Genomic DNA, 43836 nt, shown 5'->3' on the forward strand with positions numbered 1-43836 from the left:
TTACTATCCTTTAAATAGTATCTTCAGAAAATATCAAAAAATATATTTTAATTTTTGATTATGCAATATATAAATATTAAGTTGAATTAAAATAGATATAGAGATATATTTTTAAATTCATTGAAAAGATGGTGAATTCATTGCAAGTGGATATGGAAGAATGTGGAGTTTGTGAAGATTGTATTGATGTTTGTATGGAAGAAGCTATCGTGAAAAAGGCTTTCACTATCGTCATTGACAATGACAAATGTGATTCCTGTGGAGAATGTATTGACGTTTGCCCCGTTGGAGCAATATATGAAGATTAATAGGTTTAAGCATGAAAAAATTTTCTTTAATTGATTATATTATTATAATACTAGTCATTTGCGCCGTAATATTTGCATTTATACACATCACTACTGACGATTCCAACCATCTGGAAAAAACAGCATTTGATGCGTCAACCATCAATAAAATACCTGATACCTATTTTTCAAATTATAAAGAGGGAAATATTGTTTGGGCCTATGTTGACGGTTTAAATGCAAGCAACAGTGAAGAGGTATCCCTGAACGGTACTGTGAAATGGATAGATGACAACGGCGGATCAAATGTCAAAATCCTGCTTGACTCAAACAATCAAACTTACCTTTTAGGAGTCTACAAAAGCATTCCTGAAGCTGATGTTTATATCGATACAATTACTCTTGAAAGCAACAATACAAAATATGACAATCTTGTTGAATTTAAAATAAAACCTAAAAATATAACTTCATTAGACGATTTAGTCAGTAAAATCCCGGAAAATACCGACTATGAACTTACCACAAAGATTGCAACAGATTCCATTGACTACCTGAAAATTCAAGAGATTAACAATGAACTAAACGCTCGTGACAAAAGATCATCTATTGCCACCTCAAATGTACTTGAAAACCAGCTTATTTTGACAAGAGCAAATGATGAAAATATCAAAATCGGCAATTCTATTCTAGGAAATTTCAACGGAATAACAGATGATATTACAATTAGAATCTATGATTGTAGCGATAGCCAATTAAATGCAATTAAAAATAACTACGATGTTATGAACATACAAAAATTTAAGTAGTGTGAATTATGAGCCTGATTTATTCTGCATTAACTTCAATCGTAAATAGAATCAGTGACGAATTTCACAAAACATTTCTATTTACAACCATTTTTTCAGTTTTGTCACGTTTGGAAACTGAATGGCTCAACAGCTACTTCAAAAAGTTTTATCCAAACGAGAATTTCTTGAATTTTTTAAATAGAAGTTATATCATCAAAAGTCATGTCTTTAATCCACTACTAGTCATTTTCTTATTTTCCATATTCCTGTTACTGTCCTTAAATTCAGTTAGCAATAGCCTTGCAGTTACATTGGCCATCGGATTTGTCTCTTTTTTTATCGGATGTGCCGTACTTCCAAGATTTTTCCTAAAAAATGACGGCAAAATCGCTATCGAATTTAATAGAAACGATATGTATTCAATCGGATTCTGCCTGATGATTGTGAGCATCTTGTTTTTCTTCATCAGCATAGCTTCAGTTGGCGGAATTCCAATATTGAAACCTTCAATAAGGTATCTGCTAAAACCTGCATTCACCATGCCAGTATTCCTAATCATACCTGCAACCTGTTTAATAGCCAGCGTTTATCTTAAGGATTATCAGGATGAAAAAATCACACGCCAGCAAACAAGATTCAGATTCCTATTATTGCTCATCATAGACTGTGCAATATTATTGACTTTAGGGTATAGGACACCACTACTTGCATCATTTCTCATCATAATAATGATAGGTTACTTTGGAAATATCGTTTCACCATGGGAAGTTATAGTTGGAGCATTAATTGGTGTATGTGCAATCATAGGAATTGGATATTTTAGATCAATTAAAGAGTTAACACTGACCACAGCAACCAGCCCAATTGCCAGTTTGCAAAACAGGGCAGATTTTACATTGCACGTTTTGAATCTGCTTGACAGGATTGGTGGAACTTTCGGCATGCTGCATGGACATCTTTTGGCAAGCTCCATTCCTGGAAGTGACCTTGGACCTAGGATGCTGGTTGGAAAGTTGATTGCATGGAGAAGCGAAGTTACAATAACCCCGACATTGATTGGGCAGATGGTGGTCGACTTCGGAAAGGTTGGAGTTGGAGTTGAGATGTGTGCTTTAGGATTCATCTTAGGCATAGGATTTAAAATAATGAGAGCCACCAAAAACTATTTTTATATCGGATTATACAGCCTAATTTTAACTTATTCTATTTTAGGCATTGAAACTGGAATATTGGACATTCAGGTTTTACTATATTTCACAATAGCTATTTTTATCTATTTAACCTACCTTGTAAAATCAAGAAATTAGCATATTTTTTAACCATTTTGTATTACTAAATTTAAAGAATAATACTAAAAAGTATTACTTTAATAACCTTTATATATGGCTATAACATTTAAATATTAAATGTCAAGCTACAATAATGTTTTGTTAACCTTTAAATTTAATAAAACTCCCAATTAACTTGATATTACTAAAAACAAATGAAAATAATACTTTTTGTTAATACTCAGTATTTAAATAAACTGGAAAAAAGTATTACTTTACATAAATGGAGGAATGAAATTGCATATACCTGACGGATTTATACCTATTGCACAATGTCTAGTATACTATGTAATATTGATTGTTGCATTATACTTCTCTGTGAAATGGGCAAGATCTAATTTAGATGAAAAACGTATACCTCTCTTAGCTGTGCTTGCTGCCGGTATCTTTGCAATCATGTCCATGAACATGCCAATTCCATTCGGTACAAGTGGACATATGGTTGGGGGAGCATTAGTAGCAATTGTATTCCTTGCTCCTGAAGCGGCTGTTTTAGTATTTACCGTAGTACTACTTATTCAAGCTCTCATCTTCGGAGACGGAGGAATTACTGCATTAGGTGCAAATGTATTGAATATGGCAATAATTGGAGGATTTGTTGGATTATACACCTTTAAATTCTTACAAGGAACAATTGGAAAATATCCTGCTGCCGGAATCGGAGCATGGTTAGCTACCGTAATTGCAGCTTTAGCTTGTGCAATTGAAATGGCAATAGCTGGAACTTTCCCTGTAAACGTGGGCATTCCATCAATGGTATTATACCACTTCTTTATTGGAATAATCGAAGCAGTATTAACCGTAATCGTTCTTGTCGCCCTAGACAAATTCAGACCAGATTTGCTTGCATGGAATAAAAGTGAAGGAGATGCATAAAATGGATAAAAAAGATACATATTTAATTGTTGTTGCAGTGGTCATTTGTATTGTAATTTGCTGTCTTTCACCATATATTGCATCCGGTGACCCAGATGGTCTTGAAAAATCTGCAGAAGATTCTGGACTTGCAGAAGACTTCTCAATCGAAGAAATCAAAGGAATTCCTAATGCGGTATTCCCAGATTATGCATTTGCAAACGATCCTGATAACCAAGCATTACAAATTGTAGCCCTTGTGATAGGTGCAATATTGACCTTGGTAGTAGGATACGGAGTTGCAGAAATTGTTAGAAACAGATAGAAATTAAATTATTTAATTTCTATTTTCCCTTTTTTTAAAAGTAATTGAAATTTTCTGAAATTGACATGACAAAATAATAATATATTACTAATTTTTAATATTATAGTAGTGAATAACCATGGTAGACATAACGCAGATAATGAGATTTGATGATTTGGCATCAAAAAACAGTCCCATCCACAATCTTGAAGGACGAATAAAATTAATTTCAACCATATTCATAATTCTTGTTTGCGTTGTTTCAAAAGAGATTTTCATACCCATAATACTGGAAATACTGTTATTGATTATTTTAAAAATAGCCGACTTGTCATACATAGATTCTGCAAAAAGGCTATTGATGTTGCTTCCTTTCGGTGGAGCAATCATCATATTCCAGCCATTCATTCAGCCGGGAAACATACTCTGGAGTTATTCATGGCTGCATGTTACTGACGTCGGATTGAATTGGGCGATTCTGCTGCTTGTACGTATGATTGTTTGTTTAACTGCAATCATCATATACTCATCAACAACACCCCTGCAGGAAATGGCCAGCTCCTTTAGAAAGCTGAAGATGCCAAGGGATTTGGCTATGATACTGTCAATCATGGTTAGGTTCTTGTTTCTGTTTGTCGATGAACTTGCGGCAATCAGAAAAAGCCAAAAATCAAGAAACTTCAGTATCCACTCCAAAAACACTCCCTACAAATGGAGAGTGAAGCAGGTCGGATATACAATAGGCATGATGTTTTTAAAGTCATATGAACAGGGAGAAAGAGTTCATAAAAGTATGGTGAGCCGTGGCTTTTCCGATGCATCTGAAATGTTCAGCGAAAAGAAATCCCCTGAACGCAGCGATTACGCTTATCTAATAATAATTATTGTAGTTGTAATAGTCCTTGAAATAATCCTATTCAAATATGGTGGACAATTAGGTTACTTCGGTCAGAATTTAGCAATTAATTAGGTGAAATAATGGAACATATACATTTGGAAACAAAAAACTTAACTTTTACATATCCCGACGGTACTCAAGCTTTGAAAAATGTAAACATTAAAATCAGAAAGGGAGAAAAGATAGCCATTATGGGACCTAATGGTGCTGGAAAATCAACATTATTCTCACATTTCAACGGTTTGAGCGAACCTACCTCTGGCCATGTTGAAGTGGACGGCGAAAAGATAGTTTTTGAAAGGGACGAACTGCTAAAGGTTAGGCAAAAAGTAGGAATAGTGTTCCAGGATCCAAATGACCAGCTGTTTGCACCTACAGTCAAGGAAGATATTGCTTTTGGACCTATGAATCTTGGTCTTGACTATGATGAAGTCGAAAAAAGAATCAAGGAATCCTTGGAAATGGTTGGAATGTCCGGCTTTGAAGACAAGACACCTCACCACTTGAGTGGAGGTCAGCAGAAAAGGGTTGCAATTGCAGGCATTATTGCAATGAGACCTGAAATAATGATTCTTGATGAACCGACTGCAGGACTTGACCCTGAAGGTGTTGATAAGGTACTGAACATATTGAATAACCTAAATGAAGAAGGAATAAGCATCGTCATTTCATCACACGACATAGAGATGGTAAACCACTTTGCATACAAGATATTCGTTTTGTATGGTGGTGAAATAATCGCTGAAGGAGACAAGCACCAAATATTTTCAGATAAGGAATTATTAAAAAAAGCTCATTTAAAAGCTCCGATAACTACAGAGATTTTATATAAATTGAAAGAAAATGGATTGGATGTTGATACAGAAAAAATCAGCATTGAAGAAACAGTAGAGGAAATATTAAAAGCTAAAAATGATTAATTTGTTGCATTTTTACCTTTTAACTTATTTTTTAATTTTTTAATGAATTCGAATTCCTGGTCCAGCTCAGGTGAATTTGCAAAGCCACAATTAGGGCAATGAATGCTGTTACACCCATGCTTCCCACAACTGGAACATCCACGATTTTCCAATTGGGTTTCATCAAATTCAAAACCGCACATTCTGCATTTCATTATATAACACCGTTAATAAAATCAGTTTAAAAAAAATAAATAAAAACATTGAAGTTATTCCACTTCAATATTTTCAGCTTCTTCCTTACGAAGACATACGTCATATCCTTTAATAGTCATTTCAATTGGATCTCCCAAGGTAGCTACTTTTTTAACTTGAATTTTAGCTCCTTTAACGAAACCCATACCTAACAAATGTCTTCTTAAATCGACATCCCCAGTGTCATGATACTTAACCAAAGTTACTGTTTCACCAGGTTTAACATCTTTTAATGTCCTTGCCATAATATCACCATATGCATTAATTTTTAGGTATACAAAAATTCGTTATATTATATTCTATAATAACAACTATATAAATATTTAGTTATGGCTAAAAATTTAAAAAAAATGATAATTAGAAAATCTAATCATCATCCTTTTTTGGAATTTTTACGCCTTTTATTCCGCTTTTACTGCGCATATCATCACTATCCGAATCCTGCTAATTTTCCAATGTTGAAAATCAAGAATGAAACTATATATGCAGTCACTAAAGTAATGGCACACATAGTTGCCGCCCATTTATAACTGTTTGTTTCCTGTTTGATTGCACCGATAGCTGCGAAACATGGGGTGTACAACAAGGTAAATGCCATGAATGAAAACGCGGACAATGGGGTGAAAGTATCATGTACCAAACTGGTAATACCTTCTTCGTCATCCTCTTCCATACCTGCAAGAGTACCGAAGGTTGCAACAACAACTTCTTTAGCAGCCAAACCGGCAATGATTGCCACAGCAGCTTGCCAAGTTCCGAATCCTAAAGGAGCAAAGATTGGTGCAATAACGTTACCTATCATACCTAATACACTTTGAGCAGATCCGTATTCAACACCCAATGGGAAAATGCTTAATGCCCATAAAACGATTGAACAAGCAAGAATGATTGTACCTGCTTTTCTTAAGAATCCTTTTACTTTTTCCCAGGTGTGTAATAATACACCTTTGATGGATGGTATTTTATAAGTCGGCAATTCCATAACAAATGGAGTTGATAGTCCTTTGAATAATGTCCTCTTAAGGATAGCTGCAACAATAAGTGCAACAGCAATACCTAATAAATAGATTGCAAGCAATACGTTACCTTGATTGTCAGCGAAAAATGCTCCTATGAAAATAGCATAGATAGGCAATCTTGCAGTACATGACATGAACGGAACAAGCATCATAGCAAGCATACGGTCCCCTTCATTTTCCATGGTTCTTGTTGCCATGATAGCTGGAACACCACATCCGAATCCTAAAATCATAGGGATGAAAGCTTTACCGTGAAGACCTACAATCTTGTGCATGAGTTTATCTAAAGTGAAAGCAGCCCTTGCCAAGTAACCACAGTCCTCCAATATACTTAAGAACAGGAACATGAGAATAATAATTGGCAAGAAAGTGAGAACACCACCTACTCCACCTATGATACCATCACAGATGAATGATGCAAGATATTCGTTTGCAATAAATCCTCCAATGAATTCACCTAAAGCGCCGAATGCCTGGTCAATCATATCCTGGAAAGGAGCTCCGATAGTAAATGTTAATTGGAACATCACCCACATTATAATAATAAATATGAATGGGGCTAAAATCCTGTTAGTCACAATCTTATCAATTTTATCAGTAGTAGTCTCTTTTTCAACAGCAGGTCTTTTAACAGCTTCGGCCATTAACCCATCGATAAATGCATATCTTGCATTTGCAATGACCTCTTCAGGACCTTCCTTATAAACATCATGCAAATGTTTACTTACTTTATCCACTTCAACCAATATTTTGGATCCATAACTGGACTGTTGAACTTTTTGAATTACAATAGAATCTTTTTCTAATAATTTGATGGCAGTCCAGATTGAAGGAACATCCAATAGATTGCTGTCCTTTTCAATAACGGCCTGAAGCTCAGATAAATGTCCTTTAATATCATTGCTGTAAGCTAACTTTTCACTAGAGTCAACAGGATTTTTAGCGGCTTTTTCAACAGCATTCAATAAATCTTCAAAACCGTCTTTTGTTTTCGCATTAATTTCCACAACTGGGAACCCTAAAAGTTCACTCATCAATGGAATATCAATTATGTGCTCTTTTTTCTTTGCAAAATCATTCATGTTAAGTGCCATTACCAAGTTAGCACCCAATTCCATCATTTGAACTGTTAAATATAAATTACGCTCCAGATTAGCAGCATCAACCACATTGACAATCACATCAGAATCGTCATCTACAATGAAATCTCTTGAAACGATTTCTTCCATAGAATGAGCGCTTAATGCATAATTACCTGGCAAATCGACAACATCATACTCATAACTTCCATGTTTAAAATGACCTTCCGCCCTTTCAACGGTTTTTCCAGGCCAGTTACCTACATGTTGACGCATACCAGTTAATTGATTGAATACAGTAGTTTTACCCACGTTAGGGTTTCCTGCTAATCCTACAATTAATTTTGTCATTAACCATTCTCCCTTTTTATTTAACTTCGATAAATTACATTTATTTAAATAAAGGTAATTTATACACTAAAAAAATTATTTTTAGTTTAAGTCCATACCGAATATATCAAAAATTAGGTTAACCTAAACATAATTTATTATTATGATTTTATGATATATAAATATTTAGGCATACCAAATAATTTAAAATTTAGGTACGCCTAAAAATTAGAAAGGTTTATATACTATGATGATCAACATTTAATACAAGTGATGAAATTTAGGCACACCTAAATTATGCCTAAACATTGCTTTAACAAACATTATTTATTAGTCAAAAAACAATAAAATCTCCAAATATAGACAAATATTAAATTAGCTTTCACAATTTTCTAATTTAATATTCGGGAAATCTTTGGACGGGATTTCCAAAAACACGCAATTGGTGTTTAACTCTCCTCCATATATTAAACACCAATTAATCCCCTCTTTTTTAAAAAAAATAATCTTTAAGGACCCTCGCCATCATAAGTTGAGGCATCATCATATATTTCCTCATCCCAATAATTATACTCAATATAATCATCGATTTCCTGATTCAGACCCCAATGATGGTCATCATAATAGGTATATGGATTAAAAGAATTTTTAGAATATACCGTGACTATGTCGGTTTTCTCGGCGGTTTTATAATGGGAATCGCCGTCGAATTTGACATTTACATTGTACATTCCAGGATCATATTTCAATCGGATTTCACTATAAGGCTTATATGCCCATTTATAATTTCCATATTTGTCTGTGATATTATAATGAATGGTCCCCTTACTTTTTATAGATTTTCCATGACTATCAACCAATTTAATTGTGATGTAACCGTTATTACCGTTACCATTATCAGAACTGATTTTGACTTTGACATTCTCTTTAGCGAATGCCGGTGCGGTCAACAATAAACAAACAGAAACAAAAACCAGCAGCATAATGATTTTCCTATCCATTGAAATCACCCATATAATGTGCATATATTGTTACTAATACTATTTAAGTCTTTAAAGAATGTTGAATAAAACAACATTTAAATCATTTAACACCCAAACATAGTAACGGTGATTGAATGATAGACTATGAAGACATTATGAAGGATGCGCCGCATCTGATTTGCTATTTGATTTCATTGTCCAAAACACATGATTTTTACATAAATAAGCATATTAAAAACGAAACTGAAATTTTGCCGAGCCAATATTACATGTTGATGTTTTTATATCATGAAATGGGAACCAACCAATCTGACATTGCAAAAGCCTGCTTAATGGACAGAAGCGGAGTTTCAAGGGCTTTTAAAGATTTTGAAGAAAAAGGATTGATAACAAGAGAAATAGATGAAAACAATAAAAGAGCCTATAAAATTGCATTGACCCAAAAGGGAATCGAAACAGCCCAATTTTTAGAAAGAAAAGAATTAGAATGGGATGAAATGATTTGTGAAGAACTGGACATTTCACGTGATGAATTGTTCAAAACACTATCTGAATTGTCCTTAAAATCATTGTATTTCAACAGAAAACATTTCTAATCATATCCGTCGGATACGAGATATTCATCGATATAATCATTATCACCATAATCATAATGGTCATAGTACCAGTCAGGATCCCGTTCCGCTATGGTGTATGGAGAATCATCAACCCCTCCATAATGACTGTGCCCGCTGCCAGAACTTGAATAATATGTTGATTGAGTCTGGTAAGTTGGGAAAAACTCATTTTTATCCAAATCAAGAATATGATATAACAGTTTGGATTCGGAATAGGTAATCTTATCAGAATTAATGATAATTCCATATATGCTTTCTGTTTTTGGACTGTATTCCATGAAGCACAATCCACCATCACTTCCAGTGACATAATCTGATATGTATAATATCTTGTCATGATTAAAAACACTATACCTGCTAGGATCTACCTTCCAAACAATCATATACCCTTTATCACCCGAAGTGTCAACATAAGAGATGTTTTTTGCATCGCTCCAAGACAGATTAGTTATCTTGTTGGTGTCGAAATAGCCATCAGGAATGTTCTTCTCGCCAACTTTAACGCAATTGTCCAAAGTGGCAACCAATATGCCATCTCCCCCAATGTCCTCAACAACCTTTTCACCATAAACTGCCCTGGAAGGCGGGAAAATCATATTGGATACGGTACCCACAACGAATCCAACTATCAAAATGAAAATTAATAATGCAACTAAAAAAACGACTATCTCTTTTGCTTTTGACATAATAATATATAAACAAATTATATACTATTATACTTATCGTTTTTAAATACCGATTAATAAAATAAATAATTAAAAATCACTTAATTTTTCAATATTAGCTTCAACAAAGCTTAAATTACAGCTCATACAATTAATAGCTATGATAGAATTAGTCATTGCTTGTTTTATAGGCATATCAATCGGAACGTTAACCGGGATGATACCTGGAATACATGTCAATACGGCTGGCGCAATACTCTTTGCTTCTTCAGCCGTTCTGCTTCAGGCATTGTCTGCAGAATTTCTTTGTGTTGTAATGGTTTCGATGTCCATAGCTCATGCTCTGATTGAATTTATCCCATCTATGCTTTTGGGAGTGCCGCAAGAGGGAACTGCAACATCAATTCTTCCTGGACATCGGATGGTTCTCCAGGGCAGATCAAAAGAAGTGATAAGAATCGTTTCTGTTGGAGGATTCGGAGCGATTATAGTGACAATAGCAATGCTTCCGATTTTTGCAGTTGCCCTTCCGATTTTGCATGAATTTACAAAACCGTTTACATGGATTATCCTATTGGTCGCATCGATTTATCTGACATACCACTTGACAAGCTCCCGAAGGGATTTTGTATGGTCCCTGCTTCTCTTCACACTATCCGGAATTCTGGGCTGGACTATATTTCAAACACCAATCTCCTCCGGAATTTCAATGATGTGCACATTTTCAGGACTGTTTGGAATAAGCACTATCTTGTTTAGCCTAAATGACTCCTCAACAATACCCCATCAAAACAAGTTTTATGAGCTGAATCTGAATTTCGACAAAATGAAAAGTATATTTGCAGGAGGAATAACCGGCGCGATATTGGGTTTTCTTCCGGGTTTTGGACCTGCCCAAGGGACAGTCATTGCACAGGCAGCAAGTGGAACAGACGATAACAGCGATGATGATACCGTCAATTTTTTACTTGCAACTTCTGGACTGAACATATCAGATTGTCTTTTTTCATTGATTGCCATTTACATCATAGGAAATCCAAGAAGCGGAATTGCAGTCTACATGTCCTATCTGATATCTGAAATGACATTGAATCACCTGATAATATTTATTTTCGCATCACTCCTTGCAGTATCTGTATCTTTAGCAATATCCTTGAAATTGGGCGATTCATTTTCAAAAATAATGGATGGTATTGATTATAAGAAACTGTCAATAGGGGTTGTTCTGCTTCAGATCTTAATCCTATACGTCTTCATCATTTATTATCAGGGCCCAATTTTCTACATGACCCTCGCTTTAGTCACATCGACTGCACTGGGACTCCTTCCCCATTACATTGGAGTTGGAAAGTCCCATCTTATGGGTGTTTTAATCATTCCTGCAATTGTAATTTATATGCAGATGTTTTTCTAGATAACCAATACGTTGTTTGCTATTTTTTCTGCCTTTTCGGTTATCTCAGAAATGTCTGAACCAGGAAATGCGTCAATGACGCACAGTTCAGCATTGCCCACATCCAAATCCTCAAATGGTTCGTTATGTATTTCAAATCCTTCGGTGATTTCATTGAGTTTTAAGTTTCTTTTTAGTGTTTCAATTGCTTCAGGATAGATGTCGTTGAAAATCACCTTTTCAAATCCGTATTTCAATAAATAAATTCCTATGGCTCCCCCACCACACATCCCATCAATAGCTACTGCAGGGCTGATTTTGTTGTTTTCAAGATAATTGTGCAGTTTTACCAGTTTAGTTTCAGTGGTCATTGCAACTTCAATATGGCTTTTGGACTGGTTTTTGGTCAAAATAAGCTTTTCACCAAGCAGTGTCCTGACAACATTTGTTTGTTCATCGTTTCCCTGAAGCAATTCGAAGTGGCTGATGTCGGAATCTTTGTCAAACTGACCGGCAACATCAGAGGGACTTCCTTTCAAAACCCCTTTAACTTCTGAAACTTCGTTCATCAGCCTTGCGGCAACAGCATCGTTAAAATCAGGGTGAAGCAATATCAACATTTCATTTCCTATGAATTGTGGGTTTAAGCTACTGTAATAGAATGTTGATAACGGCACCGGCGAATTTCTCCTGAGAGTTGCCTTTTCTCTGACGATTCCCTCCTCAATCATGATTTTTAGAATATGTGCCATCACTATATCAATTGGCCTTTTTCCGCATGTGCATCTCATGAAATCATCATCCAAATTGTCGAAATCATCATAGTCCATTATCGGAGAAAACTTTTTTATCTGAATATCTTGACAGTTTTCACATTCTTTTATTGCTTCAATATTCTCATTTAGATTTTCTTTGGTTATCATAGTAAACCCCACAATTATTCAATATTATATTATTGTTTTAACTCAATAATTATGCTTTTGAAAGTAATAAAAACTTTATTAATTAGTATTACCAACCCCAATAATATCAAAAAACGATTTGCAGGTTATTAAAATGAAAAATAAGCACGATTTAAGCAATAATAATGTGATACCACAATATAATATCCTTAAACAAAATTACACTCCTGAGGAAAAAATTATTTTAAATGAAATCCGTGAAACATTAGTGGACATGGCAGTCTCAAGCGGTGAAAATTTCCAAGCCGACGAGGAAAAGCTGTACAGTGACATAAAATCATTTCTGTTCAACAGACTGTCCGGCAACATATCTAATGACTACCTACATGAATTATCTGGAAAATTACTTCGAGACATAATTGGATATGGGAAAATCGATTCATTGATTCAGGACGATGATCTAGAAGAAATAATGGTAATTGGAGTCAATAAGCCCATTTTTGTCTATCACAGAAAATACGGTATGATGAGAACAAATGCCGAATTCGAAAATGAGCGGGAGCTGTTGGATCTGATTGATTCCATGGCGCGCCAAATCAATAGGCGAATCGATCAGGAATCACCAATTTTAGACGGCAGATTGATGGACGGTTCAAGAATCAATGCAACAATTCCCCCAGTTTCGGCAGATGGACCCTCCTTAACCATCCGTAAATTCAAAAAAGACCCATTGACCATCATTGATTTGATAAAATCAAAAACGATTTCCCTCGAATTGGCTGCATTTTTCTGGCTGTGCTTTGACGGTTTGGGAGTGAAATCTGCAAATGCAATCATCTCAGGAGGGACAAGTTCCGGCAAAACAACGACATTGAATGCATTATCAGCATTTATAAATCCAAAGGAAAGAATTATCACGATTGAGGATACATTGGAACTTCAAATACCTCATGAACATGTTATAAGAATGGAAACAAGGCCTCCCAACACTGAAAACAAAGGAGAACTGACTATGGATGACCTGGTCAAGAATTCCCTTAGGCAAAGACCTGACCGAATAATTGTTGGTGAAGTCAGGGCTAATGAAGCTACAACATTATTCACCGCATTGAATACCGGCCATTCAGGATTTGGAACCCTTCATTCAAACAGTGCTCGTGAAACCATCACCAGACTAACGACCGAACCCATGTCCGTTCCAAAGATAATGATTCAAGCCATCGATTTTATTATAATGCAAAGCAGAATCTACGCTCCCTCCGGTGTCGCCTACAGGAGGATAAGCGAAGTTGCAGAAGTGGTGGGGATTGAGGAAGACACCATACAGTTAAACAGGATATACGAATGGAATCCTGAAAAGGACATTATTGAAAATGTTGGGATAACCAGCAAAACATTAACTCAGATAGCAAATTTGAGCGGCAAATCATTATATGAGCTTTCAAAGGAAATTGAAAACAGAAAACTTATCTTAAAACATATGCTGAATCATAAAATCCACAACGTAAACGATGTCAATGCAGTTCTGGCATTATACTATGACAATCCCCAAAAAGTCCTGAACAGAGTAATATTAAACAGGTGATATCATTCTAAAAAGATTCTTTATAATTGTTGGAGGCATAACTCTAAAATTGACAGATTCAATAAGGGAATTTCCAATAAAAGAAATGAAAAATGAACCTGAAAACGATGAAGTCACCGCGAAAATATTTTCAAGATTTGATTTTGAACAGGAAAATCCTTCAAAAGAAAGCAGAATAGACGAAACTAGAGAAATTCTGATTAAGCACATGCTAACAAAAAGGATTTTACCAATTTACGTGACTTTATTTGTTTTGATTGCTATCCTTGCAGGTTTGGAGCTGGCTGGAATTTATTTAACTTTCCTATCAATGACATGTGTCTTCCTCATTTATTATCCTCAAATCAAAGAGAAAAACAGCTATGCAAATTTGAATCGGGACCTGCCATACGCTTTGAGACATATGGGGATTGAGTTAAAATCCGGAAAAGGATTGCACGACACGCTACATACAATAAGAAATGCGAATTATGGGGTGCTCTCTGAAGAATTCAATAGGGTTCTGGAAGAAGTAAAATATGGCAAGCCTACTGAAGAATCACTTTTGGAAATGTCCCATCGGGTCAAATCTGAAGGGCTTAAAAGAACAATACATCAAATCATCGGAACTTTGAGAGTTGGAGGAAATTTGGCAAACAGCTTGGATGTCATCGCACAGGACATATCATTTGAGACCCGAATCAAATTAAAGGAATATTCGCAAAAATTAAATTCTTTCATCCTGATTTATACATTCATAGCCATTTTAGCCCCCGTCGTCATACTTATTATGGCAATGGCCGGCTCTACCGTAATGGGAGACCTGATATCCGGAAATTTATTATTAATAATATATTCCCTCTTCTTCCCTTTGATTGTCATGTTTATGGGAATGCTTATTAAAAAACTAGAACCTAATATATGAAAAAATAAAAAAAAGAAAGGAATTAACCAAAGAAGTTCTCAATTCCTTTTGATGCCAACAATCCTACAAAGGCACCTTGTTCATCCATAATAATATTGCCTTTTGAGTATTGGTCAACTGCAGCATTAACCATAGCGGATTTTACAGAAGGCTCCTTTGCCTTTTGAGCTGCCGCCTTAACAATACTAAGTACCGCGTCAGCCCGAGATACGCCATTACCCCAATCCTCTTCACGAATAATGTCGATTCCGCTTGCAGTAGTTTTTGTTCCATTTACCTCAATCTCACCGGCTGCGGAAAGTATTGCATCTAATGCCTTGCTGTTAATTGCCACGACATTGTCTATGGATTCGTTTGTACGGTATTCCACAATTTCCTTAGCAAGCCTCATTCCTTCAGCATTGTCTGCACTGTAAAAGGCATCATGCATCAGCAATGCTGATCCTGCACCTTGCTTTTGATATTCTTCCGGTTCAGAAGCGGTTGGATGTGTCATCCCACCAGGATAAAATGCGGAATAATTCTTTAAATTACCATTTTCCAAATGAATGATAAATGCCATATCACATGCGCCCATACCCGGTCTGTCTTCACTTTCGTCAATGGCACAGACCAAAATATTCTTATTTCCATTGGATAATTCGGAATGGTCACCCATGAAAAGCGCACCTGCAATTATTAAAACTAATCCAATAAGAACTACAATTAAAATGGCAATGATAAGCTTTTTTGTCCTACCCATAGTAAAACCTACCTTTAATTAATTTTGTAAGGGAGTATATTTTTTTTATCGTACTTAAATATTACCACATAATTGAACAAAATAATAAAAATTACTTACAATTGCAGCCAAAAAATAAACACCATAATCTTTTCAAGATACTTTTCTTCTCTTTTTTATCTTCTTCAATAGAACAGCATTTAGCTTTGTTTTCTGTTTTGACCATAAAAATCAACTAAAAATTTGATATGTGGAAATTAAATATGAAAATCATATTTAATTTCTTGAGAGTAGTTATATGTCTTAATCAACTAAGAAAATTTGTTATTAATCAATTAAACAACAATAATCGGAGCCTTATATGGTTTAAAACCAAGACATATCGCAATTAAATTTAGGCATTCCTAAAATTAATCACTAATTATAATATTCATCTCAGACTATATAAATGTTTCTAAATTTTTAGGTTTACCTAAAAAATGAGGGGATTCTGACTTCAAGCAGGAAAACAAAAATGAGAAAAATTCAGTTAACTTATTATTTAACAAAACATAAACAATTAATTATAAATCATGGGGAACATCTGATGGGAAAAAATAGAGTCGAATGGATTGACCTTGTGAGGGCTATCGCAATTTAACCGTTTTATATATCCATGCAACCGATGGAATTTTCATCATTTCATCTGATGCAATACTGAACTACACTATTTATTCAAGAATATTCAATTTTGCATCCCTTTTCATCGGTCGTATAGGCGTCCCTTTCTTTTTAATGATAACCGGGTATCTGCTATTGGATAGGCACTATGATGATGAGCGTGTCCGTAAGTTCTGGAAAAAAAACTGCAAATGACTAATCATAATTACTGTCATCTGGTCAATAATTTATGCAATAAGCCTTCAGGTAATTACAGTTGAAAGTGCCCAAGTTAACATTTCAGAAGCCGGAAACTTATTCTTCAGTCACATGTGGTATATGCCTATGATTATCGGAATGTATCTTTCAATACCATTTGTTTCCGCGGCTCTTGAGCGATTTGACCCGAAAACAATCTATCAGGCAACTATAGTGTTTACACTATTGGCATTCCTGCTTCCATTCATTACAACAGTAATGGCCATGCACGGCATCCAAAATGTCAATATCCAATATTGCCTCGGATTCAGCGGAGGAGTTTATGGAATTTATATAATTCTTGGATATTTAGTTAAAAAAGGATTGTTTAAAAAGTATTCTTCCGGCAAATTGGGAATACTTGCAATAGTATCATTTTTAATTTGCGTAGTGTTCCAGTATTATTCATTCATTAAGGGATATGATTTTTTCCTATGGTATGAATTCCCATTCGTTTTGACCGGATCATTCGCATTGTTTGAACTTTGCTCTAGAATGGACAATGTTAGAGCATACCCTCTAGTTAAATTCTTATCAAAATACTCATTTGCAGTCTTTTTAGTGCACAACATATTCAGATTGCCGTTGCTTCCACTTGTTGTGCTGCTTCCTTATTCAGAACCGGTCAAAAGCAATAATACTTTGGATTTTATTGATAATCTTCAGTTACATTGCTACTGTAATAATCTATAGAATCCCAAAATTTGGAAAATATATTCTGTACATGAGATAGTTTAATCAAATATCTCTTTTATTTCTTTAAATGCACTTCTTGCTTCAGGAATTGGAAAAAGAGGATATATATGGAATAATCCATTTCCAGTGATGAACTTTACGTTAACACCATCATCTTCCAGATTTTTAACATACCTTTTTATGTCCTTGTAAAATATTTCGTCTGTACCTGCAAAGATTAATGTATCGGCCAAACCGGCATTATCCCCAAATAGCGGACTTACCCTATAGTCGTGAGTGTCTAAATCACTAGCCCATGATTTACCTACCTCTTTAAGGCCGATTTCGCCTAAAATCACATCATTTTCACTGTCATAAGGAGGATTACTCATTGACACATCAACCCATGGCGAAAAGCTTATGATTCTCTCCGGTTGAGGCAGACCTATTGTTTTTAGATATTGGCAAAATGAGTGGATAAAACCGCCGCCTGCAGAGTCCCCCATCAAAGTTAAATTGCCCCTCTGAATCAGCATTTCATACAACCCTGTGATTACATCATAAGTTTGCATAGCGCTACTTTTAGGAGCAAGCGGGTAAACAGGTGCAACAACATATGCATCCAGCTTTCGTGACAGCAAAAAACAATATAATAAATGCTGATAATTTATTTCCATAACATAAGCTCCACCATGCATGTACAAAATAGCATTCGTAGCGTTTTCATCCCCAAATGTGAAAACAGGTGTTCCACCAATGTCACTGCTTTTGAAAATACCCTTAGGAAGTTTGCTGTCTGATGGATTTTTTAACAAATCCTCAACCTTTTCGGCAGAATCCATGAAATCGGGTTTATTGAATCTCAAAATGAATTCCTCTATTTTTGCAATGAAAAATTTTTCGCCTGACATATTGTAATCATCAACATTCCTTAAAGGAGTGAAAAGAAATATTTTTAAACTCCCCTTATTTTCTCAAAAAATAATATCTTTTTAAAAATTATATAGAGAAGTTATATTTTTTCTAATTAATATATTATGATATTTTCAAAAAAATAGATAATAGGTGTTTAAAATTGAGGTGATTTTTAAACACCGAAGAGTTATATGGAAAATTTGGCAGATAATTTTCCGAAATATCAAATTAGAAAATTGTGAAAACTAATTCGATATTTTTAAAGATTTTGGAGATTGTATATTCGACTGATAATATACGTGTTAAGAGAAAAAATTTAGGCGTGCCTAAATTTCTGTTCTCATATAATTAGTAGTTGGCCATAGTATATAAAGGTTTCGGTATTTTTTAGGCATGCCTAAATTTTAGCCATGGTTTTATCCAAATATAGCACGTGTTATATAACAGATTGTATAAAATAATATATAAATATTTCGGCTAACCAAAAAAATAGAATAAAAAAATAATAAAAGATTGAAAGATCTTACATTAATCTTCCAACACCAGTAATTTCAAAACTAGCAACGCCGTCAATAGCTTGAACCATTTCTTCAACAGCTTCAGATCCACCTTCACCGTCTTCGGTGATGAATTGTAAAATTACAGCAACTAAACCAAATGCAATTGGTTCTTCTGAAATTTCGTGAACTGTAGCGCCTTCAGGCATTGATGTTTTAATAGCTTCTTTAATACTTTCCAAATCAATATCTGGACTGTCTGGCATGATTTTCATAGTGGTTAATACTTCACCCATTATAATTCCTCCATTTTAAACTTATGGTCCTTCAAATCCGCATTCGCATTTGTAAGCGTGACCAAAGGTACGGCATTTTTCACATCTTGCTATTTTTGCTCCACAAATCGGACATTCAAATTCTACGAATGGTCCAGTTAATGGAATTTCTTGTTTACATGAAATACATTCAACAGTTTTCATTTTTAATCACCTATAATTTGTGTGTAATTGAAGTTATAATCATTTATATTATCATCTAAAAGAGACAAAACCCTTTCAGGATACTTCCCATTCACAACATAACAATTAGTCCCAAACTCTAATAAAAGAGAAGGTAACATTACATCAATCGATGACTCTTGAAAAGTTAGTAAATTTGATGCATCGATTTTACTTATGAATGTTGAACCAGGCTCTTTTGGTTCTTGGGTATATATACCATTTACATTTGTTACTATAAAAAGGTTCGCATTTAAGATATGGGCAACATAGGCTGCAATGGAATCTGAAGTGACATCCCATGAGCATTCGAACGGATCTTCCTTTTTCAAGAAATCGGAAACTACAAAAATAGGAGTGAAACCTTCGCAGGATATTTTCTCAGCTTCATTAATTGAAAACGCCAATTTTGTGGATTCTGCCTTGTCATTGACCAATTTAGCTATTATATCCATGCAATCAATAGCTGTCCAGTGATTTGCTTCCTTGGAAAATCCTATTTCATCATCATATTTGCGAATGAGGTTTGCAAATTCGCCTCCGCCTAAAATAATAAGAGAATTGGTATCCTTTAATTTTTCAGCCAGGTTTATGGCATGTTCAGGAAACAAACTTCCCCCAATCTTAACAACATGTTTTATGATAACAATCACGACCCCGTTTAATTAAAAGTAGATATGATTAAATGATAGTTTGACTATAAAAGTTTTAAATCGCCGGTCACTTCATCGATGATTTCATCCTCATCAGGTCCCAGAGCCAAAACTGTAACGCTTGATGTAGGTATCTGAGTACGTCCAGCATCAACTACAAGATAATTGACAATGCCCTTTTCATCTGCCGCTTTCTTAAGCTCTGTAAGCTCCTCGAGAGTCTGAACCTTTAAAACCACCTTTGCATAGGCCTCATTTTCCCATTTTCTAATCTTGTCTGAAGGTGACTTCTTATATGCTCCAATTGATCCGTGACAACATTGGGCTGCGATTTTTCCCTTTCGCATTTTCAAATCTGTTCTGACTATCATTACCTGTTTCATATTATCAGTATTAGATATCTAGTTATGGTTTAAAAAAGTTTTTGCAAATATTATTGAAAAATTTAATTAATAGTAAAAAGAGAATTATTAATGATTATATTTATAGGAAGATAATAATGACTCGTATTTCAATTTTAGACAAAGACCGATGTCAGCCAAAAAAATGTGATTATCTCTGTATTCATTACTGTCCAGGTGTTAGAATGGATGAGGACACCATAGTAATTGATGAAGATACTAAAAAACCGCTGATATCTGAAGAATTATGTGAAGGATGCGGTATCTGTACCAACAGATGCCCATTTGATGCGGTTACCATTATCAACTTGCCTGAAGCCGCCGGCGATCCGATACACAGATTTGGTCCGAACCAATTTGAACTGTTTGGACTTCCTACACTTGAAGAGGGAACAGTATTGGGTCTTTTAGGTCAGAACGGTATTGGAAAATCCACAATAATGAATATCCTGGCAGGCAACTTAATACCAAACTTTGGAGACTTCGAAAATCCTCCTGAAAACTGGGATAAGGTGATTGAATACTACAAAGGCTCAGCACTTCAAAAGTATTTCCAGGATTTGTCCGAAGGCAATGTTAAAACCATCTTAAAACCACAGATGGTCGACAAGCTTCCAAAAGTTGTTAAAGGTAAAGTAAGAGACCTGCTCACCAATGTAAATGAAAGGGACAAGCTTGACTACGTTACAAAAGAATTGCAGCTTGAAAACGTTTTGGACAGAAAAATGGAAAACCTGAGTGGAGGAGAACTTCAAAGGGTTGCGATAGCTGCAACAGTGCTTAGGGAAGGTGACTTCTACTACTTCGACGAACCAACATCCTGGCTTGACGTGTCACAAAGGCTTAATGCTGTAAAGGTAATCAGGTCTCTGGCCGAAGAGGGAAAAAGCGTTTTGGTAATTGAGCACGACCTTGCTACATTGGATGCTCTTTCAGACAACATACATATCCTATACGGTACTCCGGGCGGATATGGTGTAGTGTCCGGAAGAAAAGGAGTTCGTTTAGGAATCAATGCTTACATCAAAGGATTTTTGGCTGAAGAAAACGTCAGAATCAGAAGAAACGCCATTGAATTTACAATAAGGCCGCCTACTCCAGAAGATGAAGGCGAAGCGATTGCAAGCTACACAGACATCCGCAAGGATTATGACGGATTTGAATTGAGTGCCGACGAAGGTGAAATATTCTATGACGAAATCGTGACCGCATTCGGATCAAACGGTATCGGTAAGACCACATTTGCAAAGATGCTTGCAGGCGTTGAAGAGCCGACCTCAGGAGAAGTAGATGAGGAAGTTACAATCGCATACAAACCTCAATACATAGTTACAGATTTTGAAGGCAGTGTAAGCGACTTTTTATACATGAACGCACCAAGTTACGGAAGCAAAATCTTTGAAAGTGAAATTATGACTCCTTTCGGATTGAACGACATGCTCGACAAGCCTGTCAAAGGCTTGAGTGGAGGGGAACTTCAAAGACTAGCTATTGCTTCAACACTTGCAGCGGATGCTGAAATCTATCTTTTTGATGAACCGACCGCATTTTTGGATGTTGAACAGAGGTTAATAGCTGCAAGAGTAATCAGAAAAATGATTGAAAGTAGAAATGCCGCATCACTTATCGTTGATCACGATATCGTATTTATCGATTACATCTCAGATAGGGCAATGGTATTTGACGGTACACCTGGTTTGAACGGTCATGCTTCAAAGCCAACTGACTTGAGAAATGCAATGAACGAATTTTTAGGAAATCTCAACATTACATTCAGAAGAGATAAAGAAACAAAAAGGCCTAGAGTTAACAAACTCGACAGTTACAAAGACCGTGAACAAAAAGAAAAAGGAGAATATTATTACTTGTCAGATTAAATATTCCCTATTTTTTATCTTTTTTTAAAAACTTCCATCCAATATAGATATCAAAAACACGCAATACTTCATTATTAATAGAAAAATAGTTTAAAAAAAAATAGTTATTAAAGTTGAGGAGGAACCTTAATAACTATAGAGAGGCTAAATTATTACAATAGCATGACAAACGACATCTGACTGGCTGACTAATGTAATAATTATTCTTAAATACTATGAAGCATGAAAGATCACTCACCATCTTTCAAACATTAGTGATTAGTTCACTAATCTTTGAAAGGCAATGAAAGATAGAGTGTAAATAGCTATTACTAGCTATTTACGTTAGTTAGTTATATGACCAATTTTAAAATTGAGGTATGGACATATAAATTATCAAACAGGGAAATTTGATAATCTATACTATACTACCTAGTAATAACCATATAAATGTTATTAAAGTATTACTATTCATAACAAGCTTTAAATTAGAAATAAAGATGTCAGTTTCTTTTAAATAAATTAAAAATATGCCCCAACCCAAATTATTCGAAAAGGACAGCCCAACATTCCCCGACGAAAAAAAATAATAAATTAAAAAATCATTAAAATAATCTTAAATTAAAAAATACTTCCTTAAAATAATTCGCAAATACAAACATGAACTTTAAATAGATATTTCATTAAAAAGATAAAAATAAAGGAGTAAAATTTGATTTTATCCCCAAACATATTAAAAAATAAAATGTAATACTTTTTTAAAAAATAATACTACATAGAATAATATTTTTTTATAAAAAAGTAATATAATTGTTGAACCATCCAAGAATACAAATTGATTCCAAAAATTAATTTAAAAAAAATAGCTATTAAAGACAAGAGGAGCTGATTACTTTAATAGCTATTGTAGACAGTGAAAGAAACCCATATATGATCATACAAATCTCTTTTTTGATTATTAATTATCTTACATTGATGGAGAAAATAAGCAATATCAATTGGTTATGCCAACAACCAATATTGCCCGGCTAATGATGAATTATCAACATAAAGATAATTAATTGAAAAATAATCAAAATATTGCTATTCTAACTATTTTTCTAACATTAGTGATTAACACACTAATCTTAGAAAGACAGTTGAATAATGAGAGTAAATAGCAATAAGCTATTTACAATCATCATATCTGACTATTTTTTAAAACTCTATTTTAATTCCAATGGCCCAAGTTTTGAGAGAGTTTTATGAAATTCTTCCATAGTTCTCTGAAATTTTTCACCTTCGGATGCTGAAATCCATTCATGACGGAATCTCTCTTTTTCAATCCCAAACTCTTCAAGAATATCCTCTACAATTTTTGACCTTCTGGACCATTTGTAGTTACCTGCGTCATAATGGCAGTCACCAATATGGCACCCACCTACAAATACTCCATCGGCACCTTCCTGAAATGCTTTGAAAATCATTGAAGGGTTGATTCTTCCAGAGCACATTACACGAATAATTCTGATGTTTGGAGAGTATTGCATACGTGCAGTTCCTGCTGTATCAGCACCACCATAACAACACCAGTTACATAATAAACCTACGATTTTTAAATCATCTGCCATCAAACCACCTCTTATAATTCTGTTTTTTCTGGACTGTATAATGGAGGTTTGATATCATCTAAAACTCCAGCTACATAACCAGTTCTATTATAGTATTTTTTCTGCAATTTATCGAAAATCAATGAAACAGGAATGTCCATCGGACAAACATCATCACATTGGCCACAATCCACACAACTGAAACTCATGTGTGATAGCCTTACTCCCTGGAACGCTATTGGGAGAGGAGGGATGTTTGCTTCATCCTTGAAGTATGGTTTGTTCAATTCACAGTTTTCGAAGCACCAACAGATCGGACAAATGTCACGACATGCATAACAGCTAATACATCTGCTCCATTCATCCATTTCACTAACCAGTGGATAAGTGGCATCCTGATTCTTTTTAGCCATTTTGATCATGATATTTTCAACTTTTGATCTGCCTTCAACAGCAGGCTCGGAAGGAGACTTGGTTTCAAGAATTCCTGCCTTTTTTGCACCATCTATTAATTCTTGGCCTTTTTCATCATTGATTTCTATGAATGTCCAGCCGTCCTCTGCTCCCCAGTTTCCACAGGCGATGTTTGCCTTTCTTGGGATTTTCACATCACATCTCTGGCAGTTTTTACGGCGTCCGTAACCTTCATTTTCAAGGTCATGGATTTTGACTGCCTCTTCGGAACCGTCTGCAAGTTCAATGATAAACTGTCCCTTATCGATTTCTTCACTTATGACATCATCAGGATTGGCTTCATAGAACAGGTCAATCATCTCTCTTCCGCTAACAGGAGATACTGTTCCACCACAATTTAAACCAATCATGTAAATATTATCCTTATTAATTTTGTGTCTAACTATAAGCTCTTCAACAGCCCTCATATCACATGGTTTGACTGTAAATGCAACTTTTTTATCAAAGAAATATTTTTGAACAAGATCACCAATCATTGTTGGAGCACAATGATAAGATCCTGCAGTTTTTAATAAATCCTGTGAATCAGTGATGAAAACAGGAAAAGCATCATAAACATCATCTTGAGGACTTAATGCCAAAACACCATCAACCAATCCTTCATCCAGCAAATATTTGAGAATGCTGGTTACGGCCCCTCCGCATTCACCAGCTTCATGAATTTCATTATTTTGAGATTTTGCTAAAACATAACTCATATTATCCCTCTATTTGTTTAATTCCCCGATAACTTCAATAATACCTAAATTATCAGACCCAATTACGCAATTGAAATTTTGTACTTCTCCCATTGCATTTACAAAAGACCCGTCTTGTTCCAACCATGTTTTAACTGGAACAACAATGTTTGAGATTTTTGTAGTATCATTTTCACAGCAGGCAAAAGTGATAATTTTAGATATTTTAGTAAAATCATAATCGAATTCATCTACAACATCGTCATTGAAAACCAGCAGCAATTTAGTATTATCAAACAACTCCACCATTTCATCTGCGGATTTTGAATCAATGATATCTAAAGCACCTTTTGTATTAGGTTTACTGAAAACAGGTAGGGCTTTACAATTTAAAGATTCTATTTTATCCAAATCACCCGCTTCATCCACATAATTAAATACAACGACTGAAGAATCATCAATCTCTCCTTTGAATTTATCTAAAAATTCTTGAACTGAAGAGTTGGAAATTTCATCGGCAATATTGAAAGTAACTGCATTTTCATTTTTGCTTAAGGCATATATCTTGGCATCATTCTGTTTCGCATGAACAATTCTTCTTCCAATTAACGGATTTTCATACAACAAATCACCAATTACAAATACTTTGCTTGCATTTGCAATCTCATCATATGAGGCCACATCCTCAAAATTCTTCAAATCATTTGCATAAAATCCAATATTAAAACCGTTAGATTCTGCGAAATCCTTAATTGCAGCAATATCTTCAACACTACAATTACCAGAACAAATTACAGATACGTCTGATGCATTAGCTGATTTAATTTCATTTGAAGCGTCTGCAATTGAATTAGTCAAATCAACATTTTCGAATTTATTTTTAAAACAATCAATGGAATTTCTTCCATTCAAACAGTTTTTACCAGCGTTAACTGGATGCCTTTTATAGGGAAAAGTCCCAACAATTTCTTCACCATCTAAAATCACATTTATACCACAACCAACACTGCATGAAGGGCATAACGTGTGTTTAATTTCAAACATAATACATCACCAAATCTTTAAAAAGCAGCATTCAAATTTATTGTAGAACTAATATCCTCTTTAAATAGCTCATAACTTGACTGTCTAGTCAATGAAATCATATTCATCAACATAGTGCATGCATGATGGAAAACGATTTGAGAACATTCTTGTTGGATGAATTCTTCAAAAATGTCTAATCTGATCAATCCTTCAACCTTAAAATTTAAATTCAAATTTGAGGAGGATTTTAAAACAATAATATAGTTTATATCCCTTTGGTCAGTATTTGTATATTCGACAGCCCAATCAACATCCAAATTTAAATTAGTATTTTTGGGATTGTAATCTTCTCTAATCATGGCCATTCTTTCTACAGTAATTTCCATACTACTCTCTCCAATTATTAAAATAATCTCCAAATTATTCAAATTAAAAGAATTAATTAAAATAATCTATACCCTACTAACTAGTAATAACCATATAAAGGTTATTATAGTATTACTCTCAAAATTGGAAGTTTTTAAGACAATAAAGATAAAATAAGCTTTAAAAAAAATCAAAACACAAACCACATATCTTTATTTCATGAAAAAATGAATGAGGTTGATTTTTTAAGAAAAAATAATAATAGCAAAAACTGCACAAATAAGACGTAAACAACGAAATAAGTTAATAAAATGATTATCTGCATTAATCGATAAAGCATTCCATCCAATTTATAAAAATAATGAAATATGTTGAATTAAAGAGTGAAAATATTATTAAAACTATAAAGATAAAAGTAGTAATACTTTTTATAAAAATAATACTACTTCAAAACATACTTTTATTTAAAAAATTATTATCTAAACTATTGTTAATGCATCAGGCACTTTCTTCAAAATACTGTCCCTAACTGGAATCATTGTTGAAGAAGCAATTGAAAAGTCAGCACTATCTGCTGCAGCCTTATCATCCTTTTCAGCAATGATAGTTGCATTTAATTCATTTTGCAAGTTATCAACAGTATTTTTCAATACCCAATCGTCGATGTCTGAAATTACAATTTCATCAACGAAACTATCCAATTCATTAGCGATTACCCATGAAATAAACCTTCCACCATGTAGCGCTATTGTATTTCCCTCGGCCAATTCAACAATATCCTTTAATGTATGCTTTAACTCAATGTTTTGATACATTCTGGAATTAACCAACGTTGCCCAATGGGCATCACCAACATGATACTCACCGATTTTTCTTGGATATACATAGTCAGGCCCTGCAATCTTAACGGCAGTTGTTAATGACAATAAGTCAGGTCTTTGGACCGGAAGGCCCCTATTTGGGAATTCCTCGTTAATAATCTGAATAATTCTTGGAAGTCCGAATTTTCCTCTCTTGGCAGTTCCAGGCTCAAATCCACACATATATCCATGATGATTTTTTTGAAAACCTGTAATTACCATATTCAAACCGGATCTCAGGCCCACCCTTACTTCATGTTCATAAGCTCCATTTGTCGCAACCACCTTTCCTGGAGACAATATTCTTGCAGCAGCAATTGTCTTTGCAAATGCCTCTGAAGTGTTTTCACATCTATTGAACGGACCTCCTTCAACAACAATAACATCTGCACCAATTTCAATGGATTTTTCAAATCCAGTGATTACTTCATCATAACCGTCACCAACAAACATGATTGATTCCAAGCCCCTTCCATACTTTTTAGCCAGATTTGCAATATCTTCAGCTTCCCTTAATGGAGCCGCATGACCATCCCCTGTCTGTTCACAGGTGACATTTACCGCAACGGAGGAAGACAATTTAACCCATTCCTCTTTATCATCTTTTTCGGCGAGTTCCTTATCAATCAATCTTTCATGAATTCTTCCACGAGGACATTCAGTAAATGCAGGACCCTTATTATAACATTCGCCGCCACACCCACTGATGTTTTTAGGAAGTCTCATCGCACCATTTTCACCGAAGTGATCCAAATCCAGAGGCACATCAACAATTTCATGTACCTTCCTCATCACTTCAACACCTCTCATTCCGAATTTTTCGGCTATGTCTGAAAAAGCGTATGCACAAATATGAATTGGAGCACCAAACATATCGGCCAATCGGCAATTACCCAACAAATCCATTAACTCCAAATCTGATGCACAAGTTCCAACGACTACCTCTGTTAAATCGCAGCCTAACGGAAATCTTTTAAATTGCATTCCCAATTTCATTGTTTCTTCAAATGACAATTCTGAAATTGCATCAACTACGGATGTTACATCCTTATTCATTTTTGATATTTCAATTGCAGCTTCATCATCATAAACAGCTTTTTTAATCAAATCATACATGAAAATTTACTCCAAGACAGTTATTAACTAATATATTTTTCAGTGAAATCTTTAATAAATATGTTTCGATTTTGTATTACTGAAAATTAATTAAATCAATTGTATTACAAAATAAAAAGTAATACTAAACTATAATATTCCAAACAAATAGTATTATCAGTATTACTAAAAATAATAAAATAATAGAAAAAATAATACTAAATAAAGACCAATGTAAAGATTTAAATAGTACTACTTTTTAAATATAAATTATTACTGCATAGAATAAAAAACCATAATTAAGTAATAAAAAAGCAATATGACACATTTAGACCATGCAGTAAAACTTTTTTATATAGTTTAAACTATTGGAAAAGTTCTGTTAAAGATATATTTTTTAAGGAGACGAAAAAATGAAAGTAGCAATTTTAGGTGCAGGATGTTACAGAACACATGCTGCAAGTGGAATTACCAACTTCTCAAGAGCTGTAGAAGTTGCTGAAGCAACCGGTAAAGAAAACATTTCCATGACCCACTCCACAATCGAAATGGGTGCAGAATTATTAGAATTAGCAGGTGTAGACGAAGTAGTAGTATCCGACCCAGTATTCGACGGAGACTTCACCGTAGTAGAAGACTTCGACTACGCAGACGTAATCGCAGCTCACAAAGCAGGAACCCCCGAAGAAGTAATGCCAGCAATCAGAGCAAAAGTCACCGAATTAGCAGAAACCGTACCAAAACCAGCTAAAGGCGCCATTCACTTTACTCACCCTGAAGACTTAGGAATGAAATGTATCAACGATGACGCAGAAGCAGTAGCAGACGCTGACTGGGTAATGACCTGGTTACCAAAAGGCGGAATGCAAAAAGAAATCATCGAAAAATTCGCACCTAACCTAAAAGAGGGCGCTATCCTAACCCACGCATGTACCATTCCAACCACCAAATTCAACGACATTTTCGAAGAATTAGGCGCAAAAGTAAACGTGGCTTCATATCACCCAGGTGCAGTACCTGAAATGAAAGGACAAGTATACATTGCAGAAGGATACGCTGACCAAGCAGCTATCGATACCTTACTCGACTTAGGTAACAAAGCAAGAGGAGCAGCATACACATTACCAGCAAACTTATTAGGACCAGTATGTGACATGTGTTCCGCAGTAACCGCAATTACCTACGCAGGTATCTTAGCATACAGAGACACAGTAACTCAAATCTTAGGTGCTCCGGACGACTTCGCACAAATGATGGCAAACGAAGCATTGACCCAAGTAACCGCATTAATGAACGACGAAGGTATTGCAAACATGGATGAAGCATTAGCACCATCCGCATTAACCGGTACCGCTGACTCAATGAACTTCGGATCATTAGCAGAAATCGTTCCTACCGTATTAGATTACTTAGGCAAAGAAGAATAAACACAATAAGTTTTAATTGTTGATTTTTATCAACAATTAATTTAACTTATTTTTTAAGTGTTTAAAAAAAAGAACCCTTAAAAAATAAGTTAATTTTTATACTTATGAAAAATTGGAGATTGGTGTTAAAATTGTTAGAAAAACTTAAAAAAATATTCGGCGTTAAAGATGCAGTAGAAACTGTTGAAGCAAAAACTGTCGATGAAAAAATTGAAGAAGAAATCATAGCCGTAGAAGAAACCGTTGAAAAAACAAAGAAAATGAAAGTGGCAATTTTAGGTGCAGGATGTTACAGAACACATGCTGCAAGTGGAATTACCAACTTCTCAAGAGCTGTAGAAGTTGCTGAAGCAACCGGTAAAGAAAACATTTCCATGACCCACTCCACAATCGAAATGGGTGCAGAATTATTAGAATTAGCAGGTGTAGACGAAGTAGTAGTATCCGACCCAGTATTCGACGGAGACTTCACCGTAGTAGAAGACTTCGACTACGCAGACGTAATCGCAGCTCACAAAGCAGGAACCCCCGAAGAAGTAATGCCAGCAATCAGAGCAAAAGTCACCGAATTAGCAGAAACCGTACCAAAACCAGCTAAAGGCGCCATTCACTTTACTCACCCTGAAGACTTAGGAATGAAATGTATCAACGATGACGCAGAAGCAGTAGCAGACGCTGACTGGGTAATGACCTGGTTACCAAAAGGCGGAATGCAAAAAGAAATCATCGAAAAATTCGCACCTAACCTAAAAGAGGGCGCTATCCTAACCCACGCATGTACCATTCCAACCACCAAATTCAACGACATTTTCGAAGAATTAGGCGCAAAAGTAAACGTGGCTTCATATCACCCAGGTGCAGTACCTGAAATGAAAGGACAAGTATACATTGCAGAAGGATACGCTGACCAAGCAGCTATCGATACCTTACTCGACTTAGGTAACAAAGCAAGAGGAGCAGCATACACATTACCAGCAAACTTATTAGGACCAGTATGTGACATGTGTTCCGCAGTAACCGCAATTACCTACGCAGGTATCTTAGCATACAGAGACACAGTAACTCAAATCTTAGGTGCTCCGGACGACTTCGCACAAATGATGGCAAACGAAGCATTGACCCAAGTAACCGCATTAATGAACGACGAAGGTATTGCAAACATGGATGAAGCATTAGCACCATCCGCATTAACCGGTACCGCTGACTCAATGAACTTCGGATCATTAGCAGAAATCGTTCCTACCGTATTAGATTACTTAGGTAAAGAAGAAGAATAAGTTAAAATGTTGGATTTAATCCAACAATTATTTAACTTATTTTTTAATTGTTATCTGAAAATAGCCATTAAAAAATAAGTTAGGATATTTAATTTAATAGAGTTTAAGTTGGTGTTAAATTGATTGATGAAATTTTAAACAAAGCAAAACAGGGACAGAAATTAAGCGATGAAGAATTTTTAGAGTTGTTGAGGATAGATGATGATAAAAATTTGGAAAAATTATTCGAAACATCTGCCGAAATACGTAATAGTCAATCAAAGACAATAAAATTAACATCAACAGTGCATATTACAAACAAATGCCAAATTCAGCCAAGATGCAAATATTGCGGATTTGCTGAAGAAACCTCATCAAAAGGATACTACAATGCATTCTATAAATCTGATGATGAAATATTAAAAGCTGCATTGTCCATAACCGAAGCACATATTCCTCGCGTGAGCTGTTCCGGAGGATATGGGTATAAAGGAAAGCAGGCCGTGAATGCATGCAGAATCGTTAAAGAAAACACCAACCTGGAGATACTTGTTAATGTTGGTGGAGATTTAACTTCAAAATCAATTGAAAAGCTTGCAGAACTTGGAGTGGATACAGTCTGCTGCAATCTGGAAACAATAAACGAAGAGGTTTTCAAAAAAACAAAACCTGGAGATTCCCTTTCACAAAGAATTGAAACCTGCAAATTAGTATGTGAAGCAGGAATTGGATTATCCTCAGGACTGCTTTTAGGCCTTGGTGAAAGTCCTGAAGACAGAATCAGACATTTGCGTTTCCTGGGCAAGTTCAAGACACTTGAAGAAATCCCAATAATGGGTTTTAATCCTTATGATGATACCCCAATGGCTGATTACCCCCCATTCCCTTTGAAAGAACAATTGAAAATTGTCGCTGTTACCCGAATAATGTATCCTGACATTAGAATTACAATGCCGACACCGACTGTTGGGCCTGAAAATGTCGAATATTCCCTCAAAGCGGGGGCAAATAATCTGGCAACAGTTATTGCAGACAATTACCCTCTTGAAGTTAAAGGAGTTGGAGCTCCGGAGTATGGGAACTATTCTGAAGTCGTTAATGTGATTGAAAAATTAGGCCTCATACCTCAAACTATTTAATCCTCCTTTTTTATATGTGATATTATGGCATTTGAAGAAATGATAAGAAATGCATTTGAAGAATCTAGAAACAACACCAGATTCGGGGATACCCTTGAAGAGCTGAATGAACTTCAGGAATATATCAAAAATGCTGAAAAGATATACGTTCCCAACAAAAACGGGATTAAAGTAGAAGTGCTGAACAGCGTTTTAAATGAGTATGGCCTGCCAGAAGCTAAAATACTTCAAATCAATACAAACACAGCGGATACAAGCAGGATTCCTGCTCTTGCAAAAGCGTATATGGCACTTGACCAAAGCGATGCTGATTTAATAATAGCTAGGGGAAGGTTAGGAATTCCGGGTTCAGGATCCTTGCTTATCTTTATTGACAACAAGGGAAGAATATTGACTGCTGGAACTTCCCCGTCACATCTGATTCATAAAAAAACAATCGAGGAAGCGGTTTATAAGGAAGCATGCGAAGCGCTTGAAAAGATTGGTTTTGAAAAAAAAGAAGGTTGAATGATGAATATTGATACTGGAATAACCTCAGAAGTCCTTACGATTAAATCTGAAACAAAATTAATTGATATTTTCAATAAGATTATTTCAAAGAAATCGGAGACCGTTTATGATTATGTTGAAAGCCTGAATATCGACAAATCAAGTAAGATAATTGTAATTGGAACTTATTTTACCGGTGTGGGAATTGTAAAAAAATTAAGTGAAAAATACGACAACATACTATTGGCTGACATCTATCCTCATCTGGAAGACTTATTGTATACTGAAATAGGGGGAAAACTCCAACATAAAGTTAAATTTACATCAAACCTCGATTTAATCTATTCTGGAAGTATTGTGATTGACACAACAGGTTTTGGTGGAATTAGCGTGGATGAAACATCAAGACTTGATGTTGACGGATTCATAATAGAAGACCCTGTCGCTGAAGACAATGACAGGCTTCTTGAAGAAAAAAACAACATTCACGAAAGGCTGAATGCAGTGAAATGTCCAAACAAGGCAATCTTGAAAACAAAAGGAATAGACAGCAAAACCTCCGGTACAATGACCCTGACGATTGGTGTTTTAACCAATCTATTGAATAAATGCCAAAAAGAGGAAGGAGTACTTTATTGTGCATGCGAAATGGGCTTTCTTGAAGAGGTAATATTTAAGGAGAAAAACATTGGAAAATTCATTGATTTGATAAATGTTCCCTCATTAAAGATATCAACAATCAAGCCCTTTGATTTAGAGGAATTGATTCTTGAAGAAATAGATAAAATAAATTCAAAAATGATTTAAATGAAGCTTAAAGAGATAATTGATTTCATAGACAAAAAAATACCCAAGACATTGGCTTTGGATTCGGATGAAGTCGGATTCAAAAGGGAATATGACTTGGAACAGGACATCACATCAATAAAGATTTACATGGATTTGTTGCCTGAAAATGATGTTTATACTGACAATACATTGATTATTACGCACCACCCCCCATTATTCATTCCAAAAACACCAACTTACATTATCCATACTAATTGGGATGTGATGGAGGGAGGTGCTAATGAAGCACTTGCAGATACCCTAAATCTGGAAGTAATTGATTACTTCGATCAAAATACAAAAATTGGAAGGATTTGCAAGGCAGACAAAAAGTTTAGTGACTTGAAAAAGAATATTCTAGACAATTTTACAAACGTGAGAACCGTGAACAATCTAGATGACGAAAAGGATATCGGTGAAGTGGGAATCATATCCGGCTTTGGCCTTAAAAATCCCGATTATATAATGCTGGCTAAAAGCAGAAGATTGGACATCCTGATTTCAGGAGACCTGACTCAGGAAACATCAATTCTCGCGAAAAATTTAGAGATTACACTAATCGATTTGAATCATCACGAAAGTGAAGTTCCTGGATTATATGCTCTTGCAGAAATCCTCAAAGAACTTAAAATAAACGTAGAAATTGTTGATAATACACCTATTGAAAAATTAGAAATCCCGTGATAGAATGGTAGACGAAATTAAAGAAATGGAAGATAAGCAAGTTCCTAAAGGAAGAATTGATTTAGTTGGCTGTGGAAGACTAGGTTTGAGAATTGGAATAAACTTAATGCAAGTCCACAGAGGAGGGCCTAAAGTAATTGGAGCCTTTGATGGGCAAAAGATAGATGGGGGAGATGTCATATTCACACTTCTTGGAGCAGAAGTTGGAAAATCCAAGCCTGAATTTTTAAAGCAAATCTGCACACACAATCCTGATTTCAGAAAAGTATTGAGCTATTCCGAGTATATCTCTGAAAAAAACATTGATTTGTTAGAAGGAGATGTTGTAATTATCGTTATTGCCGGCGGAGATACAATACCTACTGCCGCAAAAATAATAAAACATGCCCAAAGAAGAGGGGCCAGAACCATCGGAACTGCAGGAATTTTCGGATTCGGAAATGAAAATATTGAAATTAAAGACATATCTGAGTATGATGACTCAAATCCTGCCATTCAAGAGTTGAGAAAAGAGGGAATTAGGCAAAACCATTTAATTTTAACTACACATAAATTAATCAGGGACAATGAACCTGTAACACCTTACACATTAGATGAAGTTGCAAAGACCATTACAATCAATGCCCTGAAATTATTGAGAGAACAAAATGATAAAGATATCAACAGCTGAATGCTTCACTCATGGAAAAATTGGAAGGGAACTCCATGCGCTAGCTCAAAATTATGACGGCGAATTCGGTAGTGAATACGTTAAAAACCCACAGGATTATGGTGACTTTGATTTTAATGAGCTTAGTGTAACCTGCAGCTTATTCATCCCTACAATAGAAGCCGTTGAGAAAATATTGAACGTTGAAAATCCTCCCAAACCGGATAAACTAATTAAAGGAATAAAGGTTTATGATGAGATGGGGGATAAAAAAGTAAGTTTGATTATGGCCCAAGCTGTTAAAAAAATAAGCGAGTGCGATATAGCTATCGGAACCACGGCTGGAATCGGCCGTGGTGCAATCAGTATAATCACGGACAAATACAAAATAACAGCCATCACTAATGTTTATGCGGATTTGCGTGAAAACAAAAGCGACGATTTATTCAAAAGATCAGAGGATGGAATCAGAAAAGCACTGAAAATTACATGCCTAATTCTAAACGATAAAATCGATGAGATAAGGGCTTTGGAAAATGTAGAAATCAGCGCCCTATAAATCTTCCAATTCCTTTAGAATATATTTTTTTAATATGCTGACGGCCTTTTCACCGTCTTCATCCAACCTTACAGCATCAAGAGGATTTAAATCATAAGCTTTAACAATTGCATCCGCGGAGATATTTTTAATTGCATCGACATCCTTATCATTCAGGATTACTGATGCGCAGTCATCACCGCATCCTGTTACTGTCACGATTTTTGCATCGTCCAAGATTGGTGAGCAATTGTTTGGCTGTGCTGAATATTCTGTAATGCATGCTGCAACAATAGTATCATTTTCTAATGCCAATTCTACGCTAGCCGCCCTAACAACCAAGCCTAACGGACTTAAACCGCTGCATGAAACTAAAGCTATTTTTTCACTCATTTTTTTGTCTCCTTTTCATTCTATTATATCTTTGTTTTACTTTATTATAATCTCTTTTGTAAAATGGACATCTCAAAATGCAGTCATTGCAACCTTCCCTGTGAGCTGTGCAAAGCTTTCTTAAGAATTTTCCATCATCATCAAAGGCATTCTCAGGACATCTTTCAACGCAGACCCCACATGTAGAGCAGAAATCAGGGACCCACAGCATATCGTTTTCACCTTTAAAGGGTAAATTTTCAATTGATGTGTGAATCATGAAAAAACCTGTGCTGATGCCCTCCCTAAAAAGGCACATGTTGCTTCTTGTAATAACACAATCATTGGATTGCATTGCTATCGCCCTCATGCTTAAATCATCAGCCAAAGGATGTATCAAATCCGCTTGAAATCCGTTTTCTCTTAAGAAATCTGCAAATTCATACACGTGAACCCCAAAGCCTTGAAATTCATCATCCATCATCTTGCATTTTTCCTTTGACGGCTCCATCTTAATCAAATCATCGCCCATCATAAATTTAAAAATAATCACGTTATCGAAATCGATGCCGCATTCTTTTTTGAATTCGTCAGATAATTTGGAATAGCTTAATCCGGCAAAATTATTTTTTAAAGCCAGATTAGTTAAGTCAAAAAGCAAATCGTCGGCAATGATGGTCTTTGGATTTTCAGGATTTTCAATTTTATAAAAATTAGGAAGAGGTTTGTGGTATCTAAACCCCTCAAAATTTGCATCAATCATTTTCTTAAAGCTTCAACAGCTTTTGGGAATTCTTCACAGAATACTTTGATTTCTTCTGTTGGAATTGAGAAGCTGATACGCAAGTATCTGTCTCCAAACTCTTCGGAAGTGTATTCCCCTTCTCTTGTAAATAATTTTTTCTCGATTAAGTAATTTGACATCACCTTCGGATTTATTCCTGCTCCTGACAAATCGATTACCATCATGTTTGCATCTGATGGGTAAACCGGCAGGAATACTCCGTCAATAGGTTCAATCATTTCGTGAATTAATCTTTGGTTTTCAAAACAGGTTTCCCTCATTTGTTCAAACCATTTTGGTTTTGACTTGAGGCCTGCAATTGCACCATATTGGGAAATGATGTTAACACCCAAATCATTGACAACTGCATTTTTAATAGCATCAATAATTGGTTTTGAGGACACAACCCCTCCAACCCTTAGGCCTGCCATTCCGAATATTTTTGAAAAGCTGTATATTGTCAATGTCTGGCCTGGAGCATAGTTCTCCACAAGGAAATGTTCTCTTGCAAAGTCTTTGTAGGTAACGTCATGCAATAAGTATAAATCGTTTTCTTTTGCAATTTCTGCAAATTCTTTTAACTCTTCTTCAGTGTATGAGGAACCAAGAGGGTTTAGAGGATCTATTAAAATGACCATACGAGTATTTTCATCCATATTTTCCCTTAATAAATCAGGGGTTAATTTATAGTTGTTCTCTTCATAGTATATCGGAACGTACCTCACTTCACCTGCAAAACGGTTTGCAAAGTCTCCGATGATGAAGTATCCTGGATCTGATAAAATCACGTTGTCCTCAGGTTCCAGAAGTGCCTGCATACATAGGTATAATGATTCTGTTGCTCCGGATGTCAATAAGACTTCCAAATCCTCAAATCCCAAATCATCCAAAACCAACTGTTTGAGTTCGGAAAATCCTTCTGGGGCAGGATATCTGCAGAATGTCTTTTCTTTAATGGCTTCAATCATTGCATCGGCTATTGTATCATCATGTAAATGATTTGTATTTTGGCCCATCCAAATCATGTCTTTGTCCATATACATATCTTCAAAAAAGTCATTTGCACATTCGTATCCTTCCGGAGGCACCCTTTCAGTTTTTTGAAACTTTTTTTTAGGGTGTTTAATATCAAAATCCTTATCCCTCATAATATCACACTAAAATTCCAAAGTAAATATTTATTTTTAATTGTTAATAAAATTATCTTAATTGATTCCATTTGATGAAATGGTAAACATCGCCTTTTTGCCTTCAGGAATGCTCCTGTGGCGAATAAGGGTGGCAACCCTCTGATTGATTTCATCACCGCGCTCGAGCTGGATTATTACTTTGCTCCAATACTGCAAAATTGTTCCACCGACAGCCTTGATATCGTTGTTTCCTTCCTCATCAATGGAACTGTAAATTTGGTTTGTTACAACCACAGCCACATCGTATTGCCTTGCAATCTTGGATAACATGCCCATCTGTTTACCCAATTCCTTATTTAGCTTGGATGACTTCATATCATCAACCCTATACAATGCAACCGCGGAATCCAAAATTATTAAATCCACATCGGCATGGTTCTTTTTGAGCCAGAAATCGATTGACTTCAAATTATCGTTCTGTTCCAGAAAATTAGTTGGCTCCAAAACAATGATGTTATTAGCTACTTTTGAAAAGTCGGGTCCCGCAATTTGTTTAACCCTGTCAATGGATATTCCTCCTTCAGTATCCATATAGATAACTTTTTTATTGTTTTTAGCTACATTTACCGCCAAAGTCATTGTTATGTTACTCTTTCCAGAGCTTGGCGGCCCAAATATTTGAGTTATTGTACCCTTTTCAAAACCTCCACCCAACAATGTATCCAATGATGAATTGGATGGAATTTTATGATTATCTTCAAAATTAGCTAATACTTTCATAAAAATATATTGTTTTTTATAATATATAACAATTAATTAAAAAAAATGATTATCTTCGAATTATCCTTATGTCGTTATCTGATAAATCGACAATCATCGAAGCCTTTTTTGATTTCAGCTCTCCGACGTCAATGACCAAATCGACATCACAATCCAACTGCTCGAGGATTTCATCAGGTGTTGACAACATTTCATCATCTGAAACGTTTGCGCTTGTGGTGGTTATTGGAAAGATACCGGCCAGCCTTCGTGCAATATCATTGTCCGGAACCCTGACTCCCACATATGACGATCCGCTTGTCACGACCCTCGGAACCACAGGATTCTTCGTTAGGATGAATGTATACGGCCCAGGCAAATAATTATTAATCACTTCCTTTTGACTAAGGGAAACCTTCGCAACCAAATCAATTGCCTCGACATCGCTGATTAATATTGAAAGCGGCTTCAGCAAACTTCTCTGCTTTATTTTGAAAACTCTTTTTACAGCAGAATTATCGAAAATATTTGCTCCCAACCCATAGACAGTATCTGTAGGGTATAATACGACACCCCCATCAGCCAATACTTTAATAGCTTCGCTGATAACTGTTTCATCAACATCGTCAATAGAAGTTTTTAATATTTTCATTTTCATTACCTAACAATTATATTAGATAAGATATCTAATATAAATTATGCTTCAAAATCTCAGACCACTATTGACAAGAATATTAAATCCAATCGCGAAATATCTTAACATCAATCCAAATATCATTACAGTGATTTCCCCATTTGTTGCAATTATCGCAGCATATGGATTTGCAAATCATATGCTAATCCTGGGAACCATTGCAATATTAATGTCCGGATTTTTGGATGTAATGGATGGTGCAATTGCCCGTTTTCATGGAAAATCATCCAAATTCGGCGCATTCCTTGACTCAACAATGGACAGGTTTGCAGATGCGATCATTTACATAGGAATCATTTTTGGAGGATACTGCGATTGGTTTGTTGGAGTCCTTGCAATCCATTCCGCAATCTGTGTCAGCTATGTGAGGGCAAGAGCGGAATCACAGGGTGCGGAATGCAATATTGGAATTGCTGAAAGGGCTGTTCGTATGATTATTTTGATGATTGGAGCATTGATTGGATATTTCGCAGGAGACATCTACTTCACATACATCATTTACATATTGGTGGTCTTATCCTACTTCACAGTTGGCCAAAGAATAGTTTATGTATGGAGGCAATTGAATGACTGAACTGGAAAGTCCCGAAAAAATAGCAAAGGACATTGCAAAATTAGAGAGAAATTTGAATCAGGTAGCTGACATTACCTTTGAGGGAAAGGAAAAGGATGTGTATGACAGGGCCATCGACTATTGGAACGATTCAAAATATTACCTGGAAAAAGGAGATATGAGGACTGCATTCGGTTGTATCGAATACAGCCACGGACTACTCGACGCCTTAAGGATGATTCATGGAATCATCTAAACTATTTTTTAGAAAAAAGAAGATTTTATTTTTTGCAAAGAAAATTAATTAAAAAAAAAAAGAGAAAAGAATAACTTATTTTGTAAAATAAGTTAAACATTAATCTTGCTGTTTATCAGTGATTCGTCACCGGCAGATACTATTTCACCATCCAAAACTTCGATAACCCTATCTGCGAGTTTGGCTACATCCATATCATGAGTTACAATTATCAATGTTACATTTTTATCTTCGTGCAAATCGATTAATTGCTTAAGGATTTTGCTACTTGTTTTGGAATCTAGTGATCCTGTTGGTTCGTCCGCCAATATAATTGATGGGTCATTTGCTAGCGCACGTGCAATAGCTACCCTTTGACGTTCCCCACCAGATAATTTATTCGGTTTGATTTCAGCCTTGTCCCTGAGGCCCACATCATCAAGCAATTTCAATGCCTTTGATCTCATGTCCTTGGAGGACATCTTTTGAGTATACATCGGAATTTCAACATTTTCCACTACAGAAATGTTAGGAATCAGATTATGCAGCTGGAAAATGAAGCCTATCTTTTCAGACCGGAACTCATTAAGCTTTTTAGATGATTTTAAATCCTGGCCTGCGACATTTATGACGCCGGAATCTGGAATGTCCAAAGCTCCAAGCATGTTCAACAAGGTTGATTTTCCGGAACCTGACGGTCCGATAATTGAAACGAATTCACCATCCTTGATTGTGAGGTCAATACCGTTCAATGCCTTTATGTTTCCATTTTCATAGCTTTTATATAAATCTTTAATTTCAACCGCATTCATTGTATCACCTCATTCATACCTCAAAGCTTCTGTTGGAGGCAATCTTACTGCCTTGATAGCGGGATAGATTCCACCAATGATTCCAACGACAATGGCTATTGTAAATGCCTGAATGAAAATCTTAGGAGTGAACAGAGGGGAAATTCCCATTTGAGGACCTAATAACGTACAGGCGAAATATCCTATCAATGAACCGATGATTGCTGAAACTAATGTAATCACAAGGGATTCTCCCACAATCATAGTCAATATTTTCCTGTCAGACCATCCAACAGCCTTCAATACTCCAATTTCACGGGTTCTTTCAAACACAGACATGAGCATTGTGTTGATGATTCCAAGTCCCCCCACAACAATGGCTAAAAGGGAAATCGCCCAGGTTGATGCCTGAAGCATGTTAAGCATGTCCGCCATCTGGGTCATCTCCATAACGGAAGTGACTGTTGTGATATTCTCACCATACTCTGCGTCAATCCTGTCGGCTACTGTTTGGGGATCTTCGCCTTTTTTCACTTTAACATAAATGTTTGAAATTGAATCTTCATCATCCATCAAGTCTCCGACTTTGGATATGGATGTGAAAACACCTCCAGCCATGTTCTGGTCACCGGTTTCATAAATTCCGACAACCTCGAATTCTTCTCCCTTAATGTCGATTGAGTCCCCTACTGAATAGTTGTTGTCTTCCGCATAGATTTTACCCAAAATAACTTCAGAAGCATTATCCTCAAATATCCTGCCGTCCTTCAGGGATATGTCTGCCAAAGTAGTTCCGTTAGGATCAATACCTATCAAAGTATTCATGTAATCGTCTCCAACCGAGGTAAGAACCACATAAATCGGGTAGGCCTCATCCACGCCACTTACATTTGCAATCTTATCTGTCCAGTTTGCATCAATAGTATTGGTACCGTATGCCGAATCCCCAGTTTCCTTTCCTGAAATCGAAAAGTCAGCACCCCCGGCATGTATTGTATCTTCGAAGGTATTTATTAAACCTTCAGTGATTCCACCAAGAGAAACAATGACAATTATTCCAATTGCAATCCCTACAATGGCCAGAATTGCACTGTTCTTTCTCCTGAATGGATTTTTAAGAATGAATTTTAAAAATGACATAATAATTAATTAGATTGTAGCATATAAATAACTAATCATACTATCAACCAAGATGCGAAAAATAGGTGTCGAAATGCATAAAAAGATACTTTTGGAAAATATCTATAAAATACACACAACTGAAATGGGGATTGGAAGAATACAGAAAAACTTGGGAATCCATGTAGAACCTGTCAGTTATTGCATTGCAAAGCTCAAGCAGGACAATTCAACTGTTACAAAAGAAGGCAAGAATTACTATGTTGAAGTAGATGACTGCAGAATAACAATCAATTCAAGCAGCTATACAATTATAACCGCCCACAAATTATGATTTAAAAAAAATAAGGGCCAAAAAGCATGATTGCCCAATAAAAAAAGTTCTGATAAATTAAATTGCCAAATATATTTTACAAAAACTATAAAATAGTGAATAAGATATACTATAAACCGTATATATGTTAAATCATTCAACTAATAGGGAAAAATAATGATTGAAAATTCAAAATTAGGTTACAGAAGACATGTTTTGGATGAATTTGAATTCGAAAACGGACACATCCTGCAGAATGTGGTGGTGGAATATACCACTCGCGGAACTCCAAAATATGATGAATATGGAAACATATCCAATGCAATTGTCTATTGCCATAGATTTAACGGGAACTGCTTATCCATAGAAGATTTGCATCAATTAATTGGACCTGAAAGTCATTTAGCAGATTTCAACTTTTTTTATATATCAATTACCTCCTTAGGTTATCCTGAATCATGTTCTCCATCCACGACAGGTTTAAAATATGATTTTCCAAAATATTCCATCAAAGATTGTGTGAACTTTAAAAGAAAGTTTTTATCTGAAGTGTTCAATATAAACAAAATACTTGGCATTTTGGGGGTTGGACTTGGAGGATATGAAGCATATACCTGGGCATGTGAATATCCTGATGAAACAGAATTCATAATTGTGGGAAACAGCTCCTTTAAAACAGCAGGCTATCGCTACATTACTTCTAAAGCCCTATTGTATATTATCGATTCATCTGATGCATATTTAGATGATGTTTATAGTGAACACATATCCAACATCGTGTTTACAATTAATTCATTGGCTTATTCCCAATATCTTTCAAAAAAGGCATTTCAACAGTTCACTCGAGAGGAACTTGACATATTCATGGACAATTTTCTTGAAGAAAATTCCCATATAGACATCTATGACGTTAAGTATAGAACCGAAGCAGTATTGAATTACGATATAGAAGATAAATTATCCAATATTAAAGCGAAAACATTGATTGCTAACTCATCGGAGGATGTTTATTTTTCACCAGAAATTGATGCCTATCCTCTTAAAGACAGGATAGAAAATCTGGAAATCCACATTTTTGATGCTCAGAAATTTGTTTTCAATGATGACTATTCCGCATTTATAGATTTATTTAGAGAATTTCTAGAAGAATTTAAAAAATAGTCAATATTTGTAATTCAAAAAAAAAGTAAAAAAAGAAGAGATTGAAAATCTCTTTAAATCTAATCATCCATATCTTCAAATCTGGATTCTAATTTTTCCATTACACCAGGAAGTGAAGTGTATTCCATTTCTTCAGCAGGTAATCTGTGAGGTTCGAATGGACCGTGTCTTCTGATGTAAGTTGCGATTTTAGCAGCTTGTTCACGGGTTGGGTCAAATGCAGGGTCATCGAATAAGTCTACAGGACCGATTAATTCACCGTTAGCTACTTGGAAACCTAATCCTACTACTCTAGGTGGTCCGTCAAATCTGATTGGGTTTGCTTCCATTTCAGATACTGGCATCATTGGACCGTTGTGGGATCCTCTCATCCATCCACTGACCATGTGTGGGAATGCAAATGGATCGACACATTCACCGTTAGCAGGGAAACCAGATTGTGCTCTTACGATACAAACTGGGTCATCTTTACCGACGTATTCTCCAGCCATTAAGTTTAATCTTTCAGTACTGATAGCTGCTGCGATTTCACCGTTTTTCTTCCATACTCTTTTGATTACGTATCTTCCAGTGGAACCGATTAATGCAAGCAAGTCGTACATTTCTTCAGGACAGTTTAGGATAA

Annotated in this window: 49 protein-coding genes and 1 pseudogene; 25 read left to right on the forward strand and 25 right to left on the reverse strand. The window is 35.5% G+C overall.

Annotation, left to right across the window (positions count from 1 at the left end; all coding sequences use genetic code 11):
• Nucleotides 1–140: 140 nt before the first annotated feature.
• The 7 genes from Q0W25_RS04500 (at nucleotide 141) to Q0W25_RS04530 (ending at nucleotide 5380) form a co-directional block, all read left to right on the forward strand.
• Nucleotides 141–308 (forward strand): 4Fe-4S binding protein, encoded by a 168-nt coding sequence (locus Q0W25_RS04500; protein ID WP_367269923.1) that lies wholly within the window; start codon nucleotides 141–143, stop codon nucleotides 306–308.
• An 11-nt stretch (nucleotides 309–319) separates the two neighbouring features.
• The gene (locus tag Q0W25_RS04505; protein ID WP_298519432.1) at nucleotides 320–1093 is read left to right on the forward strand and encodes an adhesin; all 774 of its coding nucleotides are present in this window, start codon (nucleotides 320–322) and stop codon (nucleotides 1091–1093) included.
• Between the two features lie 8 nt (nucleotides 1094–1101).
• Entirely contained in the window at nucleotides 1102–2382 is a 1281-nt protein-coding gene (locus tag Q0W25_RS04510) for an oligosaccharide repeat unit polymerase family protein (protein WP_298519435.1), read from the forward strand.
• A gap of 258 nt (nucleotides 2383–2640) precedes the next feature.
• Nucleotides 2641–3279 (forward strand): cobalt transporter CbiM, encoded by a 639-nt coding sequence (gene cbiM, locus Q0W25_RS04515; RefSeq protein ID WP_297826487.1) that lies wholly within the window; start codon nucleotides 2641–2643, stop codon nucleotides 3277–3279.
• 1 nt (nucleotide 3280) lies between these two features.
• On the forward strand, nucleotides 3281–3583 hold the full coding sequence (locus tag Q0W25_RS04520; RefSeq protein WP_298519438.1) for a PDGLE domain-containing protein: 303 nt from the start codon (nucleotides 3281–3283) through the stop codon (nucleotides 3581–3583).
• A gap of 118 nt (nucleotides 3584–3701) precedes the next feature.
• Nucleotides 3702–4532, forward strand: coding sequence for a cobalt ECF transporter T component CbiQ (gene cbiQ, locus Q0W25_RS04525; RefSeq protein WP_298519441.1), 831 nt, complete (start codon nucleotides 3702–3704; stop codon nucleotides 4530–4532).
• Between the two features lie 8 nt (nucleotides 4533–4540).
• Entirely contained in the window at nucleotides 4541–5380 is an 840-nt protein-coding gene (locus Q0W25_RS04530) for an ATP-binding cassette domain-containing protein (RefSeq protein ID WP_298519444.1), read from the forward strand.
• On the opposite strand, the gene Q0W25_RS04535 is transcribed toward Q0W25_RS04530, so the two are convergent.
• The 4 genes from Q0W25_RS04535 to Q0W25_RS04550 form a co-directional block, all read right to left on the reverse strand.
• On the reverse strand, nucleotides 5377–5574 hold the full coding sequence (locus Q0W25_RS04535) for a hypothetical protein (protein WP_297826448.1): 198 nt from the start codon (nucleotides 5572–5574) through the stop codon (nucleotides 5377–5379). The genes Q0W25_RS04530 and Q0W25_RS04535 overlap by 4 nt on opposite strands.
• Nucleotides 5575–5628: 54 nt before the next feature.
• Nucleotides 5629–5859, reverse strand: a complete 231-nt coding sequence (locus tag Q0W25_RS04540) for a FeoA family protein (protein WP_297826451.1) — start codon at nucleotides 5857–5859, stop codon at nucleotides 5629–5631.
• Nucleotides 5860–6044: 185 nt separating this feature from the next.
• Nucleotides 6045–8063 carry a ferrous iron transport protein B gene (gene feoB / locus Q0W25_RS04545; RefSeq protein WP_298519448.1) on the reverse strand — a complete coding sequence of 673 codons (2019 nt, stop codon included), beginning with the start codon at nucleotides 8061–8063 and terminating at the stop codon, nucleotides 6045–6047.
• Between the two features lie 488 nt (nucleotides 8064–8551).
• Nucleotides 8552–9043 (reverse strand): hypothetical protein, encoded by a 492-nt coding sequence (locus Q0W25_RS04550; protein WP_298519451.1) that lies wholly within the window; start codon nucleotides 9041–9043, stop codon nucleotides 8552–8554.
• A gap of 116 nt (nucleotides 9044–9159) precedes the next feature.
• On the opposite strand from Q0W25_RS04550, the gene Q0W25_RS04555 reads away from it, so the two are divergent.
• Nucleotides 9160–9621: a MarR family winged helix-turn-helix transcriptional regulator gene (locus tag Q0W25_RS04555; RefSeq protein WP_298519454.1), complete on the forward strand. Its 462-nt coding sequence runs from the start codon at nucleotides 9160–9162 to the stop codon at nucleotides 9619–9621.
• Here Q0W25_RS04555 and Q0W25_RS04560 read toward each other — a convergent pair.
• The gene (locus Q0W25_RS04560; RefSeq protein WP_298519457.1) at nucleotides 9618–10328 is read right to left on the reverse strand and encodes a hypothetical protein; all 711 of its coding nucleotides are present in this window, start codon (nucleotides 10326–10328) and stop codon (nucleotides 9618–9620) included. The genes Q0W25_RS04555 and Q0W25_RS04560 overlap by 4 nt on opposite strands.
• 139 nt (nucleotides 10329–10467) lie before the next feature.
• Between Q0W25_RS04560 and Q0W25_RS04565 the strand changes: the two genes are divergently transcribed.
• Nucleotides 10468–11721, forward strand: a complete 1254-nt coding sequence (locus tag Q0W25_RS04565; protein WP_298519460.1) for a tripartite tricarboxylate transporter permease — start codon at nucleotides 10468–10470, stop codon at nucleotides 11719–11721.
• Here the strand turns inward: Q0W25_RS04565 and Q0W25_RS04570 are convergent.
• Entirely contained in the window at nucleotides 11718–12623 is a 906-nt protein-coding gene (locus Q0W25_RS04570) for a 50S ribosomal protein L11 methyltransferase (RefSeq protein ID WP_297826468.1), read from the reverse strand. The two genes, Q0W25_RS04565 and Q0W25_RS04570, sit on opposite strands and share 4 nt — an antisense overlap.
• Nucleotides 12624–12756: 133 nt before the next feature.
• On the opposite strand from Q0W25_RS04570, the gene Q0W25_RS04575 reads away from it, so the two are divergent.
• Nucleotides 12757–14187: a CpaF family protein gene (locus Q0W25_RS04575; RefSeq protein WP_298519463.1), complete on the forward strand. Its 1431-nt coding sequence runs from the start codon at nucleotides 12757–12759 to the stop codon at nucleotides 14185–14187.
• A gap of 49 nt (nucleotides 14188–14236) precedes the next feature.
• Complete coding sequence (locus tag Q0W25_RS04580; RefSeq protein WP_298519466.1) at nucleotides 14237–15091, forward strand: type II secretion system F family protein; 855 nt, start codon at nucleotides 14237–14239, stop codon at nucleotides 15089–15091.
• Between the two features lie 22 nt (nucleotides 15092–15113).
• Here Q0W25_RS04580 and Q0W25_RS04585 read toward each other — a convergent pair whose 3' ends face one another.
• Complete coding sequence (locus Q0W25_RS04585; RefSeq protein WP_298519469.1) at nucleotides 15114–15833, reverse strand: DUF4012 domain-containing protein; 720 nt, start codon at nucleotides 15831–15833, stop codon at nucleotides 15114–15116.
• A gap of 630 nt (nucleotides 15834–16463) precedes the next feature.
• Between Q0W25_RS04585 and Q0W25_RS04590 the strand changes: the two are divergent.
• A pseudogene (locus tag Q0W25_RS04590) lies at nucleotides 16464–17402 on the forward strand (acyltransferase).
• A 41-nt stretch (nucleotides 17403–17443) separates the two neighbouring features.
• Here the strand turns inward: Q0W25_RS04590 and Q0W25_RS04595 are convergent.
• The 5 genes from Q0W25_RS04595 to pth2 form a co-directional block, all read right to left on the reverse strand.
• Nucleotides 17444–18295: an alpha/beta hydrolase fold domain-containing protein gene (locus Q0W25_RS04595; protein ID WP_298519473.1), complete on the reverse strand. Its 852-nt coding sequence runs from the start codon at nucleotides 18293–18295 to the stop codon at nucleotides 17444–17446.
• Nucleotides 18296–18822: 527 nt separating this feature from the next.
• Nucleotides 18823–19092, reverse strand: coding sequence for an elongation factor 1-beta (locus tag Q0W25_RS04600; RefSeq protein WP_297828465.1), 270 nt, complete (start codon nucleotides 19090–19092; stop codon nucleotides 18823–18825).
• A 21-nt stretch (nucleotides 19093–19113) separates the two neighbouring features.
• Nucleotides 19114–19275, reverse strand: a complete 162-nt coding sequence (locus Q0W25_RS04605; protein ID WP_116670085.1) for a zinc finger domain-containing protein — start codon at nucleotides 19273–19275, stop codon at nucleotides 19114–19116.
• Between the two features lie 2 nt (nucleotides 19276–19277).
• Complete coding sequence (locus Q0W25_RS04610) at nucleotides 19278–19934, reverse strand: delta 1-pyrroline-5-carboxylate synthetase (protein WP_367270522.1); 657 nt, start codon at nucleotides 19932–19934, stop codon at nucleotides 19278–19280.
• Nucleotides 19935–19990: 56 nt separating this feature from the next.
• Complete coding sequence (gene pth2, locus Q0W25_RS04615) at nucleotides 19991–20329, reverse strand: aminoacyl-tRNA hydrolase (RefSeq protein ID WP_297828461.1); 339 nt, start codon at nucleotides 20327–20329, stop codon at nucleotides 19991–19993.
• Between the two features lie 116 nt (nucleotides 20330–20445).
• Here pth2 and Q0W25_RS04620 point away from each other — a divergent pair, with 116 nt between their 5' ends.
• Nucleotides 20446–22224 (forward strand): ribosome biogenesis/translation initiation ATPase RLI, encoded by a 1779-nt coding sequence (locus tag Q0W25_RS04620; protein ID WP_298519479.1) that lies wholly within the window; start codon nucleotides 20446–20448, stop codon nucleotides 22222–22224.
• 1184 nt (nucleotides 22225–23408) lie between these two features.
• On the opposite strand, the gene Q0W25_RS04625 is transcribed toward Q0W25_RS04620, so the two are convergent.
• From Q0W25_RS04625 to hmdC, 5 genes are all read right to left on the reverse strand, one after another.
• Nucleotides 23409–23813 carry a hydrogenase iron-sulfur subunit gene (locus tag Q0W25_RS04625; RefSeq protein ID WP_298519482.1) on the reverse strand — a complete coding sequence of 135 codons (405 nt, stop codon included), beginning with the start codon at nucleotides 23811–23813 and terminating at the stop codon, nucleotides 23409–23411.
• 11 nt (nucleotides 23814–23824) lie between these two features.
• Nucleotides 23825–24964, reverse strand: a complete 1140-nt coding sequence (locus Q0W25_RS04630; RefSeq protein ID WP_298519485.1) for a Coenzyme F420 hydrogenase/dehydrogenase, beta subunit C-terminal domain — start codon at nucleotides 24962–24964, stop codon at nucleotides 23825–23827.
• A 9-nt stretch (nucleotides 24965–24973) separates the two neighbouring features.
• Nucleotides 24974–25987, reverse strand: a complete 1014-nt coding sequence (locus tag Q0W25_RS04635; protein ID WP_298519488.1) for a molybdopterin-dependent oxidoreductase — start codon at nucleotides 25985–25987, stop codon at nucleotides 24974–24976.
• A gap of 17 nt (nucleotides 25988–26004) precedes the next feature.
• Nucleotides 26005–26355: a pilus assembly protein gene (locus tag Q0W25_RS04640; RefSeq protein WP_298519490.1), complete on the reverse strand. Its 351-nt coding sequence runs from the start codon at nucleotides 26353–26355 to the stop codon at nucleotides 26005–26007.
• A 459-nt stretch (nucleotides 26356–26814) separates the two neighbouring features.
• Complete coding sequence (hmdC, locus tag Q0W25_RS04645; protein ID WP_298519493.1) at nucleotides 26815–28311, reverse strand: 5,10-methenyltetrahydromethanopterin hydrogenase cofactor biosynthesis protein HmdC; 1497 nt, start codon at nucleotides 28309–28311, stop codon at nucleotides 26815–26817.
• Between the two features lie 392 nt (nucleotides 28312–28703).
• Here hmdC and hmd (Q0W25_RS04650) point away from each other — a divergent pair, with 392 nt between their 5' ends.
• The 8 genes from hmd (Q0W25_RS04650) to Q0W25_RS04685 all read left to right on the forward strand — a co-directional run bounded on the left by hmd (Q0W25_RS04650) (nucleotide 28704) and on the right by Q0W25_RS04685 (nucleotide 35321).
• Complete coding sequence (gene hmd, locus Q0W25_RS04650; RefSeq protein WP_298519498.1) at nucleotides 28704–29717, forward strand: 5,10-methenyltetrahydromethanopterin hydrogenase; 1014 nt, start codon at nucleotides 28704–28706, stop codon at nucleotides 29715–29717.
• A gap of 260 nt (nucleotides 29718–29977) precedes the next feature.
• On the forward strand, nucleotides 29978–30994 hold the full coding sequence (gene hmd / locus Q0W25_RS04655; RefSeq protein WP_298519554.1) for a 5,10-methenyltetrahydromethanopterin hydrogenase: 1017 nt from the start codon (nucleotides 29978–29980) through the stop codon (nucleotides 30992–30994).
• A gap of 119 nt (nucleotides 30995–31113) precedes the next feature.
• Complete coding sequence (gene hmdB, locus Q0W25_RS04660; RefSeq protein WP_298519500.1) at nucleotides 31114–32112, forward strand: 5,10-methenyltetrahydromethanopterin hydrogenase cofactor biosynthesis protein HmdB; 999 nt, start codon at nucleotides 31114–31116, stop codon at nucleotides 32110–32112.
• A 24-nt stretch (nucleotides 32113–32136) separates the two neighbouring features.
• Nucleotides 32137–32619, forward strand: a complete 483-nt coding sequence (locus Q0W25_RS04665) for a DUF3236 domain-containing protein (RefSeq protein WP_298519503.1) — start codon at nucleotides 32137–32139, stop codon at nucleotides 32617–32619.
• Entirely contained in the window at nucleotides 32620–33408 is a 789-nt protein-coding gene (locus Q0W25_RS04670; protein WP_298519506.1) for an SAM-dependent methyltransferase HcgC family protein, read from the forward strand.
• Nucleotides 33409–34113, forward strand: coding sequence for a Nif3-like dinuclear metal center hexameric protein (locus Q0W25_RS04675; RefSeq protein WP_298519509.1), 705 nt, complete (start codon nucleotides 33409–33411; stop codon nucleotides 34111–34113). It begins immediately after the preceding gene.
• 4 nt (nucleotides 34114–34117) lie between these two features.
• A complete protein-coding gene (locus Q0W25_RS04680; protein WP_298519512.1) occupies nucleotides 34118–34783 on the forward strand; it encodes a hypothetical protein in 666 nt (221 codons plus the stop codon).
• Complete coding sequence (locus tag Q0W25_RS04685) at nucleotides 34761–35321, forward strand: UPF0254 family protein (RefSeq protein WP_298519516.1); 561 nt, start codon at nucleotides 34761–34763, stop codon at nucleotides 35319–35321. The genes Q0W25_RS04680 and Q0W25_RS04685 overlap by 23 nt, the downstream gene beginning before the upstream one ends.
• Here Q0W25_RS04685 and Q0W25_RS04690 read toward each other — a convergent pair.
• Genes Q0W25_RS04690 through Q0W25_RS04710 form a run of 5 tightly spaced genes read right to left on the reverse strand, consistent with a single transcriptional unit; the run spans nucleotide 35316 to nucleotide 38997 of the window.
• Nucleotides 35316–35693 (reverse strand): putative zinc-binding protein, encoded by a 378-nt coding sequence (locus Q0W25_RS04690; RefSeq protein ID WP_298519519.1) that lies wholly within the window; start codon nucleotides 35691–35693, stop codon nucleotides 35316–35318. The genes Q0W25_RS04685 and Q0W25_RS04690 overlap by 6 nt on opposite strands.
• Nucleotides 35686–36435, reverse strand: coding sequence for an ATP-binding protein (locus tag Q0W25_RS04695; protein ID WP_298519521.1), 750 nt, complete (start codon nucleotides 36433–36435; stop codon nucleotides 35686–35688). The genes Q0W25_RS04690 and Q0W25_RS04695 overlap by 8 nt, the downstream gene beginning before the upstream one ends.
• Nucleotides 36432–37604 (reverse strand): pyridoxal phosphate-dependent aminotransferase, encoded by a 1173-nt coding sequence (locus tag Q0W25_RS04700; protein WP_298519524.1) that lies wholly within the window; start codon nucleotides 37602–37604, stop codon nucleotides 36432–36434. The genes Q0W25_RS04695 and Q0W25_RS04700 overlap by 4 nt, the downstream gene beginning before the upstream one ends.
• 57 nt (nucleotides 37605–37661) lie before the next feature.
• Nucleotides 37662–38366 carry a DNA repair and recombination protein RadB gene (gene radB / locus Q0W25_RS04705; RefSeq protein WP_297828225.1) on the reverse strand — a complete coding sequence of 235 codons (705 nt, stop codon included), beginning with the start codon at nucleotides 38364–38366 and terminating at the stop codon, nucleotides 37662–37664.
• A gap of 49 nt (nucleotides 38367–38415) precedes the next feature.
• Complete coding sequence (locus Q0W25_RS04710) at nucleotides 38416–38997, reverse strand: L-threonylcarbamoyladenylate synthase (protein ID WP_298519529.1); 582 nt, start codon at nucleotides 38995–38997, stop codon at nucleotides 38416–38418.
• 46 nt (nucleotides 38998–39043) lie between these two features.
• Here Q0W25_RS04710 and pgsA point away from each other — a divergent pair, with 46 nt between their 5' ends.
• The gene (gene pgsA, locus Q0W25_RS04715) at nucleotides 39044–39613 is read left to right on the forward strand and encodes an archaetidylinositol phosphate synthase (protein ID WP_297828221.1); all 570 of its coding nucleotides are present in this window, start codon (nucleotides 39044–39046) and stop codon (nucleotides 39611–39613) included.
• The gene (locus Q0W25_RS04720) at nucleotides 39606–39848 is read left to right on the forward strand and encodes a DUF357 domain-containing protein (RefSeq protein ID WP_298519532.1); all 243 of its coding nucleotides are present in this window, start codon (nucleotides 39606–39608) and stop codon (nucleotides 39846–39848) included. The genes pgsA and Q0W25_RS04720 overlap by 8 nt, the downstream gene beginning before the upstream one ends.
• Before the next feature lie 92 nt (nucleotides 39849–39940).
• Here Q0W25_RS04720 and Q0W25_RS04725 read toward each other — a convergent pair whose 3' ends face one another.
• Nucleotides 39941–40639, reverse strand: a complete 699-nt coding sequence (locus Q0W25_RS04725; RefSeq protein ID WP_298519535.1) for an ABC transporter ATP-binding protein — start codon at nucleotides 40637–40639, stop codon at nucleotides 39941–39943.
• 9 nt (nucleotides 40640–40648) lie between these two features.
• Nucleotides 40649–41758: an ABC transporter permease gene (locus Q0W25_RS04730; RefSeq protein ID WP_298519538.1), complete on the reverse strand. Its 1110-nt coding sequence runs from the start codon at nucleotides 41756–41758 to the stop codon at nucleotides 40649–40651.
• A 73-nt stretch (nucleotides 41759–41831) separates the two neighbouring features.
• On the opposite strand from Q0W25_RS04730, the gene Q0W25_RS04735 reads away from it, so the two are divergent.
• Together Q0W25_RS04735 and Q0W25_RS04740 are read left to right on the forward strand one after the other, a co-directional pair.
• Nucleotides 41832–42071, forward strand: coding sequence for a DUF3781 domain-containing protein (locus Q0W25_RS04735; protein ID WP_298519541.1), 240 nt, complete (start codon nucleotides 41832–41834; stop codon nucleotides 42069–42071).
• A gap of 156 nt (nucleotides 42072–42227) precedes the next feature.
• Nucleotides 42228–43211: an alpha/beta fold hydrolase gene (locus Q0W25_RS04740; RefSeq protein WP_298519544.1), complete on the forward strand. Its 984-nt coding sequence runs from the start codon at nucleotides 42228–42230 to the stop codon at nucleotides 43209–43211.
• Nucleotides 43212–43270: 59 nt separating this feature from the next.
• Here the strand turns inward: Q0W25_RS04740 and Q0W25_RS04745 are convergent.
• The coding region (locus Q0W25_RS04745) for a fructose 1,6-bisphosphatase (RefSeq protein ID WP_298519547.1) at nucleotides 43271–43836 on the reverse strand (566 nt) is incomplete at its 5' end.

Origin of the sequence: uncultured Methanobrevibacter sp. (assembly GCF_947166415.1) — an archaeon.
In the GTDB taxonomy this organism is placed as follows: Archaea; Methanobacteriota; Methanobacteria; order Methanobacteriales; family Methanobacteriaceae; genus Methanocatella.

What these genes read in the sequence shown, in the direction of transcription:
- Q0W25_RS04530 (WP_298519444.1), top strand. Translation starts at nt 4,541, where the DNA reads ATGGAACATATACATTTGGAAACAAAAAACTTAACTTTTACATATCCC.
- Q0W25_RS04605 (WP_116670085.1), bottom strand. Translation starts at nt 19,275, where the DNA reads ATGAAAACTGTTGAATGTATTTCATGTAAACAAGAAATTCCATTAACT.
- Q0W25_RS04685 (WP_298519516.1), top strand. Translation starts at nt 34,761, where the DNA reads ATGATAAAGATATCAACAGCTGAATGCTTCACTCATGGAAAAATTGGA.
- Q0W25_RS04665 (WP_298519503.1), top strand. Translation starts at nt 32,137, where the DNA reads ATGGCATTTGAAGAAATGATAAGAAATGCATTTGAAGAATCTAGAAAC.
- Q0W25_RS04555 (WP_298519454.1), top strand. Translation starts at nt 9,160, where the DNA reads ATGATAGACTATGAAGACATTATGAAGGATGCGCCGCATCTGATTTGC.
- Q0W25_RS04510 (WP_298519435.1), top strand. Translation starts at nt 1,102, where the DNA reads ATGAGCCTGATTTATTCTGCATTAACTTCAATCGTAAATAGAATCAGT.
- Q0W25_RS04565 (WP_298519460.1), top strand. Translation starts at nt 10,468, where the DNA reads ATGATAGAATTAGTCATTGCTTGTTTTATAGGCATATCAATCGGAACG.
- Q0W25_RS04725 (WP_298519535.1), bottom strand. Translation starts at nt 40,639, where the DNA reads ATGAATGCGGTTGAAATTAAAGATTTATATAAAAGCTATGAAAATGGA.
- Q0W25_RS04630 (WP_298519485.1), bottom strand. Translation starts at nt 24,964, where the DNA reads ATGAGTTATGTTTTAGCAAAATCTCAAAATAATGAAATTCATGAAGCT.
- pth2 (WP_297828461.1), bottom strand. Translation starts at nt 20,329, where the DNA reads ATGAAACAGGTAATGATAGTCAGAACAGATTTGAAAATGCGAAAGGGA.
- Q0W25_RS04505 (WP_298519432.1), top strand. Translation starts at nt 320, where the DNA reads ATGAAAAAATTTTCTTTAATTGATTATATTATTATAATACTAGTCATT.
- Q0W25_RS04730 (WP_298519538.1), bottom strand. Translation starts at nt 41,758, where the DNA reads ATGTCATTTTTAAAATTCATTCTTAAAAATCCATTCAGGAGAAAGAAC.
- Q0W25_RS04560 (WP_298519457.1), bottom strand. Translation starts at nt 10,328, where the DNA reads ATGTCAAAAGCAAAAGAGATAGTCGTTTTTTTAGTTGCATTATTAATT.
- Q0W25_RS04675 (WP_298519509.1), top strand. Translation starts at nt 33,409, where the DNA reads ATGAAGCTTAAAGAGATAATTGATTTCATAGACAAAAAAATACCCAAG.
- Q0W25_RS04710 (WP_298519529.1), bottom strand. Translation starts at nt 38,997, where the DNA reads ATGAAAATATTAAAAACTTCTATTGACGATGTTGATGAAACAGTTATC.
- Q0W25_RS04695 (WP_298519521.1), bottom strand. Translation starts at nt 36,435, where the DNA reads ATGATTGATGCAAATTTTGAGGGGTTTAGATACCACAAACCTCTTCCT.
- Q0W25_RS04540 (WP_297826451.1), bottom strand. Translation starts at nt 5,859, where the DNA reads ATGGCAAGGACATTAAAAGATGTTAAACCTGGTGAAACAGTAACTTTG.
- Q0W25_RS04670 (WP_298519506.1), top strand. Translation starts at nt 32,620, where the DNA reads ATGATGAATATTGATACTGGAATAACCTCAGAAGTCCTTACGATTAAA.
- Q0W25_RS04740 (WP_298519544.1), top strand. Translation starts at nt 42,228, where the DNA reads ATGATTGAAAATTCAAAATTAGGTTACAGAAGACATGTTTTGGATGAA.
- Q0W25_RS04735 (WP_298519541.1), top strand. Translation starts at nt 41,832, where the DNA reads ATGCATAAAAAGATACTTTTGGAAAATATCTATAAAATACACACAACT.
- Q0W25_RS04585 (WP_298519469.1), bottom strand. Translation starts at nt 15,833, where the DNA reads ATGGGTAGGACAAAAAAGCTTATCATTGCCATTTTAATTGTAGTTCTT.
- Q0W25_RS04720 (WP_298519532.1), top strand. Translation starts at nt 39,606, where the DNA reads ATGACTGAACTGGAAAGTCCCGAAAAAATAGCAAAGGACATTGCAAAA.
- hmd (WP_298519498.1), top strand. Translation starts at nt 28,704, where the DNA reads ATGAAAGTAGCAATTTTAGGTGCAGGATGTTACAGAACACATGCTGCA.
- Q0W25_RS04680 (WP_298519512.1), top strand. Translation starts at nt 34,118, where the DNA reads ATGGTAGACGAAATTAAAGAAATGGAAGATAAGCAAGTTCCTAAAGGA.
- Q0W25_RS04625 (WP_298519482.1), bottom strand. Translation starts at nt 23,813, where the DNA reads ATGGCAGATGATTTAAAAATCGTAGGTTTATTATGTAACTGGTGTTGT.
- cbiQ (WP_298519441.1), top strand. Translation starts at nt 3,702, where the DNA reads ATGGTAGACATAACGCAGATAATGAGATTTGATGATTTGGCATCAAAA.
- Q0W25_RS04550 (WP_298519451.1), bottom strand. Translation starts at nt 9,043, where the DNA reads ATGGATAGGAAAATCATTATGCTGCTGGTTTTTGTTTCTGTTTGTTTA.
- Q0W25_RS04690 (WP_298519519.1), bottom strand. Translation starts at nt 35,693, where the DNA reads ATGAGTGAAAAAATAGCTTTAGTTTCATGCAGCGGTTTAAGTCCGTTA.
- Q0W25_RS04635 (WP_298519488.1), bottom strand. Translation starts at nt 25,987, where the DNA reads ATGTTTGAAATTAAACACACGTTATGCCCTTCATGCAGTGTTGGTTGT.
- Q0W25_RS04575 (WP_298519463.1), top strand. Translation starts at nt 12,757, where the DNA reads ATGAAAAATAAGCACGATTTAAGCAATAATAATGTGATACCACAATAT.
- radB (WP_297828225.1), bottom strand. Translation starts at nt 38,366, where the DNA reads ATGAAAGTATTAGCTAATTTTGAAGATAATCATAAAATTCCATCCAAT.
- Q0W25_RS04570 (WP_297826468.1), bottom strand. Translation starts at nt 12,623, where the DNA reads ATGATAACCAAAGAAAATCTAAATGAGAATATTGAAGCAATAAAAGAA.
- Q0W25_RS04520 (WP_298519438.1), top strand. Translation starts at nt 3,281, where the DNA reads ATGGATAAAAAAGATACATATTTAATTGTTGTTGCAGTGGTCATTTGT.
- Q0W25_RS04620 (WP_298519479.1), top strand. Translation starts at nt 20,446, where the DNA reads ATGACTCGTATTTCAATTTTAGACAAAGACCGATGTCAGCCAAAAAAA.
- hmd (WP_298519554.1), top strand. Translation starts at nt 29,978, where the DNA reads ATGAAAGTGGCAATTTTAGGTGCAGGATGTTACAGAACACATGCTGCA.
- Q0W25_RS04640 (WP_298519490.1), bottom strand. Translation starts at nt 26,355, where the DNA reads ATGGAAATTACTGTAGAAAGAATGGCCATGATTAGAGAAGATTACAAT.
- Q0W25_RS04535 (WP_297826448.1), bottom strand. Translation starts at nt 5,574, where the DNA reads ATGAAATGCAGAATGTGCGGTTTTGAATTTGATGAAACCCAATTGGAA.
- Q0W25_RS04595 (WP_298519473.1), bottom strand. Translation starts at nt 18,295, where the DNA reads ATGTCAGGCGAAAAATTTTTCATTGCAAAAATAGAGGAATTCATTTTG.
- hmdC (WP_298519493.1), bottom strand. Translation starts at nt 28,311, where the DNA reads ATGTATGATTTGATTAAAAAAGCTGTTTATGATGATGAAGCTGCAATT.
- feoB (WP_298519448.1), bottom strand. Translation starts at nt 8,063, where the DNA reads ATGACAAAATTAATTGTAGGATTAGCAGGAAACCCTAACGTGGGTAAA.
- pgsA (WP_297828221.1), top strand. Translation starts at nt 39,044, where the DNA reads ATGCTTCAAAATCTCAGACCACTATTGACAAGAATATTAAATCCAATC.
- Q0W25_RS04700 (WP_298519524.1), bottom strand. Translation starts at nt 37,604, where the DNA reads ATGAGGGATAAGGATTTTGATATTAAACACCCTAAAAAAAAGTTTCAA.
- Q0W25_RS04600 (WP_297828465.1), bottom strand. Translation starts at nt 19,092, where the DNA reads ATGGGTGAAGTATTAACCACTATGAAAATCATGCCAGACAGTCCAGAT.